We start from the raw sequence: 57,671 nt of genomic DNA, 5'->3' as shown, positions 1-57,671 counted from the left end.
CGATTCCAGGGTCATGGCGGCCAGCTTCAGGCCGCGCCGGCATGCCAGTTTCAAATCGTTGCTGTCGTGGTACAGCGACCAGCAGACGGCGGCGGAAAACGCGTCGCCGGCGCCCGTCACGTCGACGGCGTCCACTTCGCGCGCGGCCAGGTGGACGATAGGCGCGTCCAGGCTGTCGCCATCCGTGAAATACACGCCTTCGCTGCCGCAGGTGACGATCACCTGGCGCGCGCCCTGGCGCTGCACTTCGCGGCAGGCGGCGCGCAGCTCGGTTGCTGTGGGCAAGGCCCGCGCCACGCGCGTTTCCAGTTCACCACGGTTGAGGATCAGCAAGTGCAAGCCCGACAGGTCTTGCGGCAAGTGCGCCATCTTCGGCTGCGAGACGGCGACGATGACGAGCGGCGTCGCATGGGCCGCGTCCTGGCGGGCATCGGCCAGCAGTGCCTGCACGCTGTCGTGGCCCAGGTTCAGGTCGCAAACGGTGAGGGCGGCGGCGGCGCGCTGCGGCTGGCGGCTATGCAAAAAGGCGGGGGTCAGCTGTTCGTACAGTTGCATGTTGGCCATCGCCAGCAGCATTTCGCCATGTTCGTCGAGCACGGCCGTGTAGGTGCCGCTGCTGGTATTGCTTAGATGCAAGCTGCCGCGCATGTCGATGCCCGCGTCTTCCGCGTGCGTCTGCAGGGCGTGGCCGGCCGCATCGTCGCCCAGCGCCGTCAGCAGGGCGACGGGGATCGACAAGCGGGCCAGGTTTTCCGCGATGTTGCGGCCTACGCCGCCAAACACTTCTTCCGAACGCACGGGATTCGAGGTGCCCATCTGCAGGGGCGCCAAGGTGCGCATCTTGCGGTCGAGGTTGGCTGCGCCTATGCACAGCACGGGACGGCTGTCGGGCAGCACATAGGCGCGTCCCAGCAGGCGGCGCTCGCGGATCAATCCGGCGATGTGGCCGGCGACGGCCGAGCGCGACAAGCCCAGTTCGCTCGCCAGGTCTTGCTGCGAGATGAAGGGGTTGTTGCGGATCAGCGTGTACAACTGGTCTTTTTTATTGGTATCGGTCACAGGGTTTTCGCTGGGGTTTAAACATTTGTCTGAAACTGTAAACATTTGTCCGATCGGTGTCAAGCTCGTGTCAAGCGTGCATGAAAAACCTTCGTATGGAGCTTGTATGCATGCATTTTCCAGGGATGGCAGGCTGGGGCTAGCCTCGACTATAATGTCGGCCATTTATATTTGAATTGTATAAATGGGCAAGAAAAATGGTATTTGCCATACATATTCCGTTTGATGCATAGTGGCGGCAAATAGAGGCAATACGCATTTCGATATACCTGTAACACCATACATACCCGATACCTGGGCGCGATATTTTGCCTATACCGCCGCGCAGGCAGCAACCCATCACCATTAGTCAATCAGAGGATAACCATGTCGAACAACACCCCTTTCCACGCCGCCGAAATCATCCGTGCCCGCGCTCCTGAAAATTTCAAGCCGCGCGTGGCGATGATCCTCGGCTCCGGCCTGGGTGTGTTGGCCGAGCAGATGACGGACGCCGTCAGCATCAGCTTTGACGAATTGCCAGGTTTCCCGATCAGCACCGTGCACGGCCATGCCGGCGAACTGGTGATCGGCACCCTGTCGGGCGTCGCCGTCGTCTGCATGAAGGGCCGTGGCCACTTCTACGAAGGCTATGGCATGGGCGTGATGACGAGCGCCATCCGCACCCTGAAACTGCTGGGCTGCGAAATGCTGTTCGTCACCAACGCCGCCGGTTCCCTGCGCCCTGAAGTGGACGCCGGCAGCCTGGTGGCCATCAGCGACCACATCAACCTGCTGCCAGGCACGCCGATGGTCGGCCCGAACGACGACCGCTTCGGCCCGCGCTTCTTCAGCATGGCCAACGCCTACGATGCGGACCTGCGCAATCTGGTCAAGGACACGGCTGCCGCGAACGGCATCACCCTGCACGAAGGCGTGTTCGTCGCCTACCCTGGCCCGAACTTCGAGACGGCCGCTGAAATCCGCATGATGGCCCGTCTGGGCGCCGACACGGTCGGCATGTCGGTGGTGCCGGAAGTGGTGTCGGCCCGTCATTGCGACCTGAAAGTGGTGGGCGTATCGGTGATTACCAACCTGGCCGAAGGCATGTCGCCATTCGCCCTGTCGCACGAACAAACCCTGAAATACGCGGCCATCGGCGCGAAAGACCTGGTCAAGCTGATCCTGGCTTTCCTGGCCACCGTGGCCGCCAAACCGCAAGCCTAAGCACTTTTCTTGACGCAGTAGCGGCGCGCCACTTAGCGGCGCTGCCGCGCGGCAGGCCGGGGAAATCCGGCCTACACTGTTCGCATCATCTTCGCATCACTCCATAAAGCGAGCCTTATCATGTCACGCGCATTTATCCTCCTGCTTGATTCCTTCGGCCTTGGCGCGACGCCAGACGCCGCCAAGTATGGCGACGCAGGTGCCAATACCTTTGGCCACATTGCCAGCACTGTCGCCAAAAGCGGCAAGACCTTGAAACTCCCGAACATGGAACGCCTGGGCCTGGGCGCTGCGGCGCACCTGGCCAGCGGCGAATGGGCCACGGGCTTCGACCGGCGCGACGGTTTTACCGGTGCCTACGGCGCGGCGCGCGAGCGCTCCACCGGCAAGGACACGCAGAGCGGCCATTGGGAAATCGCCGGCGTGCCCGTCGAATTCGACTGGGGATATTTTCCCCGTACCACGCCATCGTTCCCGGCCGACCTGACCGACAAGCTCAAGGCCATGTCCGGCGTGCCCGGCTTCCTCGGCGACTGCCATGCCTCGGGCACGGACATCATCAACAAGCATGGCGACGAGCACGTCGCCACCGGCAAGCTGATTATCTATACGTCGGGCGACTCGGTGATGCAGATCGCCGCGCACGAAGAATCGTTCGGCCTCGAGCGCCTGTACGAAGTGTGCGAAATGGCCTTCAAGCTGGTCGAGCCGTACAACATCGGCCGCGTCATCGCCCGTCCGTTCACGGGCAGCAATGGCAACTACACGCGCACCTCCAACCGTCACGACTACGCCGTCGCGCCACCCGCGCCGACCCTGCTCGACCACGTCAAGAATGCGGGCGGCGAAGTCGTCGGCCTGGGCAAGATCAGCGACATTTTCGCTACCCAGGGCATCTCCAGAGTCGTCAAGGGCGTCGACAACATGGCGCTGTTCGAAGCGCTGTTGAAGACGGCCGATGAAGTGCAGGACAAGTCGCTCACCTTCGTGAACTTCGTCGATTTCGACCAGGCGTTCGGCCACCGCCGCAACGTCGAGGGCTATGCCGACGCGCTGCGCGAAATGGATGCGCGCCTGCCGGAATTCATGGCCAAGCTCAAGGAAGGCGACCTGGTCGTGATCACCGCCGACCATGGCTGCGACCCGACCTGGCACGGCTCCGACCACACCCGCGAACACATACCGATGATCTTCTTCGGCCCCGGCGTCGCCCCGCGCGCACTGGGCATTTCCGAGACCTTCTCCGATATTGGCCAAACCCTCGCCAAACACCTTGGCGTACCACCACTTGCTAATGGAACCAGCTTGTTATGACACTCATGCATCCCGAATTCAAGCGTAACGAGGCCGTTGGCCTCGACCTGGGCTGGATCAACCAGATCCGCGTCAACCGCGCCGCGACAGACCGCCGCGCGGCCAGCCTGGCAAACCGCCGTACCGTGAAAAAGGAATACCAGGCCGCCTGGCTGGTGAAAGCCATCCAGATGATCGACCTGACCACCCTGGGCGGCGACGATACGCCGGGCAGAGTCGAACGCCTGTGCATGAAGGCCATGCGCCCGCTGCGCGCCGACCTGATGGAGGCACTGGGCCTGACTGACTTGAGCACCGGCGCCGTGTGCGTGTACCACGAGATGATCCAGCCGGCCGTGAAAGTCATCCAGGGCCGCTTGCCCATCGCCGCCGTATCGACGGGTTTCCCGGCCGGCCTGACGAGCATGGAAACGAAGCTGCGCGAGATCGAGCTGTCGGTCGCCGCCGGCGCTTCCGAGATCGATATCGTCATCACGCGCCAGCACGTCCTGAACGGCAACTGGCAAGTGCTGTACGACGAAATGCTCGCTTACCGCAAGGCGTGCGGCGAAGCGCACGTGAAGGCGATTCTCGCCACGGGCGACTTGCTGACCATGGAAAACGTGGCCAAGGCATCGTGGGTCTGCATGATGGCCGGCGCCGATTTCATCAAGACCTCCACCGGTAAAGAGGGCGTGAACGCCACCATTCCCGTGGCCCTGACGATGGTGCGCACGATCCGCGAATACCACGAGCAGACGGGCTTCCAGGTGGGCTTCAAGCCGGCCGGCGGCGTCAGCTCGGCCAAGAGCGCGCTGCAATACCTGACCCTGATGAAGGAAGAACTGGGCAACGAATGGCTGCAGCCGCACCTGTTCCGCATCGGCGCTTCCAGCCTGCTGACCGACATCGAGCGCCAGCTCGAACACTACGTCACCGGCAGCTACTCGGCCAATCATCGTCACGCACAACCTTAAAGAACAATCGTCATGCCAACAATTAACGAGATTCTCAATACTATGGACTACGGCCCTGCTCCCGAAAGTCAAAAAGAAGCGCAGGCGTGGCTCGATGGCCACCAGCGCACATTCGGTTTGTTCATCGACAATGCCTGGAGCGCGCCGGCGGAACTGTTCGCCTCGACCAATCCTGCCGACGGCACGCAGCTGGCCGAACTGACGCAAGCGACCGACGCGGACGTCGAACGGGCCGTCGACGCGGCACGCCGCGCGCTGCCCGTCTGGCAGGGCATGGGCGGTCACGGCCGCGCGAAAGTCATGTACGCGCTGGCCCGTTTGCTGCAAAAGCACTCGCGCCTGTTCGCCGTGCTGGAAACCCTGGACAACGGCAAGACCATACGCGAAACGCGCGATATCGACCTGCCGCTGGCCGCGCGCCATTTCTACCATCACGCCGGCTGGGCGCAGCTGCAGTCGGAAGAATTCGCCGACTACCGCGCCGTGGGCGTGGTAGGCCAGATCGTGCCGTGGAATTTCCCCCTGCTGATGCTGTCGTGGAAAATCGCTCCGGCCCTGGCGGCCGGTAACACGGTCGTCTTCAAGCCGGCGGAATTCACGTCGCTGACCGCCATGCTGTTCGCCGAACTGTGCGTGCAGGCGGGCGTGCCGGCCGGCGTCGTCAATATCGTCACCGGCGACGGCCGCGTGGGCTCGGCCATCGTCAACCATCCTGGCGTCGACAAGATCGCGTTTACGGGTTCGACCGAAGTGGGCCGTTTGATCCGTGAAGCGACGGCCGGCAGCGGCAAGAAGCTGTCCCTCGAACTGGGCGGCAAGTCGCCGTTCATCGTCTTTGAAGATGCGGACCTCGATGGCGCCGTGGAAGGCCTGGTCGATTCGATCTGGTTCAACCAGGGACAAGTGTGCTGCGCCGGTTCGCGCCTGCTGGTGCAGGAATCGGTCCAGGAACGCTTCCTGAACAAGGTACGCGCGCGCATGGAAAACCTGCGCCTCGGCTCGCCGCTGGACAAATCGATGGACGTGGGCGCGCTGGTCGACCCCGTGCAGCGCCAGCGCATCGCCGCGCTGGTCGATTCGGCCCGTGCCGAAGGCTGCGACGTGTGGCAACCGGCGTGCGAACTGCCGGCTGACGGTTCGTGGTTCCCGCCGACCCTGATCACGGGCGCGTCGACCTCGGCCGCCGTGGCGCAGGCTGAAATCTTCGGCCCCGTGCTGGTGGCCATGAGCTTCCGCACGCCGCCCGAAGCGGTGCAGCTGGCGAACAACACGGTGTACGGCCTGGCCGCCAGCGTGTGGACGGAGTCGATCAGCCTGGCCCTCGATATCGCTCCCGCCATCAAGGCTGGCGTGGTGTGGATCAACAGCGCCAACCAGTTCGACGCGGCGTGCGGCTTCGGCGGCTACCGCGAATCGGGCTTCGGCCGTGAAGGCGGCCGCGAAGGCATGCTGGAATACATGACGGCCCTGGCCGAAGATGCGCGTCCGGCCCTGCCGGTGGTGGAAGCGAAAGCGAAGGGCAATGTAAAGCCGGCGGCAGCCGATCCGTTCGCCATCGACCGCACGGCCAAGATGTACATCGGCGGCAAGCAGGCACGCCCCGACAGCGCCTACAGCACGCCCGTATTCGGCGCAAACGGCGCCCTGCTGGCTGAAGTGGGCGTGGGCAGCCGCAAGGATATCCGCAACGCCGTCGAAGCGGCCCATAAAGCGTCCGGCTGGACCAGCGCCACGGCGCACAACCGCGCGCAAGTGCTGTACTACATCGCCGAAAACCTGGCTGCGCGCGCCGACGAATTCGCCGCCCGCATCGCCGCCATGACGGGCAGTAAAACCCCCGAGAAGGAAGTGCAGGCATCGATCGAACGCTTGTTCTACTACGCCGCCTGGGCCGACAAGTACGACGGCCTGGCGCACCAGCCGCCAACCAAGGGCATCACCGTGGCGCTGAATGAAGCGGTTGGCGTGATCGGCATCGTCTGCCCGAACGAAGCGCCTTTGCTCGGCTTCATTTCGCTGGTGGCGCCAGCCATTGCGCTGGGCAACCGCGTGGTGGTCGTGCCGTCGGAAGCGCATCCGCTCTCCGCGCTGGACCTGTACCAGGTCTTCGATACGTCCGACCTGCCGGGCGGCGTCGTCAACATCATCAGCGGCAACGCCGATGAACTGGCGCGCACCCTGGCCACGCACGCCGACATCGACGCCGTCTGGCGCCATGACGGATCCGCCGACGGTTGCGCTGAAGTCGAGCGCCTGTCGGCCGGCACCCTGAAACGCACCTGGGTCGGCGGCGCCAAGGGCCGCGACTGGTACAGCGCTGCCCAAAGCGGCGGCCGCGCCGTGCTGGCGCATGCGTCGCAAGTGAAAAACGTGTGGATTCCTTACGGCGTCTAAGTTTGTAAAGCAGGATAGTGGGGCCGGTTCTTCCGCGCAGCGATGCGCCGGGGCGCCGGCCCCAAGTTGCTTTCGCCAGCAAGGCGTGTAGGTCGGATTAGCCCGCAGGGCGTAATCCGACAAGGCCGCTGGATCGACATCAGCATTTGAATAGGACATCGGGAGCTATCATGTTTCTAACTCAGGAAATCATTCGCAAGAAGCGCGACAAGGGCGTATTGAGCGCCGAGGAAATCCAGTTTTTCGTGCGTGGCATTACTGACGGCAGCGTCAGCGAAGGGCAGATCGCGGCGCTGGGCATGGCCGTCTATTTCAACGACATGAACATGGACGAGCGCGTGGCGTTCACCCTGGCCATGCGCGATTCCGGCCATGTGCTGGACTGGCGCTCGCTGAACCTGCCTGGCCCCATCGTCGACAAGCATTCGACGGGCGGCGTGGGCGATGTGGTCTCGCTGCTGCTGGGCCCCATGGTCGCCGCGTGCGGCGGCTACGTGCCGATGATCTCGGGCCGCGGCCTGGGCCACACGGGCGGCACGCTCGACAAGTTCGACGCCATTCCAGGCTATTGCACGGTGCCGGACAATGCATTGTTCCGCAAGGTGGTGCAGGATATCGGCGTGGCCATCATCGGCCAGACGGCGCAGCTGGCGCCGGCCGACAAACGCTTCTACAGCATCCGCGACGTCACCGCCACGGTGGAATCGGTGGCCATGATCACCGGCTCCATCCTGTCGAAGAAACTCTCGGCCGGGCTGGACGCGCTGGTGATGGACGTGAAAGTGGGTTCGGGCGCCTTCATGCCGACGTACGACAAGTCGGTGGAGCTGGCCGAAAGCATTGTCGCCGTCGGCAATGGCGCGGGCATGCAGACGTCGGCCATTCTGACGGACATGAACGAGTCACTGGCGCCTTACGCGGGCAATGCGCTGGAAGTGCGCGGCGCCATGGATTACCTGACGGGCCGTTCGCGTCCCGCGCGCCTGCATGAAGTGACCCTGGCGCTGTGCGCCGAGATGCTGGTGCTGGGCGGCCTAGCCGCCACCGAAGAAGAAGCGCGCGTGAAACTGATGGCGGCACTCGATTCGGGCGAGGTGGCCGAGCGCTTCGCGCGCATGGTGTCGGCCCTGGGCGGCCCGGCCGATCTGGTCGAACATCCGGACAAGCACCTGGAACAGGCGCCGTTCATCGTGCCGGCACCGGCGCTGTCGGCCGGCTTTGCCAACGTGCGCGATTGCCGCGCCATCGGCCTGGCCGTCGTGGCCCTCGGTGGTGGCCGCCGCCGTCCGACGGACAGCATCGATTTCGCCGTCGGCCTGACTGACCTCGTGGGCCTGGGTGAGCAAGTGGCCGTGGGCCAGCCGCTGGCCATGGTGCACGCGCGCACGGAAGCGGCGGCGCAGCTAGCCGTCAGGGAAATCCAGGAAGCGTATGCCATCAGCGCAGTGGCGTTGACGGGCAATCCCGTGATTTACCGTACCATTCGACCATAACTTAACCCTAGAGGCAAAATCTGGGGTCAGACCCTGAGGGTCTGACCCCGGCCTTTCGCGGGTTTTACAGATAGATAAGCAAATGAACAACCAAGAACTGATCGCCGAAGCCAATGCCGGCCGTGAACTGGCCTACGCGCCATACTCGCGCTTTAAAGTGGGCGCGGCACTGCTGTGCAAGGATGGCCGCGTCTTCCGTGGCTGTAACGTGGAAAACGCCGCCTATGGCCTGTGCAACTGCGCCGAGCGCACGGCGTTTTTCAGCGCCATCGCGCATGGCTGCAAGCCGGGCGACTTTGCCAAACTGGCCGTCACGGGCGACACGGCTGAACCGATCTCGCCGTGCGGCGCCTGCCGCCAGGTGATCTTCGAGATGGGCGGCGCCGACTTGCCGGTGATCCTGACGAACCTGAAAAACGATGTCATGGAAGTGACGGCCGGCTGGCTGCTGCCGCACGGCTTCGGCAATTCCGACCTGGACATGAAGTAACAGGATCCGCTTGAACAAGACGATAGACATCCAGGCCGCCGTGGCGATTGCCGCGGCCGAAGCCATGGCAGCGAAGACGCAGGGCACGTTCGGCGTGGGAGGCGTGCTGCTCGATGGCGCCGGCAACGTGCTGCAATCGATGCACAACAACGTCGTGCGCCAGGGGCTGGTCTTCGACCCCACCGCGCATGGCGAGCGCCAGCTGGTGGACTGGTACTTCGCCGAGCGGGCCAAGGACGTGCCCTTGCCGCCGCCGGGGGAACTGACCATCGTCACCTCGCTCGACCCGTGCTGCATGTGCACGGGGGCGATTCTGGCGGCCGGTTTCAACGTGGTGGTGGCCGCGCCCGACGTCAAGGCGGGCATCAATTACGATGGCAGCGCCACGTTCACGGCCTTGCCGGCGCCGCTGCGGGGGCAGGCGGGACGCAGCTTTTGCTATCCGGCCGTGCGCGGCGCCACCGAGTATGCGCGGCTGCCGTCCGGCGCCGCGCCCAAATCTTTTTTCATCGGCAAGAGCATCCACGAGGCGACGCAGGCACTGTGCTCGCTCGTGTTCGAGTCGACATCGGCGCAGGTGATGCAGTTGCTGAACGCGGGCGACGACGTGCATCTGCGCGATCCGGCCACCTTGCCGTCCGAGCATGCCGTGGTGCGCGCCTTGCGCCGCCGCTATCCTGACGCCCTGACTTACCGCTGCGAGCCGCATGCGCCCGATGCGGGTCTGGCGCCATTTCTGCAGGCGGCCATGGAGCAGGACGTGCACGATGGCGGACAGGGCGACGCTGCCGCCTTGCTCGACTCCTTCGGCAACCTGCTGCTGTGCATGCCGGGCAAGTTGAACCAGTCGGTCATCCGCACGCCGTTCATGGAATGCACGCGCCAGTACGCGCAGCTGCGCTTCGAATTGATGGCAAGCGCGGATCCTGCGTTGCAGGAAGAAATCAAGAGCTACCTGGGCCACTCCAAGCACGGCACCTTCGTGCTGGCCATCGGCCCGGACGACGGCGCCGCCAGTTTCATGACCCTGGGCGCCTACGGCTCCACCATGGAAGGGGCGCTGCCGGAGAATAATCCCGCGCAGTTCCAGTACGTGCGCCCGGCCATGGGGGAGGACGCGCTGCTGGCGCTGTGCGAGTCGATGCCGCCGCTGTACCGCAAGCTGATACGCATCCGGCCGCGCCAGGTGGCGAGCGAGGACTTGATCAGCGCACTGGCCTAGGTGTCATCGTCCGGCAGGTTTTTTAGCAAGAAGTCGCGCACGTTTTCACCGGCGATGCGGCGGATCTGCGCTTCCGACAGGCCAGCGTCGAGCAGCGCCTGCGTCAAGCGCGGCAAGCCGGCCGCATCGATGGCCGTGGTGACGGCGCCGTCGAAGTCCGAGCCATAGGCCACGTGTTCGGCGCCGATCAGTTTGACCGTGTACTTGATGGCGCGCGCGATGGACGCCACGTCCTTGCCGCAGACGGCCGTATTCCAGAAGCCGATACCCACCAGGCCACCCTGGGCGGCGATGCGTTTCAACTGTGCGTCGCTGAGGTTGCGGCCGTTGGCGCAAGTGCCGCGCACGCCCGTGTGCGACACCATCACGGGGCGTTTCGCCATCGTCAACACGTCGTCGATGGTGGCCGGCGAGGCGTGCGCCAGGTCGACGATCATCTTGCGCTGCTCCATGGCGCGCAGCCATTGCTTGCCCAGCGGCGTCAGGCCGTCTTTCTTCAAACCATGCTGGGAGCCGGACAGTTCCGTATCGAAGAAATGCGTGGGCGCGGCCATGCGGTAGCCGGCCCGGTACAGGGTGTCCAGATTATCCAGCTTGCCTTCCAGCGCATGCGCACCTTCCAGCGTCAGCCAGCCGGCCAGCAGGGCGGGGTCTTTTTCGCGTGCGGCGATGAAGCTGCGCAGCTGGGCGCGGCTGCCGATGACCCGGACCTTGCCATCGCTCTTGGCCGCTTGCTGGCGCAGCTCATCGGCCTGGTAAGTGGCGCGCGCCAGCAGGCTGTTCCAGGTGGCGGGCGGCAAGCCTTGCGCCACCACGAGCGCCGTGATGTTGTCCGTGTCGCTGCCATTGCGTTCGATATTCATCTTGCGCGGCGTCTTGGTAACGACGGAAAACGCTTGCAGCGCCACGTTGGCCCGCTGCAGGCGGGGGAAGTCGACATGCCCGCGCTGGCTGTCGCGGTTCAGATTGCGTTGCCACAGCAGGCTGTCGGCGTGCAGGTCGGCGATCCACAGGCTCTGGTGCAGGGCCGTAGTGGCTTCCGATGGCGCCTTGCCGGACGGGGGATGGACGCGGTTGAGATGTTCGTCGACGAGGACGGGAGCGGACAGGAAACCGCCGATCAGCGCAAGGCTGGCGGCGGTGAGGCTACTGATAATCATTGTTCTCCGTTTTACCATGGATCGTAGGTGCCCAGGCTCCAGATGTGGCCTTCCGGGTCGCGGCAGGTAAAGCCCCGTCCGCCGTAATCTTCATCCTTGATGTCGAGCACGATTTCGGCGCCCGCTTCGCGCGCGCTGCGGTAGACGGCGTCGGCATCGCTGACGACCAGGTAGCAGCTTTGCGTGTTGGCGCCGCCGATGTCGCCGGGCAGTTTCATCAGGCGGCCATAGTCGCTGTCGATGGCGGGCGCCACCATGACCATGCCATTGCCAAAGCTCAGTTGCGCATGGGCGACGCCACCGTTGCCGTCAGGCACGATCAATTGTTTTTCAAAGCCGAGCGCCTTGCACAGCCATTCGATGGCGGCGGGCGCGTCGCGGTAGCGCAGGCAGGGAATGGTCGTCGCTGCTGTCGCTTTTGCTGTCGTGGTCATCAGAAAACTCCTATGGCTGTGGGGGAGTAGCTTCGATCATGGATCCTGCGTGGCGTTCCATATCCCTGCCATCCATGGGGATGGGCTTGACGCCCGTCAGTGCTGCGCCCATCCATAGTGCCATAGAACCATCATTGCACTCTTGCCATGACACAAATTTTTATTGCGGCGACTGCTGCGAGCCAGGCACTTTTTCGTCTGCGCCGGCATCGTCGCTGTTGCTTGCCCATTTCAGCAGCATGACGAGGGCAAACAGCATGATGGCCAGCGGCAAGATGGTGATCAGGAACGCCAGGCCCAGGCAGCATACCAGCAGCATGGGCCAGGGCATGGCGCGCAAGGCTGCCATGCCCTGGCGCGTGTAAGCGCACAGCTCGTTCCAGAAAGCGCTGAAGGAAGTGCTGCCCGGTGCCGAATTGATGTCTTTCATGCCGTTCTCCTGTCGTGTGGGTGCCGCTGCCGTATGCATGCTGGCAATGAATCCACTATAGGCAAAACCTTGCTGCCGAGCATCGCGTATGCGACGAATGGCAGGAATGGCGGAGCGAACGGCGACAAAACGGGACAAGCGGTTAGTCGAACACCTTGAGTTTCAGCTGGAAACTGAGCGCGCCATACAGGCGGTCCTTGTAGGACGGCACGATGGCGATATTCACGCCCACGCGCTGGTATTCATAGCTGATGGTGGGGACGAGGGCCGGGAACCAGCCGCCATCGCGCATCTTCGGATAACCGCTGAAGCCGCCAACGACGGCGCCGATGCGCAGCGGGCCCACCTTGATTGGCTGGTAGTACACGCCCAGGTAATTCGAGTAGGCGCGGTCGCTATTGTAGAAGCGGCCAGCTGTGACCGAGGCGACCGTGGAAAAGCGGTATTCGGCGCCGAGGCCCGGATTGCTGTCGTTCAGGTTCTTGTCGCGTTGAAAGTGATACGAATAAAAGCCCGCGTTGAGCCAGGTTTCGCTGAGCGGCTGGTTGTCGATCATGTTAAAAACATCGGCTTGCGCGCCGCAGGCATATGCCAGCATCAGTGCGCCTAGGGACAATCGTTTCATGCGTGCTTCATCCTTATGATTTCATACTCTGTGGACCGGCCTGGTCTGGCGCTGCCGCGATCGTATCACCAAGTTGGCTGCGCTTCTAAGCAATATTGAAAGTGCAGAACAGGCGGCTGTTTACCCGTCTGTTCAAAGCGTCATCGGGACGGCTAACGCGTTCTCCGGGCGGCGATAGGAAAATGATTCTCATTGTGCAACTGTGTTTGCATTATTGTTACAAAAGTTGTTGGTTTGCGACATATCAAAGTCAATGGATATGATATTCTGGCGTCAAGTTAATTTTCTTTTTGGAAATAAAATGTCAATCATGCCTAAATCATCATTCGTACTCGTTCTGTCGACCGTGTTTGCCGCCAGCGCCGCGCAAGCCGGTGTTGTCGATTTGGGCATCGGTGGCGCTAATTTATATTCCCTGAGCAACTTCAGCGCGTCCGGCAGCGATGTCGAAGGCGGCGTGCTGGTGGCCGGCAATCTGACGGCATCGAACTATTCCGTCAATGACAAGAACAAGGACGCCTACGTCACGCACGGTAATACCGGCTATGCGCTGGTCGTTGGCGGCAACCTGAACTACAGCTCCGGTTCTATCAAGAACGGCAATTACTTTGTGGGCGGCAGCACGACGACGAGCAGCGTGGGCCTGAACACGGCGACCAAGACGACGGCGTCACCCGTATCGTTTGCCTCAACCTCGACCCAGCTGAAAAATACTTCGGCCTCACTGGCGAACGTGGCATCCACGGGAAGCAGCTCCGTGGCCTACGGCGGCATGACCCTGAAGGGCGGCACGGGCGGCGTGCAAGTGTTCGACCTGACTTCCGCGGCGCTGGGCTCGGTGAACAACTTCAAGTTCAGCAATCTGCACACGAACGACACCCTGATCCTCAATATCAGCGGCACGAACGTGAACCTGTCCGGCGGCTACGGCGATTTCAGCAAATACAATGTGCTGTACAACTTCTATGAAGCGCAGACGATCACCCTGAACGGCGTGGGCCTGTACGGCAGCGTCCTGGCGCCGCTGGCGACCATGGCCGGTGGTAACGGCCAGATCAACGGCGACGTGGTCGTGGGTAACTGGGCTTCGAACATCCAGGTCAACGCCAGCCACTCTTTCAACGCCACCAACGTGGCCGGTTATGTCTCGGCCGTGCCGGAACCGGAAACCTATGCGATGCTGCTGGCAGGCCTGGGCCTGGTTGGCTTCATGGCGCGCCGCCGCAAGAGCAAGACGGCAGCGTAACGTTCGCGCTGTTCGGGAAACCGCCTTCAAGGCGGTTTTTTTTCGCCTGCCGGCGGCATGGACACGGCCGCCAGCACCATGTGCGCGATCAGGATTTCCGCATCCTCGTAATCCTTGCGCGTGAGCTGCCTGCGTTCCAGCACCAGGGCCATCTGCGCCGAAAAATCCGCATACGATTGCGTCATGGCCCAGATGGCGAACATCAGGTGCGTGGCGTTGACGGGCGCGATCCTGCCGGCCGCGATCCACGCTTCAAAGACGGCGATATCCTTGCGCAGCAGGGGCACGACCCGGTCGCGTATCTGCGCGCCGTACAGCGGGGCGCCATTGATCACTTCCAGTGCATACACGCGCGAAGCCCATGGCTGTTCGCGCGAAAAACGCAGCTTGGCGCCGATATACGCGCGCAGCACGTCGCGCGGCTCGTCGTGTGCATTGGCCAGCATGTCCATGCGCGCCAGCCAGTCGTCGAGCACGTCGTCGAGCACGCGCTGGTACAGCAGCTGCTTGGACGGGAAGTAATACATGAGGTTTTGCTTCGACAGGCCGGCCCGCTCGGCGATCGTGGCGATCGACGCGCCTTCATAGCCGCTTTCCGCAAACGCGCGCACGGCTTGCTCGAGGATGTCCGCTTCCAGGCGGTCGCGGTTTTGCAGGCGCCGGCCGCCGGCATTTTTCACGAGAAGGGCAGGGGATTTGTCGCTGGCCATGGCGGTTTCTTTAGCGTGGGCGGATCGATTGCAGGAATGCCTGCAGCACGGGGGTATCGGTGTAGGCCACGTTGAAGCGGAACCACACCGTCTCGGGCGCGCGCAGCATGAAAAATTCGTTCGGCGACAGCAGGATGCCCGCCTTCAAGGCCATGTCGGCGATGATCTTGCCATTCCATTCCGGCGTCTGCACGTCGGGCCAGCCGGCGCTGACGAACATGCCGCCGCGCGGACGCGCCACGGGCGCCATGCCCGCCTGTGCCAGGCAGTCGATGCTGCGCTCGCGGGCCGCATCGAGCTGCGCCACCAGCCGCTCCACCATGCGCTTGTAGGGCCGCGCGGAGATGGCATGGTAGACGGCGCGCTCGTTGATTTCCGACGTCGTCAACCCCGCCAGCATCTTCACGCGCACCAGTTCCGCCACCAGCGACGGCGAGGCGCAAATCGACCCCACGCGCAGCACGGGCGACAGGGTCTTGGAAAAACTGCCCACGCGGATCACGCGGCGCAAGCCGTCCATGGCCGCCAGCGACGCTTCGCCGCGCGCCGCCAGCTCGCGGTAGATATCGTCTTCCACCAGCCAGAAATCGAATTGCTCGGCCAGTGCCAGCAGGCGGTGCGTCTGCGCCTGGCTGAGCGAAGTGCCCAGCGGATTTTGCAGCACCGTGTTGACGAACATCAGCTTGGGCTGCGTGCGCGCGGCTTCGCTGGCCAGCGCATCGAGGTCGAGGCCCGCCTCGCCGCGTGCAATGCCCACGGGGATGCAGCCGTGGTGGCGGATCAGCGACTGCAGATTGCTGTAGCCGGGGTCTTCCACCAGCACCGTGTCGCCCGGCTTGGTCAGGCTGCGCAGGATCAGATCGAAGGCATGCGTGGCGCCATGCGTCAGCAAGACCTGGTCCGGTTCCACCTGGAACAGCTCTTCCGACAGGCTGCTGGCCAGGTGCTGGCGCAGCGAGGGAAAACCGAGCGGGTGGCCATAGCCGCGCAATCGGCTGGCGGGAATGCGCATGGCCTGGCGCACGGCATCGAGCACGGTCGCCTCGCCATACATCTCGGGCGGCAGCCAGCCCGCGCCCACGGGCAGGGCGTCGGACACGCCCGAATACAGATCGGGCGTGAGGGCGTCGATGGCGGTGGGACTCGCGTGTACGGTGCTCTGTGGCGTCGCGGCGATATCGTGGCGCGCGACGAAATAGCCGGAGCCGCGCCGCGACGACAGCAAGCCGAGGTTGACCAGGCGGTCGTACGATTCGACGACGGTAAACGTCGACACGCCATTGCAGCGGGCGAACTGGCGCACGGACGGCATGCGCGTGCCGATGCGCAGGGCGCGGCTGCCCACCATGACGCTGATGGCGATGACGATCTGCTCGACGAGGCCGCCCTTCTTCTGGCGGTCGATGTCCAGCACGGGCCAGCCACTGGCTTGCTCGGGGGCATCGTCTGTGCTGTCGCTGTGCTTCACGGTGGCTCCTTTCTGCTCAAGTAACCCCCAATAAATTCTTGTGATTTCTGACTTCCATAACCGGCGTTCTGCAGCGTTGCCTGCTGCTAGCAGTGCTTACACTGCGTCGCAACAGGCGCCTTGCATAGCATCCGGTTCTGTTTGTCATAAATTCAGAATAATTTCCCGGAGATTACTTAACACAAAAACTGTAGTGGTTTTCCGACCTGTACGGTTGGGATACTTTGCCGTTTGTGTATCTGTGCCATTGGGGATGGCCTGTCTATTATTACATCAGCTTTTTGCCAACTGGTAAATTATTTTACGCATCGTCAAAAACGATCCTGGCCCCGCGCCAGCCCATCCCAAGGAGAAGGTCATGAATGAAACAAGGCCGGAATCGATGTCGGCATTCTGGATGCCGTTTACGAATAACCGTGATTTCAAGGCCAACCCGCGCCTGCTCGTGTCGGCCGAAGGCATGTACTACAAGGACGTCGATGGCAACGCCATCCTCGATGGCACGGCCGGCCTGTGGTGCGTGCCGTGCGGCCATGCGCAGCCAAAAATCGTCGGCGCCATCCGCGAGATGGTGGGCCAGCTCGACTTCGCCCCCACCTTCCAGATGGGCCATCCGGCTGCCTTCGAGCTGGCGGAAAAACTGATGGACTACACGGGGCATAAATTCGGCCACGTCTTCTACACCAACTCCGGTTCCGAAGCCGTCGACACGGCCTTGAAGATCGCGCTGGCCTACCACAGGGCGCGCGGCGAGGGTGCACGCACCCGATTGATCGGCCGCGAACGCGGCTATCACGGCGTGGGTTTCGGCGGCATTTCCGTGGGCGGCATCGGCGGCAACCGCAAGACCTTCGGCCCCCTGCTGCCCGGCGTGGACCACCTGCCGCACACGCATAACCTGGACAAGAATGCCTACACGGTGGGCGAGCCCGAATACGGCACCCACCTGGCCGATGAACTGGAACGCATCGTCGCCCTGCACGACGCCTCGACGATTGCCGCCGTCATCGTCGAACCGGTGGCCGGCTCCACGGGCGTGCTGATCCCGCCGAAAGGCTATCTGAAACGCTTGCGCGAACTGTGCACCAAGCACGGCATCCTCTTGATTTTCGATGAAGTGATCACGGGCTTCGGCCGCATGACGACGCCGTTCGCGGCTGATTATTTCGACGTCGAGCCGGACCTGATGACGACGGCCAAGGGCCTGACCAACGGCATGGTGCCGATGGGCGCCGTGTTCAGCAAAAAGTATATCCACGACGCCTTCATGGATGCGCCAGCCGGCATCGAACTATTCCACGGCTACACGTATTCCGGCCACCCGCTGGCCTGCGCGGCCTCGCTGGCGACCCTGCAAGTGTTCGAGGAACAGGACATCCTCGGTCACGCTAAAGCGATGCAGGCGTATTGGAGCGACGCCGTGCATTCCCTGAAAGGCCTGCCGCACGTGATCGACTTGCGCAGCATCGGCCTGATCGCCGGCATCGAACTTGATCCCATCGCCGGCAAACCCGGCACGCGCGCCTTCAACGCCTTCAAGCAGGCCTTCGCCGACGGCGTGCTGATACGCACGACGGGCGACATCATCGCCCTGTCGCCGCCGCTGGTGCTGGAAAAACAGCATGTCGACGAGTTGTTTGGCAAGCTGGCCAAGGTACTCAAAAATCTCGATTGAACGGCAAACACAAAACAACATCCGGGGTCAGACCCGCCGGGTCTGACCCCGGCCTCTGCTCTTGGGGTTAAAAAGGAACACCATGAACGATCTCGATACCATTACCCATTACATCAACGGCGCCAAAGTCGACACCCAAAGTGGCCGCTATGGCGACGTCTACAACCCCGCCCTGGGCGAACCCGTGGCCAGGGTAGCGCTGGGCACTGTGGAAGACGTCGACGCGGCAGTGCAGGCGGCCGCCGCCGCCTTTCCCTCGTGGTCGGCCACGCCGCCATTGACGCGTGCGCGTGTGCTGTTCCGCTATCTGCAGCTGTGCCAGCAGCATACGGACGAATTTGCCGCCATGCTCACGCGCGAGCATGGCAAGACCTTTGCCGATGCGCAGGGTGAGGTGGCGCGCGGCATCGAGATGGTGGAGTTTGCCGTCGGTATTCCGCAACTGCTGAAAGGCGAATTCACGGACCAGATTTCGCGCGGCATCGACGCCTGGTCTATGCGCCAGGCACTCGGCGTGGTGGCCGGCATCACGCCATTCAATTTCCCCGTGATGGTGCCGATGTGGATGTTCCCCGTCGCCATCGCCTGCGGCAATACCTTCGTCTTGAAACCGTCCGAGCGCGATCCGTCGGCGTCCCTGCTGCACGCGAAACTGCTCAAGGATGCGGGCTTGCCCGACGGCGTCTTCAACGTGGTACAGGGAGATAAAGTGACGGTCGACGCCCTGCTTGATCACCCTGTCGTGCAAGCGATCAGCTTTGTCGGCTCCACGCCAATCGCCGAATACATCTATGCGCGCGGCAGCGCCAGCGGCAAGCGCGTACAAGCGTTGGGCGGCGCGAAGAATCACATGGTGGTGATGCCCGACGCGGACATGGACATGACGGTCGATGCGCTGATCGGCGCGGCCTACGGTTCGGCGGGCGAGCGCTGCATGGCCATATCCGTGGTGGTGGCCGTGGGCGACGCGGGCGACAAATTGATCGATGCACTGGCAACGCGCACGGCCGCACTGAAAGTGCGCGACGGTATGGAAGATGGTGCGGAAATGGGTCCCGTCGTGTCCCTGGCCGCCAAGCAGCGCATCGAAAAACTCATCGCCTCGGGCGTGGAACAGGGGGCAACTCTCGTCGTCGATGGCCGCAACCACGTGGTGCCGGGCCGCGAGAACGGCTTCTTTGTCGGCGGTACTTTATTTGACCACGTGACGCGCGACATGAGCATCTACAAGGAAGAGATTTTCGGCCCCGTGTTGTGCGTGCTCCGGTGTCCTGACGTGGTGCATGCGGTGGAACTGATCAACGCCAACGAGTATGGCAACGGCGTAGCCATCTACACGCGCGATGGCGGCGTGGCGCGCGAATTCGTGCGCCAGATCCAGGTCGGCATGGTGGGCGTCAATATCCCCTTGCCCGTGCCGATGGCCTTCAACAGTTTCGGCGGCTGGAAGCGCAGCATGTTCGGCGACCATCACGCGTATGGGCCCGAAGGCGTGCGCTTCTACACGCGCCACAAGGCCGTGATGCAGCGCTGGCCGAACACGGCAAGCGCTGGTGTGGAATTTGCTTTTCCCCAGATGAAGTAAGGGTTTCAAATCACAAGCCGGCCGCACATAACAAGAGGAATACGCGATGATCGAGTCTTTGAACTATTTGCCCCATCCCGCCCTGCCCAATGAAGAACTGGCGGGCCATTTCACGGACCTGGCGCCACCGCTCACGGCGCGCCAGGCGGCCATCGAAAGCGCCCGTTGCCTGTATTGCTACGATGCGCCGTGCAGCCGTATCTGCCCGTCGGAAATCGACGTGGCCAGCTTCATCCGCAATATCCACGACAAGAACATCAACGGCGCCGCCGCCGGCATCCTGAAACAGAACATCCTGGGCGGCAGCTGCGCCAGGGTCTGTCCGACGGAAATCCTCTGCGAAGACGTCTGCGTGCGCAACCACGACGCGGAAGGCCAGCCCGTCAAGATCGGCCTCTTGCAGCGCTACGCCGTCGACCACATGCATTTTGCACAGCACCCTTTCAAGCGGGCGGCCGCCACGGGCAAGACCGTTGCCATTGTCGGCGCGGGCCCTGCCGGCCTGTCGTGTGCGCACCGCCTGGCCATGCTGGGCCACGACGTGGTGATCTTTGAAAAGGAAGACAAGGCAGGTGGCCTCAATGAATACGGCATCGCCAAGTACAAGCTGACGGACGATTTCGCGCAAAAGGAAATCGACTTCCTGCTGGACATCGGCGGCATCGAGATCCGATGTCGCCAGGCGCTGGGCGAGAACGTGCAGCTGCGCGACTTGCACGCGCAGTACGACGCCGTCTTCCTGGGACTGGGCCTGGGCGCCAGCCGCAAGCTGGGCTTGACGGGAGAGGATGCGCCGGGCTTGCTGGCCGCCGTCGATTACATCGCCGCGCTGCGCCAGGCGGACGACCTGGCCGCGCTGCCCGTGCCGAAGCGCGCGATTGTGATCGGCGCCGGCAATACGGCCATCGACATGGCCGTGCAGATCCAGCGCTTGGGCGCCGAGGAAGTCACGCTCGTCTACCGGCGCGGTTTCGACGCCATGACGGCCACCCACCATGAACAGGAAATCGCCAAGGCGAACCAGGTGCGCATGCTGACGTGGGCCCAGCCGCAGCAAGTGCTGCTCGACGCTGGCGGCAAGGTGGCCGGCATGCGTTTCGAAAAAACCGCCATGCAGGGCACGCGTCTGGCGGGAACGGGGGAAACGTTCGACGTGGCGGCCGACGCCATCTTCAAGGCCATCGGCCAGAGCCTCGACACGGAAGTGCTGCATGACCCGATGGCGTCGCTGCTGAAACGTGAAGGCGACAAGATCGCCGTCGATGGGGGCTTTCGCACGGTGCTGCCGGGGATCTATGCGGGCGGCGATTGCGTGGCGCCGGGGCAGGACTTGACGGTGCAAGCCGTCCAGCATGGCAAGCTGGCCGCACTGGCCATCCATTCCGATTTGTTCAATAAAGTGGAGGCTGCATAATGGCTGATCTCAGCATCGAATTTTGCGGCATCAAGGCGCCGAATCCCTTCTGGCTGGCGTCCGCACCGCCGACCGACAAGGCCTACAACGTGGTGCGCGCGTTCGAAGCAGGGTGGGGCGGCGTCGTGTGGAAAACCCTGGGCGAAGACCCGGCCGCCGTCAACGTCTCGTCGCGTTATTCCGCCCTGTACGGCAAGAACCGCGAAGTGGTCGGCTTCAACAATATCGAGCTGATCACCGACCGCTCGCTGGAGATCAACCTGCGCGAAATCACGCAGGTGAAGAAGGACTGGCCCGACCGCGCCATGATCGTCTCGCTGATGCTGCCTTGCGAAGAGCACTACTGGGCCGATATCTTGCCCAAGGTCGAGGCGACGGGGGCGGACGGCATCGAACTCAATTTCGGCTGCCCGCACGGCATGCCGGAGCGGGGCATGGGCGCGGCCGTGGGCCAGGTGCCCGAGTACGTGCAGATGGTCACGGCCTGGTGCAAAAAGCACAGCAAATTACCCGTTATCGTCAAGCTCACGCCCAACATCACGGACGTGCGCATGCCGGCGCGCGCGGCCAAGGCGGGCGGCGCGGACGCCGTCTCGCTGATCAACACCATCAACTCGATTACCTCGCTGGACCTGGACCGCATGGTGGCCCTGCCCATCGTGGGCGGCGCCAGCACGCACGGCGGTTATTGCGGCTCTGCCGTCAAACCGATCGCCCTGAACATGGTGGCGGAAATCGCCCGCGATCCGCAGACGCGCGGCTTGCCCATTTCCGGCATCGGCGGCATCGGCAACTGGCGCGACGCGGCCGAATTCATCGCCCTGGGCGCCGGCTGCGTGCAGGTGTGCACGGCCGCCATGCTGCATGGTTTCCGCATCGTCGAAGAGATGAAGGATGGCCTGTCGCGCTGGATGGATGAAAAGGGTTATGAACGCATCAGCGACTTTTCCGGCAAGGCCGTGGCCAACACGACGGACTGGAAATACCTGGACATGAATTACCAGGTCATCGCGCAGATCAACCAGGACGACTGCATCAAATGCGGCAAGTGCTACGTGGCTTGCGAAGACACGTCGCACCAGTCGATTGCGCAGCTGATCGACGCCGCCGGCACGCGCACCTATGAGGTGATCAAGGATGAATGCGTGGGCTGCAACTTGTGCGAAATCACCTGTCCGGTGCAGGGCTGCATCACGATGGTGCCGCAGACAACAGGCAAGCCGTACATGAACTGGACGCAGGATCCGCGCAACCCTCGGGCATTGGCGGAGTCGGCATAGGGCACGGTTATTGCGTGCGTTTTATTTGTAAACAGCGGCCGGCCTTTGCGGTAAGCTAGATCGACTTAAAGGTCGCGCCGTTTCTATAAAACCGATTCCCTCCCAACCGATGGAGCATACCTGTGAACCACGACTATTCAGGCAACACGCAACTCTGGAATGAAGACCTGGCGCCCACCACTGCGGCGCAGCGCACCTGGCGCTGGTATCACTTTGCCGCGCTGTGGGTCGGCATGGTGATGTGCATTCCCGCCTACACCCTGTCGGCCAGTTTGATCGACAGCGGCATGTCCGGTTACCAGGCCGTGCTCACGGTATTTCTCGCCAACGCCATCGTGCTCCTGCCCATGCTGCTGATCGGCCATGCTGGCACCAAGTACGGCATCCCGTATGCCGTGCTGGCGCGCGCCTCGTTCGGTACCATGGGCGCTCGCTTGCCCGCCCTGATGCGCGCCATCGTCGCCTGCGGCTGGTACGGCATCCAGACCTGGTTCGGCGGGCAGATGATCTACACCCTGATGGGCGTACTGGTGGGCCATGAGCTGGGCGGCGAGAAGATCGCGGGCCTGGGCATCAACGGCAGCCAGCTGCTGTGCTTTTTGGCGTTCTGGGCCATCCAGTTCTATTACATCCTGCACGGCATGGAATCGATCCGCAAGCTGGAAACCTACACGGCGCCGCTGAAAATCCTCATCTGCTTCGTGCTGCTGTACTGGGTGCACAGCAAGGCCGGCGGCGTGGCCAGCCTGCTGGACCAGCCATCGCAGTTCATCCCCGGCGGCAAAAAGGCGGGCCAGTTCTGGAGCGTCTTCTGGCCATCGCTGACGGCCATGGTGGGCTTCTGGGCCACCTTGGCATTGAACATCCCCGACTTCACACGCTTCGCCAAGACGCAGCGCGACCAGGTGATCGGCCAGTCGATCGGCTTGCCCGTGCCCATGGGTCTCCTGGCCATGCTGGCCGTCATCGTCACGGCGGGTTCCGTCGTCATGTACGGCAAGGCCATCTGGGACCCTGTCGACCTGGCCAGCCGCATGACGGGCGCCGCCGTGCTGATCGCCCTGATCATTCTCCTGATCGATACGGTCAGCGTCAACCTGGCGGCCAATCTGGTGGGCCCGGCGTACGATTTTTCCTCGCTGGCGCCGAAGCAGATTTCGTACAAGATGGGCGGCTACATCACGGCCTTCATCGCCATCGTCATGATGCCGTGGAAGGTGCTCGAGTCGACGCAGGGCTATATCTTCACGTGGCTGATCGGCTACTCGGCCCTGCTGGGACCCATCGCCGGCATCCTCATCGTCGACTATTATTTTGTGCGCAAGACGCAGCTTGATGTGAAGCAGCTGTACCGCGACGACGGCGTCTACTCATATGGCAATGGCTGGAACATGGCGGCGCTGATCGCCTTTGTCATCGCCGTGCTGCCGAACATCCCGGGCTTTTTGAACGCGGCCTTTCCCACGGCGTTTCCCAACGTGGCCGAAGGCTTCAAAACCATTTACACCTACGCCTGGTTCGTGGGCGTGGCCATCGCCGCCGTCGTGTACGGCGTCATGATGAAGGGCAAGGCCGTGGCGCACGTGCAGCAGGCGCCGCAGTCGTAATCACTGAAGGAGACAAGATGACTACACTGATACGTGGCGGTACCGTCGTCAACGCCGACCGCGCGTTTCGCGCCGATGTGCTGATCGAGGGTGACATCATCGCCGCCGTCGGCGAGAACCTGGCGGTACCGGCAGGGGCTACCGTGATCGACGCGGGCGGCCTGTACGTGATGCCGGGCGGGATCGACACGCACACGCACATGAATTTACCCTTCATGGGCACCGTAACGTCCGACGATTTTTTCACGGGCACGGCGGCGGGGCTGGCAGGCGGCACCACCACCATCATGGACTTCGTCATTCCCGCGCCGAAGCAATCCTTGATCGAGGCCTATCACCAATGGCGCGAGTGGTCGGCCAAGGCGGCCGGCGACTACACCTTCCACGTGGCGATCACATGGTGGAGCGAGCAGGTACATGCGGAGATGGGCACCCTCGTGCGCGAGCATGGCGTGAACAGCTTCAAGCATTTCATGGCCTATAAAAACGCCATCATGGCCGACGATGAAACCCTGGTGAAAAGCTTTACCCGTTCGCTGGAACTGGGGGCGCTGCCCACCGTGCATGCGGAAAACGGCGAGCTGGTTTTTCAATTGCAGCAAGCCTTGCTCAAGAAGGGGATCACCGGACCGCAGGCGCATCCGCTGTCGCGCCCACCGGCCGTGGAAGCGGAGGCGGCCAACCGCGCCATCGCCATTGCGAATGTCCTCAATACCCCCGTGTACATCGTGCACGTCTCGTGCGCCGAGTCGCTCGACGCCATCACGCGGGCGCGCGCCAACGGCCAGCGCGTGTATGGCGAGGCGCTGGCGGGCCACCTGGTGATCGACGACAGCGTCTACCAGAGCAATGATTTCGATTACGTGGCGGGTCACGTCATGAGCCCGCCGTTTCGCGGCAAGCACCATCAATCGGCCTTGTGGCACGGCCTGCAAAGCGGCAACCTGCACACGACGGCCACCGACCACTGTACCTTCTGCGCCGAGCAGAAGGCGGCCGGCAAGGACGACTTCACGCGCATCCCGAACGGCTGCGGCGGCGTCGAGGAACGCATGGCCGTCGTGTGGGACGCTGGCGTCAATTCCGGCATGCTCACGCCTTCCGAATTCGTCAAGGTCAGTTCCACCAATGCGGCGCAGATTTTCAATATGTATCCGCGCAAGGGTGTCATCGCCGCAGGCAGCGATGCCGACATCGTGCTGTGGGACCCGCAGGGCACGCGCACCATTTCCGCCGCCACGCAGTTCGCCAAAGGAGGCTTCAATGTCTTCGAAGGGCGCACCGTGCGCGGCATCCCCAGCACCACGATTGCCGCCGGCAAGGTGGTGTTTCACCAGGGCGAACTGATGGCCGTCGAAGGGGCCGGGCGCTATATCGAGCGTCCCGCCTTTTCCGCCACGACAGCATAAGGAGTTGACGATGGATGCATTGCGTATCAATGGCGAACGATTGTGGGCGGCCCTGATGGAGCTGGCGCAGATTGGCGCGACAGCGAAGGGCGGCGTCAAGCGCCTGGCCCTGACGGACCTGGACAAGCAGGGACGCGACCTCGTGGTGGGCTGGGGGCGCGAAGCGGGCATGAGCATCACGATCGACCAGATCGGTAATGTCTTCATGCGCCGTGACGGCGTAGATAACACCTTGCCGCCCGTGATGACGGGCAGCCATATCGACACGCAACCGACTGGCGGCAAGTTCGATGGCAACTACGGCGTGCTGGCCGGACTGGAAGTGGTGCGCACACTGAACGATCTGAAGATCAAGACGCAGGCGCCCATCGAAGTGGCCTTCTGGACCAACGAGGAAGGCTCGCGTTTCGTGCCCGTGATGATGGGTTCCGGCGTATTTTGCGGCGCCTTTTCGCTCGAAACGGCGTATGCAGCGAAAGACACGGAAGGCAAAACCGTGGGCGAGGAACTGGCGCGCATCGGATACAAGGGCGAGCAGGTGCCGGGCGACCATCCGATAGGCGCCTACTTTGAAACGCATATCGAACAGGGCCCCGTGCTGGAAGATGCCGATAAAGTCATCGGCGTCGTGCCTGCCGTGATGGGCCTGTCGTGGTACGACTGTGTGGTGACGGGCATGGAAGCGCATGCGGGTCCCACCCCCATGGGCTTGCGCAAGGATGCGCTGCAGGTGGCCACCACCATCATGCAGGAAGTGGTGGCGATTGCCAACCGCTACCCGCCGTACGGGCGCGGCACGGTGGGCATGGTGCAGGTGTTCCCGAACAGCCGCAACGTGATTCCCGGCGAGGTCAAATTCAGCATCGACCTGCGCAATGTGAACGACGAACTGCTCAACACCATGCATGGCGAGATCACGGCCTTCATCGACGCCACGCGCGACAGGACGGGCATGGGCATTTCACTGGAAAGGGTATCCTACTACCCGCCATGCCCGTTCCACCCCGACTGCGTGGGCGCCGTGCGCAACGCCACGGAAAAACTCGGCTACTCCGTGATGGACGTGGTGTCTGGCGCCGGCCACGACGCCATCTACGCGGCCCGGCTGGCGCCGGCCGGCATGATCTTCGTGCCATGCAAGGACGGCATCAGCCACAATGAAATCGAAGACGCCAAGCCCGAGCACCTGGAAGCGGGCTGCAACGTGCTGCTGCACGCGATGCTGGAGCGGGCCGTGGCGGTGTAACCTTATGGCTTCGGCTGGAAGCCGCGCAAAAACGCCAGCAGCGCGCGCGCCGCGATGTCGGCGTCGTCGGCCGTCATGGTTTCCAGCGGGTTGTGGCTGATGCCGCCATTGCCGCAACGGGTAAACAGCATGGCCACGTCGGTGATGGCGGCCATGGCCATGGCGTCGTGGCCGGCGCCCGACAGCAATGCGTATGGTTCGATGCCCACCGATTCCACGGCTTGCGCCAGCTGCGCCATCAGCCACGGTGCGCACGGCGCCGCACGCGCCGACAGCAGCAGTTCCAGCTGGTAGTCGATCTGGCGCCGCGCGCAGATGGCGGCGATGCCATCGAGAATATCGTCGACGGCGCTCTGGCGCACGGCATCAACGGCTGCGCGGATATCGAGCGACAGGGTGCAGGCGCCGGCGATCACGTTGACGGAGCCGTTGGGCACGTGCAGCTGGCCCACGGTGCCCACCAGCGCTTCCCCCTGGCTGCAGCGCTGTTCCACCAGCAGGATGATTTCGGCGGCAGCACTGGCCGCGTCCTTGCGCATGGTCATGGGCGTGGTGCCCGCGTGGCTGGCCACGCCGCCAAGATTGACCAGGTAGCGCGAGCTGCCGGCAATCGCCGTGACGATCCCCAGCGGCAGGTCGCGCTCGAGCAGCACGGGACCCTGTTCGATATGCACTTCCACATAGCCGAGCAAGCTGGCGGGATCGCGCGCGATGGCGCCGATGGCGCCCGCTTCGTGGCCGGCGGCGGCCAGTGCGTCGCGCATGCTCACGCCGTCCGCGTCTAACTGCTCCAGCAGCGACACGTCGAACTTGCCAGTGATGGCCGTGCTGCCCAAGAACGTGCTCTTGAAGCGCACGCCTTCTTCTTCGGCGAAGCCGACGACCTCGAAATGGAACGGCAGCTTTTCGCCCCGTTCATGCAGATGGCGCACGACGGCAATCGGCAGTACGATGCCCAGCCGGCCGTCGTACTTGCCGCCATTGCGCACCGTGTCGTAGTGCGATCCCGTCATCAGGGTTTTTGCATCGGGCGTGTCGGACAGATAGCGGCCGACCACATTGCCGACGGCGTCGATGTGTACCTGCATGCCCGCGTCCCGCATCCAGTCGGCCAGCTGCGCGGCCGTTTTCTGGTGCGCCGGCGTCAGGTACGCGCAGGTCAGGTTGTAATCGCTGTCGCTCCAGCCGGCCAGGGTTTCCGCCTGCTGCATGATGGCCGGGCCGAACTCCAGGCGCACGTCGAACAGCTCGTTCAGCCGCAGCTCGGCGATGCGCTTGATTTGCCGCAGCGATTCGGCCAGTTCATCGGCGTGGCGGTTTTTCAGGCGCCGCGCAAACGTGGCGATGATGTCCTGGCGCGTCAAGCCTTCGCCCGTCGGGCCCTTGACGGCCAGGATGAAGGGAAAGCCGAACTTGGCGTTGTAGTCGCTATTGAGGCGCTGCAGGGTGGAAAATTCCTCGGCGCTGCACAGGTTCAGGCCGGACTTGGCCTGTTCGCGCGTCGATTCCGCCGTCAGCTGCCCGGCGATGGCGGCCTTGCCGGCCAGCTCAGGGTGGGCGCGGATCAGCCCCAGCTGCTCTTCGGGCGAGGCTTGCGCCAGCACGCGCTGCAGTTCCGTCTTGAGTGCCGTCAGGCTGGCAAACGGCCGGGCGGCGGCCGCGCGCTGGGCGATCCAGGGCGAATGTTCGTAGATGCCGTGCAGCCGTACGATAAAGTCTGCCGGGCTGCCGGCGTTCAGGTCTGAAAGGGTGGTCATGGTTTTCCGATCATGCAAGCGGTGATGATAGCGCCCCGTTCTGCGTCCATTATATGCGCGCGCTGATAGCGGCTATCGCTGCACCAGCGCCTTGGCGGCCGCGCTGACCTGGTCGCGCAGCCATTTGTGCTCGGGCGCCTGGTGCACGCGCTGGTGCCACAGCTGGTAAAAGCGCATCGGCGGAAATTTCAGGGGCACGGTGTACGTTTTCAGCGGCAGGGTCTTTTCATAGAAGCGCATGAATTGCCGGCCCGTGGTCAGCACGAGATCCGTCTGCGTCAGCATGTAGGGAATCAGGCCGAAGTACGCCGACTCCACCACCACGTTGCGCTGCAGATTTTGCCGTTCGAGGAAGGAATCGATCACGCCGTGGTAGCCGGGCATCATCTGCGACGGCGCCACGTGGGGCAGGCTCAGATAATCGTCGAGGGTCATCGCATCGCTGGCCGTGCGCCGCGCGTAGGCGTTTTCCGCATGCATGGCGCAGATGATGGGGTCTTCGAACAGCTTCGAGATGTGCAGGTGCGCGGGCGGTTCATCCCAGTTGGCGATCACCAGGTCCAGGCCACCATCGGACAGCTGGCGGATATGGTCGATGCCCGGCCCCAGGCTATGCAGCACGACGCGGCTTTTCGGCGAGCCGCGGCGCAGCAAGGCCACCACGTTGGGCAGGAACTGGCTGTCCAGGTAGTCGGGCGCGGCGATATGGAAGGTGCGCGCCTCTTCCTGCGCCACGAACGGCGTCTTCTTGACGAACAGGCTTTCCGTCTGGTCGAGGATGCGCTTGGCCGGATTGAGCAGGCTTTCGCCATGCTGGGTCGGCACCATGCCGCGCGCGCCGCGCACCAGCAGCGGGTCGCCCGTCAATTCTCTAAGCTTGCGCAGGGAGGCGGAAATCGAAGGCTGCGGCTGGTTGAGCTTCAATGCCACGCGCGAGACATTCTTTTCCACCAGCAGCAGGTAAAGGATGCGGATCAGGTGCAGGTCGAGGTGTTGCGGCAGGCTGGACATGTGGCGGCGCCTCTGTTGTATATCGATTTGAATATGTTAAATATACGATATATTTCATGTGATGGGCGGTAAATCCGTTTATCTTGTGTAGATTGGCACGAATATTGGTTCGGTCTGACTAGAGGAAATTTATGGAAGTATTCGCCTACCTGATCCCGTACGGCCTTGAGTGGCTGAACTTGATCGTCCGCTGGCTGCACGTCATCACGGGCATCGCCTGGATCGGTGCTTCCTTTTATTTCGTCTGGCTCGACAACTCGATCCGCCCGCCCGCGCGCGGCTCCGAGCTGGCGAAGAAGGGCGTGTCGGGAGAATTGTGGGCCGTGCATGGCGGCGGCTTCTACAACCCGCAAAAATACCTGGTGGCGCCCGCCGAACTGCCGAAGGAACTGCACTGGTTCAAGTGGGAAGCGTATTCCACGTGGCTGTCCGGTTTTGCGCTGCTGACGATTGCCTACTACTTCAATGCGCAGGCCATGATGATCGACAAGGCCGTGGCGGACATATCCAGCGGGCAGGCCGTCGGCATCGGCATCGCCACCCTCGTCATCGGCTGGACCGTGTACGACCTGCTGTGCCGTTCCCCGCTGGCCAAACATGAACTGTGGTTCGGCGTGACCGTGTTCGCGCTGATCGTCGGCGCCGCCTACGTGCTCACGCATTTGCTCAGCGGGCGCGCCGCCTACATCCACGTGGGCGCCATGATCGGCACCATCATGGTGGCCAATGTGCTGATGCTGATCATTCCCGGCCAACGCAAGATGGTCGAGGCCATGGCGGCCGGCAAGCTGCCCGACCCGAAGCATGGCTTGAAGGCCAAGCAGCGCAGCGTGCATAACAATTATTTCACGTTGCCCGTGCTGTTCATCATGATCAGCAACCACTACGCGATGACTTACCGGAACGACCACGCGTGGCTGGTGCTGGCGCTGATCATGGCGGCCGGCGTCTTCATCCGCCACTTCTTCAACCTGCGCCACAAGGGACGTGTCGAGTGGCGTTATCCGGCTCTCGGCGTGGCGTTGCTCCTGGCTGTTGCCGTCGCCATCGCACCGAAGGCGCCAGCGCCGGTAGCTGCCGTGGCCGCAGTGGACCCGTCCGCGCAGTTCAAGGCCGTGCATGCCATCATCGCCCAGCGCTGTGCCACCTGCCATTCGGCCCAGCCCACGCAGGCCGGCTTTGCCACGGCGCCGGCCGGCATGATGTTCGATAATGAAATGGAAATACGCCAGCACGCGGCGCAAATCTACAAGCAGGCCATCGAGCTGAAAGCCATGCCGATCGGGAACCTGACCAATATGACGGAGGCCGAGCGCAGCGAGCTTGGCGCCTGGCTGCAACAGACCATGCAAGGAGCAAAATGACTACGCACGCAGAAAAAATCACGGCCTGGATCGACGAACACTTCGATGAGGAAGTCGAATTTTTACAGAAGGTGGTGCAGCAGCCGACGGATACGCCGCCCGGCAATAACGCGCCCCATGCGGACCTGGTGGCGCAGCTGCTGCAGGCGTATGGCTGGAACGCGGAAAAGCACGCCGTGCCGGCGGACCAGGTGGAAGCGTATGGCATGCAGAGCATCACCAACCTGATCGTGCGCCGGCCCTATGCGGCGGGCGGTCCGACCGTGGCCTTGAATGCGCATGGCGACGTGGTGCCGCCCGGCGACAACTGGACGTATCCGCCGTACGGCGGGCAGATCGACGGCGGCTATATCTATGGCCGCGCGACGGCCGTGTCGAAAGGCGATTTCGCCACCTATGTGTTTGCCGCGCGCGCGCTCGAAGCGTTGGGTATTCCGCTCAAAGGCCAACTGGAACTGCATTTTACGTACGACGAGGAATTCGGCGGCTTGCTGGGGCCGGGCTGGCTGCTGGAACAGCAGCTGACGAAGCCCGATTTCGTCATCGCCGCCGGTTTCAGCTACGGCATCGTCACGGCGCACAACGCCTGCCTGCAGCTGGAAATCACCGTGCACGGCAAGTCGGGCCACGGCTCCATGCCGGAGACGGGACACGATGCGCTGCAGGCGGCGAACAAGATCCTCAATGCCATCTATGGCCAGCTGCCGGAGCTGAAAAAGATCAAGTCCAAAGTGGCGGGCATCGACTCGCCCACCATGCTCGTGGGCCGTATCGATGGCGGCACGAACACCAATGTGGTGCCAGGCAAGGTGGTCATGAAGATGGACCGCCGCATGATCCCGGAAGAAGACCCGGTGGCGGTGGAAGCGCAGGTGCGCGCGCTGATCGAGGACGCCGTACGCGGCGAGCCGGGCATCCGTATCGAGATCCGCCGCCTGCTGCTGTCGCACGCGCTGCGGCCCTTGCCCGGTTCCGAACAGCTGGTCGGCAGCCTGCAGAAAAACGCGCAAGCGATTCTGGGCGAGACCATTCCCGCCGTCGGCACGCCCCTGTATGCGGATGCGCGTCTGTATGGCGAGCGTGGCATTCCTGCCGTGCTGTATGGCGCCGGCCCGCGCACGGTGCCAGAGTCGAACGCGAAGAAGGCCGACGAGCGCCTGGCGCTCGACGATTTGCGCAAGGCGAGCAAGATCGTGGCCCTGACCTTGCTGGACTTCCTGGGCGAGAAATAGGGCGGGTGCTTTGGCTTACAATGGGGCGGACACTCAACCTGTGAAGAAGAGCCCCCATTGAATACCCGTTTTCTCGAAGCGTTTGTCTGGGCCGCGCGGCTGGGCAGCTTTCGCACGGCGGCCGATAAGCTGCACATCACGCAGGCGGCCATCTCGAACCGCATCGCGTCGCTGGAGCAGGATTTCGGCACGCGTTTGTTCGACCGCGACGCGCGTGAAATCCGCCTGACCTTTGCCGGGCGCAATCTGCTCGTGTACGCCGAACGCATGCTGGAACTGTGCCGCGACATGTATGCGGCCAATTCCTCGCCCGCGCTGATCACGGGCGAGGTGCGCATCGGCGTCATCGAAACCATCGTGCATACTTGGCTGATCCCGTTCCTGCAGCGCGTGCAGGAGCGCTATCCGGGCATCGAGATTCAGCTGACGTCGGAATCGACGCGGCGCCTGCACGAACAGCTGCAGCAGGGCGAACTCGATATCGCGCTGCAGACGGACATGCTGACGGGCGACCATATCCGCAGCACGGGCAGCGGCGCCATCGCCATGGGCTGGGCCGGCAGGGCCGCCGACTGGCCCGATACGGGCGTGCCGTTCACGGTGGCGCAACTGGCGCAGCATCCGATCATCACCATGAACCGCGGCTCGCAGCCGCATTCGGCCTTGAAAGCGCTGTGCCAGGACGAGGGTGTGCAGCTGGGAAGAGTCCACTGCGTCAGCTCGATCTCCGCCATCGTGCGCCTGGTCAAAGCGGGCTTCGGCATCGCCGTGCTGCCGCTGGCGCCCCTGCGCGAGGAAATCGAGCAGGGCCACATCGCCCTGATTCCCTGCACCAGCAGCCTGGCGCCGCAGCGCATCGTCATCAGCTACAGCGAAGACATCACCACGGAAGCGATCCAGCTGGTGGCCATGCTGGCGTGCGAGGAGGCGGCACGGTTTAGCGTGGGGCTTGCGGAGGAGTACGGAGCTTGACGCTGTGGCGTAGGTCGGACTAGCGCCCAAGCGCGTAATCCGACAACATTGTTGGCCCCACCCACAAGAAAAACTTATCAGTCGCGTTCAGAATAACCCGTTTGCCAAGTGATGGCGTGCCACCTATTCTGGGTTGGCACACCACCCATAACGCAGAACGGAACCATCATGACGACGTCCCCCACCTTGCCAGGCATCCTGTTTGTCTGGACCAGCGCCGACCCCGAACACGAACGCGATTTCAACCGCTGGTACGATCGCGAACACGTGGAAGAGCGCGTGCGCATTCCCGGCTTCGTCAGCGGCACGCGCTACCAGAGCGTGCGCGGCCCGCGCAAATACCTGGGCCTGTACCGCACCGTGTCGCTGGGCGCCTTCCAGACGCCCGACTACTTCAAGGCTTTCGGCCAGCAGACGCCATGGTCGCTGACGAACTTGCAGCGCATGGTCGACCCGATGCGCCGTGTATGTGCCATTGAGGCGGAAACGGGCATGGGCACGGGCGCCTGGCTGGCCGTGCTGCGCCTGGGCGCGCCCGCCATCGGCCAGGATGCGCAAGCCGTGGACGCCATGACCACGCTGGGAACGAAGCTGCTGCAGATCGACGGCGTCATCGCCACGCGCCTGCTGACACCGGACGCGAATCTGTCCGGCCCCTTGCCGGCGGAACGGACGGAGGGCCGCGTGCTCGACCCGATTTTCCTGATCGACGCGTCGTCCGAAAGCGCCGCCATGGCGGCCGCCAATGCCGCCAGCGCGGCGCTGGGACTCGATGCGGAACAGGCGGCCATCCTGCAGTTGTCCTGGCAATTGCGCGAGGCGGACCTGCACGCGGCCTGACACGGCCGCGCGCATCTTGCCGGCACCGATAACACGAGACACGGGCCACGGCGCAGGGCAAAGCATCCTGCGCCGGGCCTGCAATAAAACTGACGAGAGAGGTAGGCTATGACCACATATACGAACGCTGCGCATCCGGCAGCCCAGGCACCGGGCGAGAAGGCCACGACGGCCAAGACGGGCCGCCTGGCCACGGCCAGCATGGTCGGAACGACCCTGGAATGGTATGACTTCACCGTCTACAACACCATGGCCGCGCTGATCTTCAATCATCTGTTCTTTCCCTCGTTCGACCCGCTGACGGGCACCATCCTGGCCTTTTCCACGTATGCGGTCGGCTACATCTCGCGCCCCATCGGCGGCGTGATCTTCGGCCATCTGGGCGACAAGCTGGGACGGCGCTGGGTGCTGGTGGTGACCCTGATGCTGATGGGCGTGACGACGGGCCTGATGGGCCTCTTGCCGACGTACGCGACGGCCGGCATCTGGAGCCCCATCCTGCTGGTGGCACTGCGTTTCGTGCAAGGTATCGCTTTGGGCGGCGAATGGGCGGGCGCCGTGCTGATCTCCGTCGAACACGGGGCGCCGGACAAGCGGGGACGCAACGCCTCGTGGACGCAGGTGGGACCATCGTTCGGCACCTTGCTGGCGACCGGCTGCATCGGCCTGATCACGTACCTGCTGCCGCATGAAGCATTCATGGACTGGGGCTGGCGCATGCCGTTCATCGCCAGCCTGCTGCTGGTGGCGTTCGGCATGTGGATACGCAGCGGCATCGAGGAAACCCCGCTGTTCAAGGAACTCGACCAGCAGGATGCGAAGGCGGAAGCGCCGATTGGCGACGTGCTGCGCGTGTACTGGCGCCGTCTGCTGATCGCCGGCGGCGTACGTATCGGCTCGGACGTGCTGTATGCGCTGGTGGTGGTGTTCACCCTGACGTATGTGACCACGGTGCTGCACTTGTCGTCGACCCTGGCGCTGACGGCCATCATGGTCGGCACGGCGTGCAATGCGCTGGCGGTGCCCGTGTTTGGCGCGCTGTCGGACAAGATTGGCCGCCGCCCCGTGTATGCGCTGGGCGCCATCCTGGGCCTCGTGTGGGCGTTTGCCTTCTTTACCTTGTTGGACACGGCCAGCCCGGCCGCCATCGTCACGGCCGTCGTCGTGGGCCTGGTCATCCACGCCATCATGTACGGCCCGCAAGCGGCCTTCGTCATCGAGCAGTTCCCCACCAAGGTGCGCTATGCGGGTTCCTCGCTGGCCTACACCCTGGCCGGCGTCATCGGCGGCGGCTTCGCCCCGCTCGTCATCGCCAGCCTGTATCGCTCGTACAACAGCACCGTGGCCGTCTCGCTGTACGTGGCGGCGGCCTTGCTGATCACCGGCGCCGCCGTCTTTGCGGCGCGCGAAACGGGCCGCGGCCCTCTTGAGGAATAACATCATGACGACATTGCGTTTTCAACTGGCTGGCCACGGCCCCGTCACCTTCGACATCGATCACCTGATCATTGCCGGCTGGACGGGCCGCGACATGGCGATGGTGGAACACCATATCGCCGAACTGGAAGCCATCGGCGTGGCGCGCCCGAAAAGCGTGCCGACGTTTTACAGGGTTTCGGCGGCATTGCTATCGAGCGACGCGGCCATCGAAGTGCCGGGCAGCGATTCGTCCGGCGAAGCGGAATTCGTGCTGTTTTCCACGGAATACGGCCTGCTGGTGGGTATCGGTTCCGACCACACGGACCGCAAGGTGGAAAGCTATGGCGTGACGGTGTCGAAGCAGATGTGCGGCAAGCCCGTGGGCGCCACCTTGTGGCGCTATGCCGACGTGGCCGGCCACTGGGACCAGCTGCAGATGCGCTCCTGGCGCGAACGGGCCGGCGTACCGGCCCTGTACCAGGACGGTCCCGTGACGCGCATGCTGTCGCCGGAAGACCTGATTCAGCGCTACACGGGGCAAACGACTCTGCCCGTGGGCAGCGCCATGTTTTGCGGCACGCAACCGATCATCGGCGAGATGGGCCATGGCGACGCGTTCGCGCTGGAGCTGTATGATCCAGCCTTGCAGCGCCGCCTGCAGCACCGCTATGCCGTGCAAACCCTGCCCGTGGAAGGATAAAACAATGACCAAGACCATCCGAGAACTGGCCGCCGACCTGGCCGCCGGCCGCATCACCAGCGTGGCGCTGACAAAGCAGATGCTGGCGCGCGCCGAGGCGCACCGGGCGCAGGGCGGCCATGCCTATGTCAGCCTCGATGGCGAACAGGCGCTGATGGAGGCGCGGGCCAGCGATGCGGCGCGCGCCGCCGGCATCGTTGCCTCGCCACTGGCAGGCGTGCCCATCTCGATCAAGGACCTGTTCGACGTCAAGGGGCAAACCAGCAGCGCCGCCTCGCTGGCGCTGGCCGATGCACCGCCTGCCGAGGCAGACGCGGGCGCCGTGGCGCGCCTGCGCGCGGCCGGCGCCGTCCTGCTGGGCCGCACCAACATGAGCGAATTCGCGTTTTCCGGCCTGGGCTTGAATCCCCATTACGGCACGCCGCGCAATCCGCTGGACGGCGAGCGCGTGGCGGGCGGTTCCACCTCGGGCGGCGCCGTGACGGTGGCGCTGGACATGGCGGCCGGCGCGCTGGGCACAGACACGGGCGGCTCGATCCGCATCCCGTCCACTTTTTGCGGCTTGACCGGTTTCAAGCCGACGGCCGCTTCCGTGCCGCTGGCCGGCACGGTGCCCCTGTCGCGTTCCCTCGATTCGGCCGGCCCCATCGCTCGCAGCGTCGACTGCTGCGCCATCCTGTACGCGGCCTTGTCGGGCCATGACATCGGCGCGCAGGCGCCGGCATTGAAAGGCTTGCGTTTCGGTTTTACCCTTGACTACGTCGGCACGCACGTGGAGCCGCAGGTGCAGCAGGCTTTCGATGCGGCGCTGGACCAGCTGCGGCAAGCGGGCGCCTTCGTGGAGCAGTTCGATTTCCCCGAATTGCTGGAACTGCCGGGTATCAATGGCGGCGGCGGGCTGGTGGCGGCGGAAGCCTGGCACTGGCACAGGGAGCTGCTGGAAGAGAAGGGCGCGCAGTACGACCAGCGCGTGGCGGCGCGCATCCGCCGCGGCCAGCAGCAGGGTGCAGCGGACTACATCGATTTACTTGATGCGCGCGCGCGCCTGATCGCCATCGCGGAGCAGCGCCTGGCGCCATACGACGCCTGGCTGATGCCCAGCGTAGCCATCGTCGCGCCGCAGGTCGCGCCATTGGAATCGGATGACGCCACCTTCTTTGCCACGAATGGGCTGGTGCTGCGCAACGCCAGCGTGATCAACTTCCTCGACGGCTGCGCGCTGTCCTTGCCGTGCCATGCGGACGGCGAACTGCCCGTGGGGCTGGGCATCTGCGGCCTGGCCGGCGCGGACGATCAAGTGCTGCAAATCGGCCGCGCCGTGGAGACGCTGCTGCGGGGGCGTGCAAAAGAATAGTGCCGTAGTGCAGGAAAATGCCAACTATGTAATATGATGGCTGGCATTGACATGGGATAGTCGCGCTTCGGGCGCTGGCAAACTTCACACTGTGCACCGATACGACCTGATTAGCTGTCATGACTGCGGCGTGCTGTACCGCAAACGTCCGCTGCGTCCACGCGAAAAGGCGCGCTGCATCCGTTGCCGCTCGGTGCTGTACCGGGGCGCGCACGCGCGCGGCGCATCGGCCGAATTGACCAAGGTGGTGGCGCTGACCCTGGGCGCCGCATTCGTCTTCCTGATCGCCCAGTTTTTCCCCATCGTCGAACTCGACGTCAATGGCCTGACCTCCAGCGCCACCTTGCTCGGTTCCATCCGCGTGCTGTGGTCCGAGCAGATGCACATCGTGGCGACGATGGTCTTCCTGTTTACCATCCTCTTTCCCGCCATTGAACTCGGTTCCCTGCTGTATGTGGCGCTGGGCTTGCGCGGCGGCGTCAAGGTGCCGGGCTTTAATCGCGTGCTGCGCGCCGTGCAGACAGCGCGTGAATGGGGCATGACGGAGGTGCTGATGATCGGCATCCTGATCACCGTCGTCAAGATGACCAGCCTGGCCACGGTGCTGCCGCAACCTGGCTTGTTCGCGTTTGGCGCGCTGACCCTGATGCTGGCCATCGTCGTCTCGTTCGACCCCAAGGCCCTGTGGAACCTGGGCGACGACCTGACCCGCCAGGCGCTGCCCGGCATCCGCTACAAGGCTTTCGCGCCGGAGGAGAAGGTGCTGCCCTGCCATGCCTGCGGCCTGGTGGCGCCGCCTCTGGGCAAGGGCAGGCACCTGGCGTGCGTGCGCTGCGGCACGGCCCTGCATGTGCGCAAACCGGACAGCATCAACCGCACCTGGGCCTTGCTGATCGCCGCCATGATCCTCTACATTCCCGCCAACCTGCTGCCCGTGATGGTGACGCAATCGCTGTTCGGCGCGCAGGACGACACCATCATGAGCGGCGTGGTGCTGTTCTGGACCAGCGGCTCGAAGGGCCTGGCCATCATCATTTTCATCGCCAGCGTGGTCGTGCCGATGCTGAAACTGGGCGTGCTGGCGCTGCTGGCGTTCACGGCGCAGCGGCGTTCGCGCTGGCGGCCGCGCCAGCGCACCATTTTGTACCGCATGGTCGAATTCATCGGCCGCTGGTCCATGCTCGACATCTTTGTCGTCACCCTGACGGTGGCGCTGGTGCGCTTCAAGTCGCTGGCCGTGATCACGGCCGGACCCGGCGCGCTGGCCTTTGGCGCCGTGGTGGTGCTGACCATGTTGGCGGCGATGCAGTTCGACCCGCGCCTGATCTGGGACCCCGTCGATGACAAGGCGGCCGAGGATGAAAAACGCAGCAGTGCGGCAAATACCGGAAACAATACAGTGATTGGAGAACAGCATGGCTGACAAAGAAACGGGCGACCTTGCCGAAACCGGCGCGCGGCCTCTGCCCGAACCCGATGTGGACCCGGCCAGCCGCTGGCTGCCGTCGCTGGTGTGGCTCATTCCGCTGCTGGCCGCGCTGATCGGCGCCGGCCTGGCCGCCAAGTCCATCCTCGATCAGGGACCCACGGTGACGGTCAGCTTCAAGAGCGCCGAAGGCCTGGAGCCGGGCAAGACCAAGGTCAAGTACAAGGATGTCGATATCGGCCAGGTGCGCGCCATCACCCTGGGCGACGACTTGAGCAAGGTGCTCGTGACGATCGACATGAGCAAGGAAGCGCGCCGCTTCGCCACCGCCGATTCGCGCTTCTGGGTGGTGCGCCCGCAGATCGGTGCCAGCGGCGTGACGGGGCTGGGCACCTTGCTGTCGGGCGCCTACATCGGCGTCGACACGGGCAAGTCGGAAGCCAAAAAGGAGAACTTCATCGGCATGGAGAGCCCGCCCGCCGTGGCGGGAGACCAGAAGGGCAAGCTGTACACCTTGCATGCGGCCAGCCTCGGCTCCGTCGACGTGGGCTCGCCCCTGTTCTTCCATCGCCTGCGCGTGGGCAAGGTGGTCAGCTTCGCGCTGGACAAGGATGGCAATGGCATTACCATGTCGGTTTTCGTCAATGCGCCGTACGACCAGTTTGTCGGCAAGGATGCGCGCTGGTGGCATGCCAGCGGCGTCGATGTGCGCCTCGATTCGAACGGTTTCAAACTGAATACGCAATCGCTGGCGGCCATGCTGGTGGGCGGCATCGCCTTCGAGGCGGAAAATGGCCGCAAACCCGTGGAACCGGCGCCGGCCGGCACCAACTACCGCCTGGCAGCCGACGAGGCCAGCGCCATGCGCGAGCCCGATGGCGAGGCGATCACCACCGTGTTCTATTTCGACCAGTCCCTGCGCGGCTTGCAGCCTGGCGCCACGGTGGACTTCCGCGGCATTGTGCTGGGCGAGGTGCGTTCGGTGGGCATCGAATTCGACCCCGTGAAGAAGAACTTCCGCATGCCCGTCACCGTCAACCTGTACCCGGCCCGCCTGGGCATGCGCTTCAAGGCCGCCGTCGACGATGAGGAAGGCTCGGCCGGTCACCAGCTGCTCGAACGCATGGTCAGCCGGGGCTTGCGCGCCCAGCTACGCACGGGCAACCTGCTGACCAGCCAGCTGTACATTGCGCTCGACTTCTTCCCGAAAGCGCCGAAGGTGGCGCTCGATCCGAACAGGTACCCGCTGGAAGTACCGACCGTGCCGAATACCCTCGATGAACTGCAGACGCAGATCGCCAGCATCGCCCGCAAGCTCGATCAGGTGCCGTACGCGGAGATCGGCAATAACCTGAACGCCACCATCAAGCAGGCCAATACCCTGTTCAAGCAGCTCGATGGCCAGGTGGTGCCGGAAATGCGCGACACCCTGACGGCGGCGAAACAGACTTTTGGTTCGGCCGAACAGGTGCTGCAAAAGGATTCGCCGCTGCAGTCGGACGTGCGCCAGGCCTTGCAGCAATTGACGCAAACCCTGCAATCGCTCAATGCCCTGTCGGATTACCTGGAACGTCATCCCGAGTCCCTGATCCGCGGTAAAAAAGGAGATGAAAAAAAATGATGAAACCGATTTTTTCCGCGCTGCTGGCGGCTAGCCTGCTGAGCGCCTGCTCCACGCCCCAGCCCGAGCATTTCTATACGCTGAGCGGCGGCGCCGACGCGCAGCGGGCCAAGCCCGTCAAATATTATGTCGAGGTGCTGGCCGTCAGCGTGCCGCAGCAGGTGAGCCGTAACCAGTTTGTTGTGACGGCGCCGTCGGGCCGCATCGAATTGCTGGAGCAGCAGCGCTGGGCGGGGCCGCTGGCCGGCGAGATCGGCCAGGCCCTGTCGACGGCCGTGACGAACGACCTGGGCGCCATCGACGTGTTCCGCACGCCATACCCGGACAAGCTGCCCGTGTACCGCATCAGCACCAATGTGCAGCGTTTCGAGTCGGTGATGGGACAGTATGCGCTGATCGACGCTGTGTGGAGCGTGCGCCAGCTGGCCAGCAACAAGGTGGTGACGTGCCGTACGATCGCCAATGAAAAAGTGGGCGCCGGCTACGATGAACTGGTGCTCGGTCACCGCCGCGCCGTGAACCGCATCGCCGCCGATACGGCAAGTGTCGTGCGCGCTTTTGACAGCGGAAACGCCGCCTGCCCGGCCGCCTGAGCCGCTTTCCGCTACCCAGTCCCGGCGGCCGCTGGTAAAATGCGGCCATGGGAATGACCTTGTTCACGCGCCGCTTCGCCGCCTGGATCGCCTGTTTCGCGATCCTGCTGGCGGCGCTCGCGCCATCGATTTCCCAGGCCGTCGCCAGCGCCAAGCAGGAATCCGGCTCCGGTTGGGCGGAAATCTGCTCGGTGGCCGGCATCCGTTTTGTCCAGCTTGTGCAGGCCGGTGACGGCGCCGCCGATGAAAAGTCCGGCGGCAAGGTCATGCAGATGGAGCATTGCGCCTTCTGTTCCACGCATGCGGGCTCCGTCGGCCTGCCGCCGACCAGCCCCGTGCTGCCGCTGCTTGTGGCCAGCGGCACGGCCATTTTCCCGTCCCTGTACTACCAGTCACCCGCACCGCTGTTCATCTGGTCCACGGCGCAATCGCGCGCGCCGCCCGCTCTCGCCTGAGTTTTTGCATTTTCAATGCTGGCGCCGTCCACCTTGGCGTGTGACGCGCCGCATCCGCACACTTAGACGAGAATCACATGAACAAGAAATTATTGGTGCTGGCCGCGGCCATCACCGTGGCTTACCCGTGCGCGCAGGCGCAGCAACCTGACCAAATTGATCACGCCATCGACACCGTCGTCGTTTCCGGCTCGCGCGCGCAATCGTGGCTGTCCGAAACGCCGCAGGCCATCGGCGTCGTCAATGCCAAAACGCTGGAACGCGACAAGCCCAAGACCATGGGCGATATCCTCAATCGCATCGCCGGCGTGTACTGGAATGACCTGGGCAACGAACAGCACAGCATGAGCATCCGCCAGCCCATCGGCACCAATGCCGTCTACCAGTACCTGGAAGACGGCATTCCCATCCGTCCGCTGGGCGTCTTCAACCACAATTCTCTCAACGAGATGAACATAGCGGGAGCCAGCGGCGTGGAGGTGGTGAAGGGCGCCGCTTCCTCGCTGTACGGCAGCAATGCCGTCGGCGGCGCCGTCAACTTCCTCACGGCCGGCGCCAGCGCGACACCGACGGCAAGCGTGGGCCTGCGGCGCGATAACGTGGGCGGCTACACGCGCTACGACACGGCCGCCAGCGATACCTGGGGTCCGCTGGGACTGCGTTTTTCCCATTACAGTTCGCGCCGTTCGCGCGACAACTGGCAAGAGTACAGCTATGGCGACAAGGATTCGTTCTCGCTGCGCGCCGACTATGCGCTCAGTCCCACGTCGCAGCTGCGCGCCACGATCGTCCACACGGATCTCGATGCGGCCATGACGGGCAGCCTGTTCGAGAACGATTATCACAACAATCCTGGCAAGAGCCTGAATACGTTCACCTACCGTAAGGACAAGACCACGCGCATGAATCTGGCGTGGGAAGGGCAGACGACGGCCAATGGCACGAGCACCATCACGGTGTTTACGCGCAAGAACGACCATGGACAGCTTCCCGCGTACTCCATCGGCAGTTGCGTCGGCATGCTGTGCAAGGGCGTCATCAACAACAACCACGTCGATTCACTGGGGCTGGACGTGAAGCACCAGCAGGAATTCGCCTGGCTGCGTTCGCGCCTGATCGCCGGCGTGTATGTCGACAAGAGCGACAATCCCTTTGTCAGCGATAACCTGTCCATCGTGCGCGATGCGGCCACGGGCCGCTACCTGCGCTACTCGCTGGCCAATGCGTCCAATCCGCAGGGCGTGCGCGACTACCAGACGGACATCCTCAACACGGCCGTCTTCGCGCAATGGGAGTTCTCTCCGCTGCCTGGCACGCGCGTGGTGCTGGGCGGCCGTTCGGACGCCATCCGCTACGACTACCATAACAGGCTGGCGCCGGGCGGCAGCGTCAGTTACGGCGCGCCCGACGAGTCGCGCAGCTTTTCGCATGTGAGCCCGAAGCTGGGCGCCACCTACGCCATCGGCCATGCGGGCAGCGCGTATGCAAACGTCAGCCAGGGCTTCACGCCGCCCGAAGTGAGCCAGCTGTATGGCAAGACGGGCATCGCCAACTTGCAGCCGTCCGTCTACAACAACTATGAACTGGGCTTGCGCTGGGCTTTTTTGCAGGGGCGTTTGAAACTCGATACGGCCCTGTACCGGCTCGACGGGCGCGACACCATCGTCAGCTATACCGTGTCACCGGGGAATAGCGAAAACCGCAATGCGGGGCGCACGCGCAGCGAGGGGCTGGAGCTGGGCCTGACCTACGACAGCGGCCCGTTCGACGCGCGCTTCGCCACGGCCATTGCGCGCCACCGCTACCTGCGCTACCAGGTGTCCTCCAGCCTCGATTACAGCGGCCGCACCATGCCGCAGGCGCCGCGCGACATCACCTCGTTCGAGGTCGGCTACAAGCCTGTGGCGGGCGCGCGTATCGCGCTCGAAGCCGTGCACCAGGGCCGCTACTGGATGAACAACGCCAACACGGTGGAGTACAAGGGCCATGCGCTGCTGAATCTGCGCGCCAATTATCAGCTCGCGCGCGGGCTGGAAGCGTGGGCGCAGGTGCGCAATCTGATGGATAAGCGCTACGCCGATTCGGCCAGCAGCAGTTACGCGGGCACGGGTAGCTACGCGGCCAACACGCAGAACCAGTACACGCCCGGTGCGCCGCGCAGCGTGATGCTGGGCCTGTCCTATACCTATAGCGCACTGTGAGGGCGGCCATGGACGATTTCACCTTTCTCATCGCGCGCCGCAAAAGCCTGTACTGGCGCATCCACTTCTGGGCCGCGCTGATCGCCTCGCCGTTTGCCCTCGTAGCTACGTTGACGGGCATTTTGTACGTGTTCACGCCGCAGATCGAGGCAAGGCTGTACCAGCACCTCGATCATGTGGCGCCGCAAGCGTCCATGCTGCCGCTGGACGCCGCCGTGGCGGCAGCGGAGCGGGCCGCGCCGCGTGGCTGGACGGTGCAGCACGTGGTGCCGCCGTTTCAGCACGACGATGCGGTGCAGGTGGCGTTCGCGCCGCCCGGCGGCGCGCACGATGAACATGCTGGACATGGGATGCCGGTGAAAGCCAGGCCGAAGTTCGGCCTGCCCGCGCAAGCCATCGTCATGTATGTGAACCCCTATGATGCGCGCGTGCTGGGCAGCCTGGCCAGCAGCGAGCGTTTCGGCAACTGGGCCAAGAAACTGCATTCGCGTTTGCTGCAGAATGATGGCTGGCGCTGGATGATCGAGCTGGCCGCCAGCTGGCTGATGGTGATGCTGGTGACGGGCGTGGTGCTGTGGTGGCCGCGCGGCGCGCAATCAGGCTTGCCGAAGCGGGGCGCGCAGGGCCGCAATGGCTGGCGCCAGTGGCATGCGTTTCTCGGCGTGGCGCTCGGTATCGTCAGCTTCGTGATCCTGACGACCGGGCTGACGTGGAGCCAGCAGGCAGGCGGGCGTATCCGCGCGCTGCGCGACGTCAGCGGCCAGGCGTCGCCGCCCGCGCCGCGCGGCTTGCATTCGCGCGAGGAGGGCGCGCCGCTCGACTGGCAGGATGCGTGGCAAGTGGCGCGCAGCCATGCGCCGGCCATCGCCGTGCAGCTGACGGCGCCGGCCAGCCAGGACGATGTGTGGCGCGCCACGATGGCCGACCGCAGCCAGCCCACCTTGCGCTTCGACCTGCAATTCGATGCCTACAGCGGCAAGCCTTTGTACTATGCGGGCTGGGAGGCGCAGACGGCGTTCGGCAAGGCCACCGCCATCGGCATTCCATTTCACCGCGGCGAATTCGGCTGGTGGAACCAGGCCTTGCTGCTGCTCTTTGGCGCCAGCGTGCTGTTCTCGCTGGTGTCGGGCTGGGTGATGTTTTTCAAGCGACGCTTGCCAGGCTCGCTGGGCTTGCCCAAGCTGCTGCCGGGCGCCTGGACGTCGCCTTCCATGCTGGCCTGGCTGGCGGCGGCCGCCATGTGTGCGCTGATGCCGCTGCTGCTCGTTTCCGGCGGCATGCTGTTGCTGCTGGAGCTGGTCCTGGCGAAATGCGGTGCGCGTATCGGCAGGATGCGACTGCGCTAGAATAAGGGGTGCGGCCAGGCTCGTTGCCATGGGCCGCCCCCTTGTAACGGCTGAACATGGTATTCATCGACTTTCCCGCCTTGTCCGCACTGGCCGCCGCGTCGGCGCTGGTGACAAAAAAATGCAGCTGCTGCGCCGTCCCGCTCGACGCTTGGCAGCGCCTGCCTACCTCGCTGGAGCTGGACCGCTTTGAAGAAGTCGGCACCCTGCGCGAGGACCCGTACGAGGAGCCGACGTTTGCCGAGTACCACCCGCACGGCACGCGCTACGACAGCATCGATGCACCCATCGCGCCGCGCTACTATCCGGCGAACCTGAGCCAAGTGGCCCGCTGCATGAACTGCGGCCGCCACTACCTGCGCTACAACGAGGCGGGCGGCTATTTCACGGAACTGCGCATCCGCGCGCTGCGCCCGGAATTGCTGGCCGACGCCGCGTAGTCATAGCTACAGGCTTTCCTTGACGTGCGCGATGCCGTGTTCATCGTAGATCGAGTACACGGCGGCGAGGATGTTTTCCAACTCGGGCGAGCGGTCCCTATGCCGCATGCTGAATAAGATGGGCGAGAACGCATGCTTGTCGTCGAGCTTGCGGTACACGACATTCCGGTGATGCATGGCTTGCACGCTTTCGGGCACGATGGAAATGCCCTGGCCGGCCGCCACCAGTCCCATGGAAATCTGCAGCTCGCGCACTTCCGTCACGGGGCCCGGCGTGACATTGCCTTCGCTGAACATGGCCAGCACCTGGTCGGCAAAGCTGGGGCGGGGCGCTTTCGGGTACACGAGCAGGGTTTCGTGGGTCAGGTCCGTCAGGCGCAATCCGCCTTCGCCCTTGGCCAGGCGGTGGCCGGGTGGCAGGGCCACCACCAGCCGCTCCTCGCGCAGCAGGATGCGGCGGATGCTGGGGTCTTCGCTTTTCAATCGCCCGAAACCCACGTCGATGCGGCCTTCCTTCAGGGCTTTCAGCTGCTGCACCGTCGTCATTTCATGCAGGGTCACGTCGACCTCGGGATGGCGCTCGCAAAAACGGTGCACGATGTCGGGCAATTCTCCATACAGCGTCGAGGCGACAAAGCCGATCGACAGCGTGCGTTCCAGCTTGCCCACGCGCTGCGTCATCGCCTGCAGGTCGCGCACCTGGTCGAGCAGGGGCCGCGCATGGGCGAGGAAAAACTCGCCCGCTTCCGTCAGCCGCAGCGGCCGCGACCCTTTTTCGATCAGTGCCACGCCCAGGGTTTCTTCCAGTTGCTGCATCTGCCGGCTCAACGGCGGCTGCGCGATGTGCAGGCGCGCGGCGGCCCGCGTGAAGTTCCTTTCCTCCGCGACCGCAACGAAGTAGCGCAAGTGCCGTAATTCCATCTTCATACCTTTCAGGTATAGGTTTGATACCAACTCGGTGTTGGACGTGGGGAGATTCGGGGAATATGGTGTCACCACTCCACAGAATTATACGGAATAAATATGATTCAAAATATCGAGACCTACCTGGTCGATGTGCCTACCATCCGCCCGCACCGCATGTCGGTCGCCACCATGAATACGCAAACCCTGGTGCTGGTGCGGCTGCGCTGCGCCGATGGCATCACGGGCTGGGGCGAAGCGACCACCATCGGCGGCTTGGGCTACGGCGGCGAAAGCCCGGAAAGCATCAAGACGAATATCGATACCTATATCGCGCCGCTGCTGGTCGGCATGGAAGCGAGTGCAGTGGCCAAGGCCATGGCCAAGGTGCGCAAGGTCATCCAGGGCAATCGCTTTGCCAAGTGCGCGATTGAGACGGCCCTGCTGGACGCCCAGGCGCGCCGCCTGGGCGTGCCGCTGTCAGAATTGCTGGGCGGCCGCGTGCGCGATGCGCTGCCCGTGGCCTGGGTGCTGGCCAGCGGCGACACGGCGCGCGATATCGCCGAAGGGGAAAAAATGCTGGAACTGCGCCGCCACCGCATCTTCAAGCTGAAGATCGGCTTGCGCGACGTGATGGATGACGTGGCCCACGTGCTGGAGATCAAGCGGGCGCTGGGCGAACGGGCCAGCGTGCGCGTCGACGTCAACCAGGCCTGGAGCGAGACGGACGCCGTGCGCGGCATCGCCGCGCTGGAAGCGGGCGGCGTCGACCTGATCGAGCAGCCCGTCAAGGCCGGCAACCGCGCCGCGCTGGCGCGCCTGAAGCAGCGCTTCGACGTGGCCATCATGGCCGACGAAGCCTTGCACGGTCCTGCCGATGCGCTGGCGCTGGCGCAGGCCGATGCGGCCGACGTGTATGCCGTAAAAATCACCCAGTCGGGCGGCTTGCTGCCGGCACTGGAAGTGGCCACCGTGGCGCGCTTGGCGGGCGTGGGCCTGTACGGCGGCACGATGCTTGAAGGCGGCGTCGGCACGGCCGCCACAGCCCACGTGTGTTCCACGTTTGCGGAACTGGCCTGGGGCACGGAACTGTTCGGGCCTTTGCTGCTGACGCAGGAAGTCTTGCGCGAGCCGCTCGTCTACCGCGACTTCATGCTGCAAGTGCCGACAGGTCCGGGCCTGGGCGTCGAGATCGATATGGACAAGCTGCGCGTCATGCAGCGTCAATAAGGAGAAACCATGTTATTCCATGTAAGCATGAACGTGAACCTGCCCTTGAGCATGCCCGCCGAGCAGGCGGCGCAGCTGAAGCAAACGGAAAAGGAACTGGCGCAACGCCTGCAGCACGAGGGCAAGTGGCGTCACCTGTGGCGCATCGCCGGCCAGTACGCGAACGTCAGCGTCTTCGACGTGGATAGCGTGGACGAGCTGCATAATTTGCTGACCTCCCTGCCGCTGTTTCCCTACATGCAGATCGATGTGATGCCGCTGTGCCGCCATCCCTCGTCGGTGCGCGACGACGATTCCTGAGGAGACATGCCATGACGCAGATAGGCAATGACACTGTCGGGCAGACGTGCGACGTGGACGGTATTCGCCTGCATTACCGCACGGATGGCAAGTGCGGCAAGCCTTGCCTGGTCCTGTCGAATTCCCTCGGCACCGACCTGTCCATGTGGGATGCGCAGGCGGCCGCGCTGGCCGGCGACTTTTTCGTCGTGCGCTACGATACGCGCGGCCATGGCCAGTCGGCCAGCGGCGATGCGCCGTTCGGCATCGACCGGCTGGGACTGGACGTGGTGGCGCTGCTCGACCACCTCGATATCGAACGCGCCGCCTTCTGCGGCATTTCCATGGGCGGCTTGACGGGCCAGTGGCTGGGCATACACCAGCCGCGGCGTTTGACGAAGCTCGTGCTGGCGAATACGGCGGCGCGTATCGGCGGCGCCGCGCCATGGCAGCTGCGGGCGGAGCAAGTGCGCCGCGACGGCATGGCCGCGGTGGCCGAGAGCGCCGCCACGCGCTGGTTCACGCCGCAGTTTATCGAACGCGAAGCGGACACGGTGGCGCGCCTGGCCGGCATTTTGCGCAGCCAGGATGCGGACGGTTACGCCGCCTGTTGCGATGTGCTGGCCCAGACGGACTTGCACGACGCCGTGGGCACGATCGCCGTGCCGACCCTGATCATCGCGGGCGAGCACGATCCCGTGACCACCATCGACGACGGGCGCTGGCTGCAGCAGCAGATCGCGGGCGGCCGTCTGGCAAGCCTGCCCGCTTCGCACATCTCGAACATCGAGGCGGCGGATTTGTTTACAGAGCAGTTGCGGACTTTTTTATTGTGAGGCTTGCTGTACCGTATCGGTACGGCGGGAATGTGGTTTTCCCCTGAGCACCGCCGCCGGCTGGTCCGGCATGCGGCAGGGGAAGCTTTCTTGAAAAATAATAATAAGAAAAGCAGACTTGGAGTAGACGGATGGAAAACAGATTGATCATTATCGCTGCGGTCACGGTGGGCTATTTCGCCCTCATGTCGTACATTACCTATAGCGTGCGCAAGCATGCGAACAGCGCCGAGGGCATGACGGCGGGTGGGCGCAACTATCCCGCTTTCCTGATCGGCGCCTTGCTGCTGTCGGAATTCATCGGCAGTTCCGTCAGCATCGGCACGGCCCAGAAGGGCTATGAACTGGGCATTTCCGCCGCCTGGAATCTGGTGGCGTTGTCGCTGGGCTTTTTCCTGCTGGCCATCGTGCTGGTCAAAAAATACAAGGAAAGCGGGCAGTCGACGATTTCCGGCATCCTCGCGCAAACGTATGGCGAGCCCGTGCGCTATGCGGCGTCCATCCTCACCATCGTCGCGCTGAGCATCGTTGCCGTGGCCCTGTACGCGAGCGGCGGCGCCGTGCTGGCGGCCGTGCTGCACATCAACAAGACGGTCGCCATCTTGCTGGTGGGCGCCATCACCGTGATCTATGTCAGCCTGGGCGGCATGCGCTCGGTCGTGTACACGAATTTCGCCCACTCCATCGTCAAATACCTGGGCGTGATCCTGGCGCTCGCGTATGCGCTGGAAGCAACGGGCGGCATCGGCGCGCTGCAGGCGCAGCTGCCGGCCAAGATGTTCAACTGGGTCGAGATCGGCTGGGGCCAGATCATCGCCTGGATGATCGGCGGCATCGGTTCCATTTTCGCCACGCAATACGTGATCCAGGCGCTGGTCAGCACGGACAACCCGGCCGTGGCCAAGCGCGCCTGCTATTACGTGTCGTCGCTGATGATCCCGTTCGGCCTGATGGCGGCCTTGATCGGCATGTGCAGCGCCGTGCTGTATCCGGGCATGAAGTCGATCGACGCGTTCCCGACCATGATCGCCCACATGCCGGCGTTTTCCGCTAGCATCATGATCGTCGGCCTGGCCGGCGCCCTGTTCGGCGGCATTTCCGCCACCACCCTGGCATCGGCCACACTGGCCATGAAGGATTTTTATGATCCCTGGTACAACAAGGCGAAGAACGACGCGAAATCGCTGATGTTCCTGCGCATCGCCATCGTCGTGGCCGGCCTGCTGCCGCTGGTGCTGGCGCTGTATGCGGAAAAACTGCTGATGATCGCCTTCCTCGGCAAGGCCCTGCGCGCCACCCTCGCCGTGCTGGTGCTGATGGCCTTCTATGCGCCGAAATTCGGCACGCCGCGCGGCGCCTTTGTCGGCGTGATCGTCTCGGTGATCGCCACCATTGGCTGGTTCCTGGCGGGCAATCCGTACGGCGTGGACAGTTCCTACCTGGCGCTGGCTGGTCCGTTGCTGACCATGGGTATCAGCCATCTGTTTAAGCCGGCGCAGCCGGTGGGTACCGCGCCCGCCGTGAAATAAGCTCAGGCCGGTGCGGCCTTCAGCCAGCGCATCAGGCGCGGCTGGAGGTAGGGCAGGAACACAAGGAAACACAGGCCCACACACAGGTTGAAAATCAGGTGGGCGGCCGCTACGGCCGTGCCGGCCAGAGGCAGCAAAGCGTCCGACAGGGCGGGGATGAAAGGGAAGAAGGCCAGCGCGCCAGCCAGGTTGAACAGGAAGTTGGCCTTGGCCGTGGCTTGCGCGTTGGCGCTCATCTGCAGGCTCGACAGCAGCGCCGTCGAGGTGGAGCCGACATTCGCGCCCACCACGATGGCGATGGCCGCCTCGGCCGGGATCAGCTGGTGCTGCGTCAGCACGATGGCCAGGCCGGTGGAGACGCTGCTCGATTGCACCAGCGCCGTAAATAGCGCACCCATCAGCAAGGCGATCCACGGTTCGCGTGCCTGCGCCAGGGTGTCGACGAACCACGGCTGCGCCTGCAGCGGCTTGAGTTCGCCCGAGATAAGGTCGAGGGCGAAGAAGATCAAGCCAAAGTAAAACGCCGCCTTGCCCAGCGCCTGTATCTTGCTGGGCAGGCTGGAGACGAGGGCGCCGGCGATGATGAACAGGGGGCCGATGCCCGTTAGCTTCATCGACACCAGCCAGGCCGTGGCCGTCGTGCCGACATTCGCCCCCAGGAGGATTGCCAGGCTGCCCGCAAAGCTAATCACCTGCGCATCGACGAGGGCGACGGCCAGCGCCGTCGTGGCGCTGCTCGACTGCACCAGCGCTGTGGCGATGGCGCCGACGAGAAAGCCATACCAGCGGTTGGTGGTGACCCTGGCCAGCCAGGCTTGCATGCCCGCGCCGCCCATCGCTTGCAGTTCACGGCTGAAAGCTTGCAAGCTGTACAAGAACAGCACCACGGCCGAGACGGCCGCGATCAATACCTGGAAATGATTCATGGAGCGGTGCGAGTGAGCGTCGGGGAAGAGGCGATCATACCAGCCCTGTCAGGTAGTAAATACCGATTACTAAAAACACGGCCACCGTCTTGATGACGGTGATGCCGAAAATGTCGCGGTAGGACTGGCGGTGCGTGAGGCCCGTGACGGCCAGCAGGGTGATCACGGCGCCATTGTGTGGCAAGGTATCCATGCCGCCGCTGGCCATGGCCACCACGCGGTGCATGACTTCGAGCGGAATGTGCGCCTGCTGCGCGGCCTGAATGAAACTGTCCGACATGGCGGCCAGCGCGATGCTCATGCCGCCCGAGGCCGAGCCAGTGATGCCGGCCAGGGTCGTCACGGACACGGCCGCGTTGACGAGCGGATCGGGCACGCTGCGCAAGGTGTTGCTGACGGCAAGAAAGCCGGGCAGCGCGGCGATGACGCCGCCGAAACCATACTCGGACGCCGTATTCATGGCCGCCAGCAAGGCGCCGCCCACGGCCGCCTTGGTGCCTTCGGCAAACGCGGCGCGGATGCGCCCGAAGGCCGTCACGCAGACGAGCAAAATTCCCAGCAGCAAGGCGCCTTCCACGGCCCAGATACCCGTCACGGCGCCGATCGACGTCGACACGGGCGCATGCAAGCCCGGCAGGGCCTCGGCGGTGAGCACGTAACTGGCGCCGTACCATTGGGGAATCAGTTTGGTCAGCGCAAAGTTGGCCACGCCCACCAGCACCAAAGGCGCCACCGACAGCAGCGGATGGGGCAAGCCGCCCACGCCGGCCGTGGCCTTGTCGGCCTCGGCCCCATAACCTTCGCCCGTCGCCATGACGGAACGGCGGCGCCATTCGAGGAAAGCCAGTCCCATGATCACCGTCAGCACGGCGCCTATCGTGCCCAGCCACGGCGCGGCCCAGCCGGTCGTGTTGAAGAAGGTGGTCGGGATGATGTTCTGGATCTGCGGCGTGCCCGGTAACGTATCCATGGTGAACGAAAACGCGCCCAGGGCAATGGCACCCGGCATCAGCCGCTTGGGGATATTGCTCTGGCGGTACAGTTCAGCCGCAAACGGATACACGGCAAACACCACGACGAACAGCGACACACCGCCGTACGTCAAGGCCGCGCACACGGCAACGATCACGGCATTGGCGCGCGCACTGCCGATATAGCGAATGGCCGCCACGACGATGGACTGGGAAAAGCCGGACAGCTCAATTAGTTTACCGAACACGGCGCCGAGCAAAAAGACGGGGAAGTACAGCTTGATAAAGCCCACCATCTTTTCCATGAAGATGCCGCTGAACACGGCCGGCACGGCCGACGGATCGGTCAGCAGCACGGCGCCGAGCGCAGCGACGGGCGCAAACAGGATCACGCTGTAGCCGCGGTAGGCGGCCAGCATCAGGAAGGCCAATGCGGCCAGAACTATCAGGAAAGACATCGGTCAGGCCCTTGCGCGAGAAGTGGTTAAGATATTAATAATTAAATTAATAACATACTTCTCGGCAACCCGCCAACGCGCAGGTCAAGGTGCAAGCAGTTCAAGCTGGCGCAGTGAGGGAGGAGGCTGGTCGGGGTGAGAGGATTCGAACCTCCGGCCTCTGCGTCCCGAACGACATTTTCGAAGCTTTGTTGCCTTTAAGACGGGTATGGCTACTGTACACCATCCTTTTAAAATCAACAAGTTATACTCAGATTCGGTCAGTTTCGGTTAGCTTCGCGAAGATGGGAATCTGTGTCAAATGACACAGATTTGACACAGATTTTGATGGCGGTATGGTCGTATACAAGTTTCTTTTTGAATATCCGTAAGTGTAACAACAAGCCGAGTGCAGCGCATTTTCCGCATATTTTCCAGGCTTTTCGGAGGCGTATAAACCTCGATAGCTATCCATGTAATTCATTACATGGACGCCAAAAAATGACCGCACCTTTCGTACCAATGACCAAAGAGGCAGTTGCAGCTGTACTTGACTGCACAACCCGTACTATCGAGAACCTCGTCAAATCCGGTGGGATTCCTACTCCTACATTACTAGCCGGGCGCGTCTTTTGGCATCCCGATGTCTTCTATTCATGGCTTGATAGGACGCTGCGTGGCGGCGGAACTGATGGTCATCGCAGTGACCAGTCCGTTGGCAGTACCAGCGACGAAGTCCTGGAGGTAAAAGTAACAGGACGTCCGAACTCAAGTGAAAAAAGCAATGAACCGGTTTCGCGGATGAAGGCAAAGCAAGCTGCTCGTATAGTCGTCCCTCAGGACGGAGTTACTCTCCGTGCCCCTTCCGACACGTAGCGGGCACCTTTTTAGGATGCACTACGCGCTGTGGCACCAGATGGCTATCCATCCACAATCCGCATCATCTACGCCATTTGCCTAGCCGGTGCCGCCTTCAATCACGCGCGCATGCCCTAGAACATGGGCTGAGCTATTGGCGCATTCTGGTGGAAACGAAAATTCGTTGCTTCAAGCTTCTCGGTGAGCGGGTGATGGTGAGGGACTTTGACCGCCAAGTCACGAAGTTGCAAGTACGCGCCGCTATCCTCAATCGATTAGCCCGACTCGGCACACCCACGACGGTGTCCACGGGATAACTCAGTCCGGGGGCAGGGTACGACGCTATCAATTTATTTGTGCAACATAGCCATCTGAATCGCTCAAAAAGCATGTTTTGAAAAGAGGCCCCACTAGGGGGCGAGTCTGCGAACCTCGGCACAGAATGTGAGTTGCTGGTCGACGGCATTTTGCTGTGGAATTTCGACCATAGAGGTGACGTAAACGTCGAGATTAACAATTGTGCTAATATTGCATAAAAAGTATTTAAAGGAAAATCTTGAGTAATCCCGTAATCGTGCTAGGCGATAAGACGAGCCACGGCGGCACCGTCGTCACCTGCTCACCGTTATCGGATACTCATGGCAAAGGCTGGGCTCGTGTCGGTGATATGGTCTCTTGCCCTCGGTGCAAGGGAGTGTTTCCCATCAGCCAAGGCGACACCAGCCTCATCGATGCGGGCCAGGCCGTGGCCTACCATGGCTGTAAGACTGCTTGTGGCGCCACGCTACTCTCGAGCCAGTTGTGCACCCTTACGACACCATCGGGCGGCGCCGCGCCGGGCGCCCACGGCAGTCTCCCACCAATGGCCTTGATGCAGGGCTTTGGTATTATCCACACCGGGTTGGCCAGCAGGTATCAAGATGAGCCCGTGGCGGATGAAACTGAACGCTTTCGCGGCCGCTTTCAGGTGGTCGACGCTACAACAGGTGACCCCGTGCGCAGCTTGGCTGTACGCGTACGGTCGACCGATGGCCAGTACATCACGGGCAGCACGGACGAGGAGGGCTTCACCCAGTGGGTGGAACGGGACGGCCTTGAGTCGCTTGCATTCGACTTGATTCAGGATGGTGACGCATGACGGGGCCGAATAACACCCCGCCCGCAGGGCAAGCGCCGTTGGCCGTGGGAGGCATGAGCATGGAAGGCGCCACGACCGTCGTGCCGATTAACAAGCTGCAGCTCGATTTTTCTGACAAGAAGGCCTTGTGCTCCGCCGTGTGCAAATGCCAAAGCATGCCGGCAATCGGTGCGGACGGCCGGTCGCTGAAACAAGAGTGCGTCTCGGCTCGGTTGAAAGCTCTCGATGTGGCCCTTGGCCACCGAAGTCCATACAAGGCGGAGTTCACATACGATATGACTAAGCGGCCGCCAGCGCCTTTTCTGGATAAGGACGTGGACACGAAAAGCAGAACCCTGTGGCCCGGCTGGACGAATGTCCTTTGGCCGAAAGACCCAAGCCGCCCTGTGCCTTATAAACCAGGCAAGGGCTACACACGGAGACCCGACGTCATTATCGTCAAGGACCCGACGAAACCTCCAACGCAGGACAACATCAAACAGGTCGTGGAAATAAAATTCCCTGGAGACCCGTTCCGTCCCGGTCAGCGAGAGGACTATATCGTCATCGCCGGAGACGAAATGAAAATGGTGCCGTTGGCATCTGATGAGTGCGACTGCGACCGGGCCGAGCTCGAGCCCTCAAAAATCCCGGTCGAGCAGCTCGCGAAGGCCGCCGCTCTTCTTAGGTTAATCTATATGGTTGTTGTTATAAAACGGCCGCCGCTTGGTGGCTTGCCAGCGTATTAAGGACTGAACATGACTGAATTACCATCGGACTTGCTGGAACTTCTGCGCGAGAACCCGGATGCAATGAATGTACCTGGGGGCTTGCTCACTAAGCAGGGACCACAGGACTATGTCGGCAGCGTGCCCGCAATCGCCGGCACGCTCTTCTTCAAGGATGCGCATCTCCCGGCGGTTCGCGATGCCATCAGCGCTTGTTTCGAAGAGTTCCAGGCCAAGGCTGAGCCTAAACTCACCTGGCTCTACCGGGAAGACCCGCCGGAAGGGCCGGATAAGATGGCCTACGCGGAGGCAAAACCGCTGAACAAAATGCTGGTGCGTATGGACGCAGACGATGCAGTGAGTTTTCATTACACCAGCGGTGTGCAGGCCCAGGACGCGGGTCCATGGGAGTTTCAGGTCGTCGGGCTCCCCGCTTGGCGGGCGGAAATGGGAGGCTGGGGCTTGTGCGGGCTGCGGTTTAGCATGCCCATTTTGTTCGTCGAAGAAAATCCCGGACTTTTCCAGACGCTCTTCGTGAGCTTCGCCCGACGCCTATGTGCCGTCCACGGGTATGGCGGCCACAGTCTAATACTGTCGGCCGCTCACTATGACGAGAACCAGGCATTCGAGGCATTCCTGACGTCCAAGCTCCGAGGGTTTGATGCCGGCAATCTTGTTAGCGGCGCAGTCAATGCGCACCTGGGCATTAAAACAGTAGGCTGGCTCACAGCGATAGACAATGATTATGTGGAAAAAATCGGAGGTATATCGGCCATTCGTTCGGCATTACCGATGGACTGGTTTGGCCTATTCGACTATGGGACTGGGCTTGTAATCCAGGGCGGCGCCCAACCCGAAGCCGCACCTGCTGACTCGCCGATACCCGCGCGGTTGGTGCTTCCCAATATGCTCCTCAAGCCCACTAGGACACCGAAAGTCCGGATGCATTACGCATCCGCTGGGAGCGAGCCACGGTTGATTGGCCGAGCTGCGGAGGAATGGCTGAACCGTTTCGATGTCGCGGACAATGAGCTAATGGCGTACAAGGCTAAACTGCTAGACGAGCCGAAATTTGCTGGGCTACCAGACCTTCCTACTCGCCTCTGATTGCTTAAAACAGCGGGCATTCGCCCAGGCCGACATGAAAAACCTCCACGGCGGTGAGCATGTGGAGGTGAGGTCTGGCGGTGCGCGCGCCGGCAACTTGCGTAAAGCCGACCGCAACCTTGCGGTTACTCGTCATCAGTTCTTCAACGCGCAATTCAATTGAGCGCAGTCGGTCTTCCTCGATGGCTGATGCGATAAGGCGTTGTTCTTCGTCGCCCCGGAGACGGCGGTCTCGTTCGTTCCAGTATTTTGGCCGACGTACCCCGTCCATCGGGTTCTCACCGATACGATATTTCCATACCTTTGTCGCGACTGTGAAGATGGCCCTGATGACGTCCAGCTCTCGGTCGACTGTAGACGGCTTGACGTCCTGCCTGCGGTCTTTCATGTAGTCTTCGATATCGGTGGTTTGGATGTTGGCGAAGGGTTTGCGCATCCATAGGATAGTTCCTGCGGGCTGACGCATTGAGTGATGCTTTGGGTTTTTTGCGCCGACATTGGTAGCCTTAGCTTTTATCTGGGCAACGCGTTTTTCCGCGCCGCCATTGAGGCCTTCCAGCCATCCTAAACATTTGTATTTTTCTGATTTTTCCCAACCTTTGTTCTTGGGACCTTCTTCTTTTATATAGCGTCGCAAGAGGCCCTCAAACGTTACTTGATGGGCCTTGGTGTAATCGATGAATAGTCCGGTGCGGCGCTCTGCCTCAATTCGGGCAATCGCATCTTCGGCCGCTTGAAGTGACTGGCAGGTGTAGCGAACGGGCTTGTAGCCCGCTTGCGTAATTTTGATGAGGAAGGCATTTTCCTTTTGGGTGAGGTAGGGTTTGTAATTTTGCTTGCCCAGTTCGATGGCGTACTGCTTGGCTTGAGCGAGTTGAGTGAAGGGAAATTCTCGATGGAGGTCGTCGCGATTTTTGACTGAGACGGTGTAGCGGCTGCGGTTTTCGATAGTGGCCATGTCAGGTTTCCTGTAGGTGAAAACCCGTCTAGCGAGGCATTCGCGAAATTTATAGCCTTTCGTGAAAAAAAGCGAAAATATTTTTCGTGGCACAGATTTGGCACAGATGGTGCCTAGACTGCGCAGTGCTGAAAAATCATGCCAGCACATCTCTTTGATTTTTAAGGGAAATATGGTCGGGGTGAGAGGATTCGAACCTCCGGCCTCTGCGTCCCGAACGCAGCGCTCTACCAGGCTGAGCCACACCCCGCTTTTCTTCATTACAGCAGATGGCGGAGCGGGTTTCAAGCGGCTGTATCAAGGCTGTTTGCTGCAAGCCTGCTTATTTCTTTTCCTGCTGGGCCTTCTTGATTTCCGCTTCGCTCACTTTTTTCGCTGGCGCATTCGTCGCGGGCGAAGTCGGGGCCTTGCGGGTGGCGTTCGCTTGGGCCATGACGGCGGCGCAGTCCGTGTCGGGGGCTTTGTCGACGTTGACCAGCGGCAGCAACGCGGCCAGCGGCGTGACGGCTGTGGCCAGGGCCACGGCGGCGCCCGCTTTCAGGGCCAGCGGGCCTTTTTGCGGGCCCACATCCGGGTTCTTGAACGTGCCTTTGGCGTACAGCGGCGTGCGCAGGGTGATGATGCGTGCGCCCTTGGTA

Annotated in this window: 50 protein-coding genes, 1 tRNA gene and 1 pseudogene (2 of these 52 only partly in view); 37 read left to right on the top strand and 15 right to left on the bottom strand. The window is 63.0% G+C overall.

The window, feature by feature from the left end; genetic code table 11:
* On the bottom strand, positions 1-1,059 hold the 5' portion of the coding sequence (locus AC54AG_RS14110; protein WP_496630693.1) for a carbohydrate kinase family protein. Its footprint begins 99 nt before the window's first position; only the first 1,059 of its 1,158 coding nucleotides appear in the window; its start codon is at positions 1,057-1,059; its stop codon lies off the left edge, out of view.
* Between the two features lie 366 nt (positions 1,060-1,425).
* Here AC54AG_RS14110 and xapA point away from each other — a divergent pair, with 366 nt between their 5' ends.
* The 7 genes from xapA (at position 1,426) to AC54AG_RS14075 (ending at position 10,134) form a co-directional block, all read left to right on the top strand.
* Entirely contained in the window at positions 1,426-2,265 is an 840-nt protein-coding gene (gene xapA / locus AC54AG_RS14105; RefSeq protein ID WP_058050228.1) for a xanthosine phosphorylase, read from the top strand.
* 120 nt (positions 2,266-2,385) lie between these two features.
* Entirely contained in the window at positions 2,386-3,579 is a 1,194-nt protein-coding gene (locus AC54AG_RS14100; RefSeq protein WP_496630692.1) for a phosphopentomutase, read from the top strand.
* Positions 3,576-4,535 (top strand): deoxyribose-phosphate aldolase, encoded by a 960-nt coding sequence (gene deoC / locus AC54AG_RS14095; RefSeq protein ID WP_034754550.1) that lies wholly within the window; start codon positions 3,576-3,578, stop codon positions 4,533-4,535. The genes AC54AG_RS14100 and deoC overlap by 4 nt, the downstream gene beginning before the upstream one ends.
* Before the next feature lie 12 nt (positions 4,536-4,547).
* Positions 4,548-6,929 carry an aldehyde dehydrogenase family protein gene (locus tag AC54AG_RS14090; RefSeq protein ID WP_496630690.1) on the top strand — a complete coding sequence of 794 codons (2,382 nt, stop codon included), beginning with the start codon at positions 4,548-4,550 and terminating at the stop codon, positions 6,927-6,929.
* Between the two features lie 170 nt (positions 6,930-7,099).
* Positions 7,100-8,422, top strand: a complete 1,323-nt coding sequence (gene deoA, locus AC54AG_RS14085; RefSeq protein ID WP_496630689.1) for a thymidine phosphorylase — start codon at positions 7,100-7,102, stop codon at positions 8,420-8,422.
* A gap of 82 nt (positions 8,423-8,504) precedes the next feature.
* Complete coding sequence (locus AC54AG_RS14080) at positions 8,505-8,912, top strand: cytidine deaminase (RefSeq protein ID WP_034754695.1); 408 nt, start codon at positions 8,505-8,507, stop codon at positions 8,910-8,912.
* Positions 8,913-8,916: 4 nt separating this feature from the next.
* Complete coding sequence (locus tag AC54AG_RS14075) at positions 8,917-10,134, top strand: nucleoside deaminase (RefSeq protein WP_496630714.1); 1,218 nt, start codon at positions 8,917-8,919, stop codon at positions 10,132-10,134.
* Here the strand turns inward: AC54AG_RS14075 and AC54AG_RS14070 are convergent.
* The 4 genes from AC54AG_RS14070 to AC54AG_RS14055 all read right to left on the bottom strand — a co-directional run bounded on the left by AC54AG_RS14070 (position 10,131) and on the right by AC54AG_RS14055 (position 12,783).
* Positions 10,131-11,294 (bottom strand): dipeptidase, encoded by a 1,164-nt coding sequence (locus AC54AG_RS14070; RefSeq protein WP_496630688.1) that lies wholly within the window; start codon positions 11,292-11,294, stop codon positions 10,131-10,133. The two genes, AC54AG_RS14075 and AC54AG_RS14070, sit on opposite strands and share 4 nt — an antisense overlap.
* Positions 11,295-11,305: 11 nt before the next feature.
* A complete protein-coding gene (locus AC54AG_RS14065) occupies positions 11,306-11,728 on the bottom strand; it encodes a VOC family protein (RefSeq protein WP_034754561.1) in 423 nt (140 codons plus the stop codon).
* Between the two features lie 160 nt (positions 11,729-11,888).
* Positions 11,889-12,158 (bottom strand): hypothetical protein, encoded by a 270-nt coding sequence (locus AC54AG_RS14060; protein ID WP_070303416.1) that lies wholly within the window; start codon positions 12,156-12,158, stop codon positions 11,889-11,891.
* A gap of 142 nt (positions 12,159-12,300) precedes the next feature.
* Entirely contained in the window at positions 12,301-12,783 is a 483-nt protein-coding gene (locus AC54AG_RS14055; RefSeq protein ID WP_489628770.1) for a hypothetical protein, read from the bottom strand.
* 310 nt (positions 12,784-13,093) lie between these two features.
* On the opposite strand from AC54AG_RS14055, the gene AC54AG_RS14050 reads away from it, so the two are divergent.
* Positions 13,094-14,029 carry a choice-of-anchor A family protein gene (locus tag AC54AG_RS14050; RefSeq protein ID WP_496630687.1) on the top strand — a complete coding sequence of 312 codons (936 nt, stop codon included), beginning with the start codon at positions 13,094-13,096 and terminating at the stop codon, positions 14,027-14,029.
* Positions 14,030-14,055: 26 nt separating this feature from the next.
* Here AC54AG_RS14050 and AC54AG_RS14045 read toward each other — a convergent pair whose 3' ends face one another.
* Both AC54AG_RS14045 and AC54AG_RS14040 read right to left on the bottom strand, forming a co-directional pair.
* Positions 14,056-14,739 (bottom strand): TetR/AcrR family transcriptional regulator, encoded by a 684-nt coding sequence (locus tag AC54AG_RS14045; protein ID WP_219330077.1) that lies wholly within the window; start codon positions 14,737-14,739, stop codon positions 14,056-14,058.
* 10 nt (positions 14,740-14,749) lie between these two features.
* Positions 14,750-16,207 (bottom strand): aminotransferase-like domain-containing protein, encoded by a 1,458-nt coding sequence (locus AC54AG_RS14040; RefSeq protein ID WP_496630686.1) that lies wholly within the window; start codon positions 16,205-16,207, stop codon positions 14,750-14,752.
* A gap of 358 nt (positions 16,208-16,565) precedes the next feature.
* Between AC54AG_RS14040 and aptA the strand changes: the two genes are divergently transcribed.
* From aptA to AC54AG_RS14005, 7 genes are all read left to right on the top strand, one after another.
* The gene (gene aptA, locus AC54AG_RS14035) at positions 16,566-17,882 is read left to right on the top strand and encodes an omega-aminotransferase AptA (RefSeq protein ID WP_139090116.1); all 1,317 of its coding nucleotides are present in this window, start codon (positions 16,566-16,568) and stop codon (positions 17,880-17,882) included.
* Between the two features lie 82 nt (positions 17,883-17,964).
* On the top strand, positions 17,965-19,467 hold the full coding sequence (locus AC54AG_RS14030; RefSeq protein ID WP_496630685.1) for a CoA-acylating methylmalonate-semialdehyde dehydrogenase: 1,503 nt from the start codon (positions 17,965-17,967) through the stop codon (positions 19,465-19,467).
* A 46-nt stretch (positions 19,468-19,513) separates the two neighbouring features.
* Complete coding sequence (locus AC54AG_RS14025) at positions 19,514-20,881, top strand: NAD(P)-dependent oxidoreductase (protein ID WP_072454243.1); 1,368 nt, start codon at positions 19,514-19,516, stop codon at positions 20,879-20,881.
* The gene (gene preA, locus AC54AG_RS14020) at positions 20,881-22,161 is read left to right on the top strand and encodes an NAD-dependent dihydropyrimidine dehydrogenase subunit PreA (RefSeq protein ID WP_230515737.1); all 1,281 of its coding nucleotides are present in this window, start codon (positions 20,881-20,883) and stop codon (positions 22,159-22,161) included. The genes AC54AG_RS14025 and preA overlap by 1 nt, the downstream gene beginning before the upstream one ends.
* Positions 22,162-22,283: 122 nt before the next feature.
* Positions 22,284-23,768 carry an NCS1 family nucleobase:cation symporter-1 gene (locus AC54AG_RS14015; protein WP_070303409.1) on the top strand — a complete coding sequence of 495 codons (1,485 nt, stop codon included), beginning with the start codon at positions 22,284-22,286 and terminating at the stop codon, positions 23,766-23,768.
* A 17-nt stretch (positions 23,769-23,785) separates the two neighbouring features.
* Positions 23,786-25,177, top strand: coding sequence for a dihydropyrimidinase (gene hydA / locus AC54AG_RS14010; protein WP_456131921.1), 1,392 nt, complete (start codon positions 23,786-23,788; stop codon positions 25,175-25,177).
* 10 nt (positions 25,178-25,187) lie between these two features.
* Complete coding sequence (locus tag AC54AG_RS14005) at positions 25,188-26,423, top strand: Zn-dependent hydrolase (RefSeq protein ID WP_496630683.1); 1,236 nt, start codon at positions 25,188-25,190, stop codon at positions 26,421-26,423.
* A 2-nt stretch (positions 26,424-26,425) separates the two neighbouring features.
* Here the strand turns inward: AC54AG_RS14005 and AC54AG_RS14000 are convergent, their stop codons facing one another.
* Positions 26,426-28,180, bottom strand: a complete 1,755-nt coding sequence (locus AC54AG_RS14000) for an allantoate amidohydrolase (protein ID WP_496630681.1) — start codon at positions 28,178-28,180, stop codon at positions 26,426-26,428.
* Between the two features lie 72 nt (positions 28,181-28,252).
* Positions 28,253-29,191, bottom strand: a complete 939-nt coding sequence (locus AC54AG_RS13995; protein WP_034754583.1) for a LysR family transcriptional regulator — start codon at positions 29,189-29,191, stop codon at positions 28,253-28,255.
* A gap of 131 nt (positions 29,192-29,322) precedes the next feature.
* Here AC54AG_RS13995 and AC54AG_RS13990 point away from each other — a divergent pair, with 131 nt between their 5' ends.
* From AC54AG_RS13990 to AC54AG_RS13925, 14 genes are all read left to right on the top strand, one after another.
* Positions 29,323-30,555 carry a urate hydroxylase PuuD gene (locus AC54AG_RS13990; RefSeq protein WP_496630680.1) on the top strand — a complete coding sequence of 411 codons (1,233 nt, stop codon included), beginning with the start codon at positions 29,323-29,325 and terminating at the stop codon, positions 30,553-30,555.
* Positions 30,552-31,787 carry a M20/M25/M40 family metallo-hydrolase gene (locus AC54AG_RS13985; RefSeq protein ID WP_072454251.1) on the top strand — a complete coding sequence of 412 codons (1,236 nt, stop codon included), beginning with the start codon at positions 30,552-30,554 and terminating at the stop codon, positions 31,785-31,787. The genes AC54AG_RS13990 and AC54AG_RS13985 overlap by 4 nt, the downstream gene beginning before the upstream one ends.
* A gap of 57 nt (positions 31,788-31,844) precedes the next feature.
* Complete coding sequence (locus AC54AG_RS13980; RefSeq protein ID WP_070303404.1) at positions 31,845-32,759, top strand: LysR family transcriptional regulator; 915 nt, start codon at positions 31,845-31,847, stop codon at positions 32,757-32,759.
* Positions 32,760-32,927: 168 nt separating this feature from the next.
* Positions 32,928-33,599 carry a hypothetical protein gene (locus tag AC54AG_RS13975; RefSeq protein WP_496630678.1) on the top strand — a complete coding sequence of 224 codons (672 nt, stop codon included), beginning with the start codon at positions 32,928-32,930 and terminating at the stop codon, positions 33,597-33,599.
* Between the two features lie 108 nt (positions 33,600-33,707).
* Complete coding sequence (locus AC54AG_RS13970) at positions 33,708-35,036, top strand: MFS transporter (protein WP_139090127.1); 1,329 nt, start codon at positions 33,708-33,710, stop codon at positions 35,034-35,036.
* 4 nt (positions 35,037-35,040) lie between these two features.
* A complete protein-coding gene (locus tag AC54AG_RS13965; RefSeq protein ID WP_496630677.1) occupies positions 35,041-35,718 on the top strand; it encodes a DUF2848 domain-containing protein in 678 nt (225 codons plus the stop codon).
* Positions 35,719-35,722: 4 nt separating this feature from the next.
* Positions 35,723-37,072, top strand: a complete 1,350-nt coding sequence (locus tag AC54AG_RS13960) for an amidase (protein WP_496630676.1) — start codon at positions 35,723-35,725, stop codon at positions 37,070-37,072.
* Between the two features lie 130 nt (positions 37,073-37,202).
* Entirely contained in the window at positions 37,203-38,495 is a 1,293-nt protein-coding gene (locus AC54AG_RS13955) for a paraquat-inducible protein A (protein WP_496630675.1), read from the top strand.
* Positions 38,488-40,119: a PqiB family protein gene (locus AC54AG_RS13950; RefSeq protein ID WP_496630673.1), complete on the top strand. Its 1,632-nt coding sequence runs from the start codon at positions 38,488-38,490 to the stop codon at positions 40,117-40,119. The genes AC54AG_RS13955 and AC54AG_RS13950 overlap by 8 nt, the downstream gene beginning before the upstream one ends.
* On the top strand, positions 40,116-40,712 hold the full coding sequence (locus AC54AG_RS13945; protein WP_496630672.1) for a PqiC family protein: 597 nt from the start codon (positions 40,116-40,118) through the stop codon (positions 40,710-40,712). Before AC54AG_RS13950 ends, AC54AG_RS13945 begins: the two co-directional genes overlap by 4 nt.
* Positions 40,713-40,759: 47 nt before the next feature.
* Positions 40,760-41,167, top strand: coding sequence for a DUF2946 domain-containing protein (locus AC54AG_RS13940; protein WP_496630670.1), 408 nt, complete (start codon positions 40,760-40,762; stop codon positions 41,165-41,167).
* Positions 41,168-41,244: 77 nt separating this feature from the next.
* Positions 41,245-43,368, top strand: a complete 2,124-nt coding sequence (locus AC54AG_RS13935; protein WP_496630669.1) for a TonB-dependent receptor family protein — start codon at positions 41,245-41,247, stop codon at positions 43,366-43,368.
* A gap of 8 nt (positions 43,369-43,376) precedes the next feature.
* Complete coding sequence (locus AC54AG_RS13930) at positions 43,377-44,714, top strand: PepSY-associated TM helix domain-containing protein (protein ID WP_496630668.1); 1,338 nt, start codon at positions 43,377-43,379, stop codon at positions 44,712-44,714.
* A gap of 56 nt (positions 44,715-44,770) precedes the next feature.
* Positions 44,771-45,154, top strand: a complete 384-nt coding sequence (locus tag AC54AG_RS13925; RefSeq protein WP_496630667.1) for a hypothetical protein — start codon at positions 44,771-44,773, stop codon at positions 45,152-45,154.
* A gap of 6 nt (positions 45,155-45,160) precedes the next feature.
* Here AC54AG_RS13925 and AC54AG_RS13920 read toward each other — a convergent pair whose 3' ends face one another.
* The gene (locus tag AC54AG_RS13920) at positions 45,161-46,075 is read right to left on the bottom strand and encodes a LysR family transcriptional regulator (protein ID WP_034754711.1); all 915 of its coding nucleotides are present in this window, start codon (positions 46,073-46,075) and stop codon (positions 45,161-45,163) included.
* Between the two features lie 102 nt (positions 46,076-46,177).
* Between AC54AG_RS13920 and AC54AG_RS13915 the strand changes: the two genes are divergently transcribed.
* The 4 genes from AC54AG_RS13915 (at position 46,178) to AC54AG_RS13900 (ending at position 49,931) form a co-directional block, all read left to right on the top strand.
* Positions 46,178-47,287, top strand: a complete 1,110-nt coding sequence (locus tag AC54AG_RS13915; protein ID WP_319992342.1) for a muconate/chloromuconate family cycloisomerase — start codon at positions 46,178-46,180, stop codon at positions 47,285-47,287.
* A gap of 9 nt (positions 47,288-47,296) precedes the next feature.
* Complete coding sequence (gene catC, locus AC54AG_RS13910) at positions 47,297-47,587, top strand: muconolactone Delta-isomerase (RefSeq protein ID WP_496630666.1); 291 nt, start codon at positions 47,297-47,299, stop codon at positions 47,585-47,587.
* An 11-nt stretch (positions 47,588-47,598) separates the two neighbouring features.
* Positions 47,599-48,402, top strand: coding sequence for a 3-oxoadipate enol-lactonase (pcaD, locus tag AC54AG_RS13905; RefSeq protein WP_496630665.1), 804 nt, complete (start codon positions 47,599-47,601; stop codon positions 48,400-48,402).
* 143 nt (positions 48,403-48,545) lie between these two features.
* Complete coding sequence (locus AC54AG_RS13900; protein WP_496630664.1) at positions 48,546-49,931, top strand: sodium:solute symporter family protein; 1,386 nt, start codon at positions 48,546-48,548, stop codon at positions 49,929-49,931.
* A 2-nt stretch (positions 49,932-49,933) separates the two neighbouring features.
* Here AC54AG_RS13900 and AC54AG_RS13895 read toward each other — a convergent pair whose 3' ends face one another.
* Both AC54AG_RS13895 and AC54AG_RS13890 read right to left on the bottom strand, forming a co-directional pair.
* Positions 49,934-50,857, bottom strand: a complete 924-nt coding sequence (locus tag AC54AG_RS13895; protein ID WP_496630663.1) for a Na/Pi cotransporter family protein — start codon at positions 50,855-50,857, stop codon at positions 49,934-49,936.
* A gap of 34 nt (positions 50,858-50,891) precedes the next feature.
* Complete coding sequence (locus AC54AG_RS13890) at positions 50,892-52,286, bottom strand: GntP family permease (protein WP_496630661.1); 1,395 nt, start codon at positions 52,284-52,286, stop codon at positions 50,892-50,894.
* Positions 52,287-53,281: 995 nt separating this feature from the next.
* On the opposite strand from AC54AG_RS13890, the pseudogene AC54AG_RS13885 reads away from it, so the two are divergent.
* The 4 genes and pseudogenes from AC54AG_RS13885 to AC54AG_RS13870 form a co-directional block, all read left to right on the top strand.
* Positions 53,282-53,440 (top strand): annotated as a pseudogene (locus tag AC54AG_RS13885) (IS5/IS1182 family transposase); the annotation flags it as partial.
* Positions 53,441-53,679: 239 nt separating this feature from the next.
* Positions 53,680-54,261, top strand: coding sequence for a PAAR domain-containing protein (locus AC54AG_RS13880; RefSeq protein ID WP_254798454.1), 582 nt, complete (start codon positions 53,680-53,682; stop codon positions 54,259-54,261).
* Between the two features lie 59 nt (positions 54,262-54,320).
* Positions 54,321-54,989, top strand: a complete 669-nt coding sequence (locus tag AC54AG_RS13875) for a VRR-NUC domain-containing protein (protein WP_496630660.1) — start codon at positions 54,321-54,323, stop codon at positions 54,987-54,989.
* Between the two features lie 9 nt (positions 54,990-54,998).
* Complete coding sequence (locus AC54AG_RS13870) at positions 54,999-56,075, top strand: type VI immunity family protein (RefSeq protein ID WP_072454268.1); 1,077 nt, start codon at positions 54,999-55,001, stop codon at positions 56,073-56,075.
* 4 nt (positions 56,076-56,079) lie between these two features.
* On the opposite strand, the gene AC54AG_RS13865 is transcribed toward AC54AG_RS13870, so the two are convergent.
* The 3 genes from AC54AG_RS13865 to AC54AG_RS13855 form a co-directional block, all read right to left on the bottom strand.
* Positions 56,080-57,033: an integrase gene (locus AC54AG_RS13865; protein WP_496630659.1), complete on the bottom strand. Its 954-nt coding sequence runs from the start codon at positions 57,031-57,033 to the stop codon at positions 56,080-56,082.
* Between the two features lie 173 nt (positions 57,034-57,206).
* Positions 57,207-57,283: transfer RNA gene (locus AC54AG_RS13860), tRNA-Pro, on the bottom strand.
* Positions 57,284-57,355: 72 nt separating this feature from the next.
* On the bottom strand, positions 57,356-57,671 hold the final stretch of the coding sequence (locus tag AC54AG_RS13855; protein WP_496630658.1) for an AsmA family protein. The gene runs 1,778 nt beyond the window's last position; only the last 316 of its 2,094 coding nucleotides appear in the window; its start codon lies off the right edge, out of view; it ends in the stop codon at positions 57,356-57,358.

The organism is Janthinobacterium sp. BCJ23, from assembly GCF_059617945.1.
This window is presented reverse-complemented; position numbering and strand designations above follow the sequence as displayed.

Excerpts from the sequence above, each read along its gene's own strand:
- xapA (WP_058050228.1), top strand. The coding sequence starts at position 1,426 with ATGTCGAACAACACCCCTTTCCACGCCGCCGAAATCATCCGTGCCCGC.
- AC54AG_RS14100 (WP_496630692.1), top strand. The coding sequence starts at position 2,386 with ATGTCACGCGCATTTATCCTCCTGCTTGATTCCTTCGGCCTTGGCGCG.
- deoC (WP_034754550.1), top strand. The coding sequence starts at position 3,576 with ATGACACTCATGCATCCCGAATTCAAGCGTAACGAGGCCGTTGGCCTC.
- AC54AG_RS14090 (WP_496630690.1), top strand. The coding sequence starts at position 4,548 with ATGCCAACAATTAACGAGATTCTCAATACTATGGACTACGGCCCTGCT.
- deoA (WP_496630689.1), top strand. The coding sequence starts at position 7,100 with ATGTTTCTAACTCAGGAAATCATTCGCAAGAAGCGCGACAAGGGCGTA.
- AC54AG_RS14080 (WP_034754695.1), top strand. The coding sequence starts at position 8,505 with ATGAACAACCAAGAACTGATCGCCGAAGCCAATGCCGGCCGTGAACTG.
- AC54AG_RS14070 (WP_496630688.1), bottom strand. The coding sequence starts at position 11,294 with ATGATTATCAGTAGCCTCACCGCCGCCAGCCTTGCGCTGATCGGCGGT.
- AC54AG_RS14065 (WP_034754561.1), bottom strand. The coding sequence starts at position 11,728 with ATGACCACGACAGCAAAAGCGACAGCAGCGACGACCATTCCCTGCCTG.
- AC54AG_RS14060 (WP_070303416.1), bottom strand. The coding sequence starts at position 12,158 with ATGAAAGACATCAATTCGGCACCGGGCAGCACTTCCTTCAGCGCTTTC.
- AC54AG_RS14055 (WP_489628770.1), bottom strand. The coding sequence starts at position 12,783 with ATGAAACGATTGTCCCTAGGCGCACTGATGCTGGCATATGCCTGCGGC.
- AC54AG_RS14050 (WP_496630687.1), top strand. The coding sequence starts at position 13,094 with ATGCCTAAATCATCATTCGTACTCGTTCTGTCGACCGTGTTTGCCGCC.
- AC54AG_RS14045 (WP_219330077.1), bottom strand. The coding sequence starts at position 14,739 with ATGGCCAGCGACAAATCCCCTGCCCTTCTCGTGAAAAATGCCGGCGGC.
- aptA (WP_139090116.1), top strand. The coding sequence starts at position 16,566 with ATGAATGAAACAAGGCCGGAATCGATGTCGGCATTCTGGATGCCGTTT.
- AC54AG_RS14030 (WP_496630685.1), top strand. The coding sequence starts at position 17,965 with ATGAACGATCTCGATACCATTACCCATTACATCAACGGCGCCAAAGTC.
- AC54AG_RS14025 (WP_072454243.1), top strand. The coding sequence starts at position 19,514 with ATGATCGAGTCTTTGAACTATTTGCCCCATCCCGCCCTGCCCAATGAA.
- preA (WP_230515737.1), top strand. The coding sequence starts at position 20,881 with ATGGCTGATCTCAGCATCGAATTTTGCGGCATCAAGGCGCCGAATCCC.
- hydA (WP_456131921.1), top strand. The coding sequence starts at position 23,786 with ATGACTACACTGATACGTGGCGGTACCGTCGTCAACGCCGACCGCGCG.
- AC54AG_RS14005 (WP_496630683.1), top strand. The coding sequence starts at position 25,188 with ATGGATGCATTGCGTATCAATGGCGAACGATTGTGGGCGGCCCTGATG.
- AC54AG_RS14000 (WP_496630681.1), bottom strand. The coding sequence starts at position 28,180 with ATGACCACCCTTTCAGACCTGAACGCCGGCAGCCCGGCAGACTTTATC.
- AC54AG_RS13995 (WP_034754583.1), bottom strand. The coding sequence starts at position 29,191 with ATGTCCAGCCTGCCGCAACACCTCGACCTGCACCTGATCCGCATCCTT.
- AC54AG_RS13990 (WP_496630680.1), top strand. The coding sequence starts at position 29,323 with ATGGAAGTATTCGCCTACCTGATCCCGTACGGCCTTGAGTGGCTGAAC.
- AC54AG_RS13985 (WP_072454251.1), top strand. The coding sequence starts at position 30,552 with ATGACTACGCACGCAGAAAAAATCACGGCCTGGATCGACGAACACTTC.
- AC54AG_RS13975 (WP_496630678.1), top strand. The coding sequence starts at position 32,928 with ATGACGACGTCCCCCACCTTGCCAGGCATCCTGTTTGTCTGGACCAGC.
- AC54AG_RS13970 (WP_139090127.1), top strand. The coding sequence starts at position 33,708 with ATGACCACATATACGAACGCTGCGCATCCGGCAGCCCAGGCACCGGGC.
- AC54AG_RS13965 (WP_496630677.1), top strand. The coding sequence starts at position 35,041 with ATGACGACATTGCGTTTTCAACTGGCTGGCCACGGCCCCGTCACCTTC.
- AC54AG_RS13960 (WP_496630676.1), top strand. The coding sequence starts at position 35,723 with ATGACCAAGACCATCCGAGAACTGGCCGCCGACCTGGCCGCCGGCCGC.
- AC54AG_RS13950 (WP_496630673.1), top strand. The coding sequence starts at position 38,488 with ATGGCTGACAAAGAAACGGGCGACCTTGCCGAAACCGGCGCGCGGCCT.
- AC54AG_RS13945 (WP_496630672.1), top strand. The coding sequence starts at position 40,116 with ATGATGAAACCGATTTTTTCCGCGCTGCTGGCGGCTAGCCTGCTGAGC.
- AC54AG_RS13940 (WP_496630670.1), top strand. The coding sequence starts at position 40,760 with ATGGGAATGACCTTGTTCACGCGCCGCTTCGCCGCCTGGATCGCCTGT.
- AC54AG_RS13935 (WP_496630669.1), top strand. The coding sequence starts at position 41,245 with ATGAACAAGAAATTATTGGTGCTGGCCGCGGCCATCACCGTGGCTTAC.
- AC54AG_RS13930 (WP_496630668.1), top strand. The coding sequence starts at position 43,377 with ATGGACGATTTCACCTTTCTCATCGCGCGCCGCAAAAGCCTGTACTGG.
- AC54AG_RS13925 (WP_496630667.1), top strand. The coding sequence starts at position 44,771 with ATGGTATTCATCGACTTTCCCGCCTTGTCCGCACTGGCCGCCGCGTCG.
- AC54AG_RS13920 (WP_034754711.1), bottom strand. The coding sequence starts at position 46,075 with ATGGAATTACGGCACTTGCGCTACTTCGTTGCGGTCGCGGAGGAAAGG.
- AC54AG_RS13915 (WP_319992342.1), top strand. The coding sequence starts at position 46,178 with ATGATTCAAAATATCGAGACCTACCTGGTCGATGTGCCTACCATCCGC.
- catC (WP_496630666.1), top strand. The coding sequence starts at position 47,297 with ATGTTATTCCATGTAAGCATGAACGTGAACCTGCCCTTGAGCATGCCC.
- pcaD (WP_496630665.1), top strand. The coding sequence starts at position 47,599 with ATGACGCAGATAGGCAATGACACTGTCGGGCAGACGTGCGACGTGGAC.
- AC54AG_RS13895 (WP_496630663.1), bottom strand. The coding sequence starts at position 50,857 with ATGAATCATTTCCAGGTATTGATCGCGGCCGTCTCGGCCGTGGTGCTG.
- AC54AG_RS13890 (WP_496630661.1), bottom strand. The coding sequence starts at position 52,286 with ATGTCTTTCCTGATAGTTCTGGCCGCATTGGCCTTCCTGATGCTGGCC.
- AC54AG_RS13875 (WP_496630660.1), top strand. The coding sequence starts at position 54,321 with ATGGAAGGCGCCACGACCGTCGTGCCGATTAACAAGCTGCAGCTCGAT.
- AC54AG_RS13870 (WP_072454268.1), top strand. The coding sequence starts at position 54,999 with ATGACTGAATTACCATCGGACTTGCTGGAACTTCTGCGCGAGAACCCG.
- AC54AG_RS13865 (WP_496630659.1), bottom strand. The coding sequence starts at position 57,033 with ATGGCCACTATCGAAAACCGCAGCCGCTACACCGTCTCAGTCAAAAAT.